The organism is Burkholderia sp. LMU1-1-1.1 (assembly GCF_040675865.1).
Taxonomy (GTDB): domain Bacteria; phylum Pseudomonadota; class Gammaproteobacteria; order Burkholderiales; family Burkholderiaceae_D; genus Rugamonas.
Genome location: NZ_JBEGHG010000003.1, coordinates 1 through 57,671, shown reverse-complemented (window position 1 = coordinate 57,671; position 57,671 = coordinate 1). Strand labels below are relative to the sequence as shown.

Below are 57,671 nucleotides of genomic sequence, written 5' to 3'. Positions count from 1 at the left end.
GTGGGTCATCATTCCGCCGGAAGACGGCGCCAAGGGCGGCGTCTACAACATCAAGAGCGGCGCCCCCGGCAACGACCGTAGCGGCAAGCCTTACGCCGACTGGTGATGCGGCGGCCGCGCAAGCGCCGCGACGGCGGCTTCACCTATCTGAGCCTGATCATCCTGGTGGCGATCATCGGGCTGGTGTCGGCATCGGCGTTGAAACTGGGATCGGTGCTGCAGCGGAGCAGGGCGGAGCAGGAACTGCTCGACATCGGCGCCGCTTTCAGCGACGCGCTGCAAAGCTATGCCAACGCCACGCCGGCCGGTTTTCCGCCGCAGCCGCCGTCGTTGAAGGAGCTGCTCAAGGACCCGCGCTTTCCGACCGTGCGGCGGCATCTGCGCAAGGTGTTTGTCGATCCGATGACGGGCAAGGCGGAATGGGGCATCACCTACCTGGGCGACAAGGTCGGCGTGCTGGCGGTGTACAGCTTGTCGGATGCGAAGCCGGTCAAGATAGGTAACTTCCCGCAGCGTTTCCAGGGGCTGGCCGGAAAGCAGAAGATCTCGGAGTGGCGCTTCGCCGCGAGCGGCGGCACGCTGCCGGCGCCGGGGCAGAACCAGCAACCCGGCGCCGTGGAGGTAAAACCCGTCGCGCCAGTGCCGCCTGCGCCCGTAGCGCCCCCGCCACCGGAACCGGAACCCGCCCCGGCGCCGGAAGAAGAAAAACCAGCACCCGAACCGGAGCCCGAACCGCCACCTCAAACCGCTCAGCCGGAGCCACAGGACCAAAATAAACCGTCATAACACGTAGGGCGGATTAGCGAAGCGTAATCGGCCATGCATGCGCCGCCGACGGCTCATCGATGGCCGATTACCTGGCCGTGCGTTTGAAATCGCGGAACCGGAACCCCATCGCCATCAACGCGCCGAAATACACCAGCGCGGACACCCCGATGACCGCGATCAGCGCGCCGATGCGCAACAGCGTTTGATGCGCCATGCCGGTCCAATCGACCTGCGCCGCGCTGTACCACGCGGTGGCGCCCATCAGCGCGCAGGCGATCACCAGTTTGGTGAAGAACAGCAGCCAGCCCGGCTTGGGCGCGTAGATGCCGCGCCGGCGCAGGCCGGTGAACAGCAAGCCCGCGTTCAGGCAGGCGCCCAGGCTGATCGAGAGCGCCAGGCCGGCCACCGCCAGGTGCGGTACAAAAATCATGTTCATCAGCTGGGTGGCGACCAGCACGCCCACCGCGATGCGTACCGGCGTGCGGACGTCCTGCCGCGCGAAGAAGGCGGGCGCCAGGATCTTGACCAGGATGATGCCGAGCAGGCCGACGCTGTAGGCGACCAGCGGCTGGGCCGACGCGTGCGCCGCCGCCGCCGTGAATGCGCCGTTCTGGAAGAGGGTGGAGATCAGCGGCACGGCCAGTGTGGCCAAGCCGACGGCGGCGGGCATCGCCAGCAAAAAGGTCAGCCGCAAGCCCCAATCGAGCAGCGATGAATATTCCTCCGTGTCGCCGCCGACGTTCGCCTTGGACAGGCTGGGCAGCAAAATGGTGCCCAGGGCCACGCCCAGCATGGCGGTCGGGAACTCCATCAGGCGGTCGGCGTAGGTCAGGAAGGAAATGCTGCCCTCGGCCAGGTTGGAGGCGATGCTGGTATTGATCAGCAGGCTGATCTGCGCGGCGGCGACGGCGAACACCGCCGGCCCCATTTTCTGCAGTACGCGGCGCACGCCCTGGTCGCGCAGTCCCGACAGCGGATTGAGCGAGATGCGCGGCAGCATGCGGATCTTCAGCAGCGCCGGGATCTGGATCGCGACCTGCAGCAGGCCGCCGACGAAGACCGCGATCGCCATCGCGTAGATGGGCCGCTCCAGGTGCTGCTGCAGGAACAGCGACGCCAGGATGGACGAGATGTTGAGCAACACCGGCGTGAAGGCGGGGATCTTGAACTGGCTCCAGGTATTTAATATGCCCCCGGCCAGCGCCACGAACGACATGAAGGCGATGTAGGGGAACATCAAGCGCGTCATCCACACGGCGGCGTCGAAATCGTCCGGCTGCAGGCCGCTGGCGACCAGCATCAACAGCAGCGGGGCGCCAATGATGCCCAACGCGCTGATCACGACCGTGGCCCAGACCAGCGTGGTGCCGACATGGTCCGCCAGGTTCCTGGTGTCTTGCTCGGTCTGCTTGTTCTTGTATTCGGATAAAATGGGCACGAAGGCTTGCGAGAACGCCCCCTCGGCGAACAGCCGGCGCAGCAGGTTGGGGATGCGGAAAGCGACGTTGTAGGCATCGGTCATGCCCCCGGCGCCGAAGGCCCGGGCGATGAGGATTTCGCGCAACAATCCGGTGATACGGGACAGCATGGTCATGCTGCTCAGGGCGGCTAGAGTTTTAAGCAAGTTCATGGGGCATGATTATAGTTGCTCCCGTCGAAAAAGATCGCTATAATCGCAGGCTGTACAGAATTCTGTTACGCAGACACTAATGTTTGGCAGGCAGCAGTTTGACTCACATGGTTCGGCAGACGCACTGAACGCACCTGTTTGACAAACAATAATGTTTGCAAACGCACCTTTACCCTGATTTAGGAAATTCCATGGCAAATACCGCACAAGCGCGCAAACGTGCTCGTCAAGCAGTCAAGCAAAACGCTCACAACTCGTCCCAGCGTTCGACCCTGCGCACCGCTATCAAAGCAGTTCGCAAGGCGATCCAAGGCGGCGACAAAGCTGCTGCGACCGCAATCTTCCAGTCGTCCGTGTCGACCATCGACAGCATCGCCGACAAGAAGATCATCCACAAAAACAAGGCAGCTCGTCATAAGAGCCGTCTGGCAGCTGCCCTGAAGGCACTGTCCGCTTAATTCCCCTCGCCGGGAATACAAGCAAGAACCCGCGCTGACTTCGGTCGGCGCGGGTTTTTTCGCTTTGGTTAAACCCGGCAAGCATCGAACGACAAGCGGGCTTCGCCGCTTAGGGGTCGTACCCTGCGGGTACGACCCCGTATGGCCGTGCGGGTTTCTCCACGTTACGCGCTCAATTCCTTGGCCGACACTTCGCGCCATTCCCCCGGCATCAACGGATGCGACGCCAGTGAAATCGCGCCGATCGCGCTGCGCACCAAGCGCAACGTCGGCAAGCCGACGGCCGCCGTCATCCGCCGGACTTGGCGGTTCTTTCCCTCCTGCAAAGTAATCGCCAGCCAGCTGGTCGGCTGCCCCGCGCGCTCGCGGATCGGCGGATTGCGCGGCCACAGCCACTCTGGCTCGGCGATCCGCACCGCCTTGCATGGCTTGGTGACGAAGTCGCCCAGGTCGATCGGCGCCTGCAATTTCGTCAGGCTGTCGGCGTCGGCCACGCCTTCGACCTGCACCAGATACACCTTGGCCTCCTTGTGGTCCGGATGGGCGATCTGGTGCTGCAGCTTGCCGTCGTCGGTCAGCAGCATCAAGCCCTCGCTGTCGGCGTCGAGACGGCCGGCGGGGTAGATGTTGGGGATTTTCAGATAGTCGGCCAGGGTGGCCTTGTCGTCTTGCGGCGAGAACTGGCACAGCACCTGGAAAGGTTTGTTAAATAGGATGAGGGGCATGCTTGTGTGATGATGGAATTGGTGTAGGCTTAAAGGCCGGTGCGTAAAATCGTAGCGCCCACTAAAATACTGGTGCATAATGCAAAACGCCTGTCTTATGTCTTATAGAAGACCTAGGTATTTGTACTAACTTGGCAATAAAACAAAAATCCTTGCCCCGGTAGCAGTATTGTATGCCGCTTGCCGAGCGTCCATTTCGGAGAACACGATGTACCAACATATCAAAGTACCTGCCGACGGCCAGAAAATCACCGTCAACGCCGATTTTTCCCTGAATGTACCAGATAACCCTATCGTTCCCTACATCGAAGGCGACGGCACCGGCGTGGACATCACCCCCGTCATGCTCAAGGTGGTCGACGCGGCGGTGGCCAAGTCCTACGGCGGCAAGCGCAAGATCAACTGGATGGAAATTTTCGCCGGCGAAAAGTCGACCACCGTGTACGGCCCCGACGTGTGGCTGCCGGAGGAGACGCTGGCCGCGGTGAAGGATTACGTGGTATCGATCAAGGGTCCGCTGACGACGCCGGTCGGCGGCGGCATCCGCTCGCTCAACGTGGCGCTGCGCCAGCAGCTGGACCTGTATGTTTGCCTGCGTCCGGTGCGGTACTTCACCGGCGTGCCGTCGCCGGTCAAAGAGCCTGAGAAAACCAATATGGTCATCTTCCGCGAGAACTCGGAAGACATCTACGCCGGTATCGAGTACCAGCAGGGCTCGGAAGGCGCCAAGAAACTGATCGATTTCCTCGTCAAGGAAATGGGCGTGACCAAGATCCGTTTCCCGGAAACCTCGGGCCTGGGCATCAAGCCGGTGTCGATCGAAGGCACGCAGCGCCTGGTGCGCAAGGCGATCCAGTACGCGATCGACAACGACAAGCCGTCGGTGACCATCGTCCATAAGGGCAACATCATGAAGTACACCGAGGGTGGCTTCCGTGACTGGGCCTACGAGCTGGCGCTGAAGGAATTCGGCGCGGAGCTGATCGACGGCGGCCCGTGGTGCAAGGTCAAGAATCCGAAGACCGGCCGCGACATCACGATCAAGGATTCGATCGCTGACGCCTTCCTGCAGCAGATTTTGTTGCGTCCGGCGGAATACAGCGTCATCGCCACGTTGAACCTGAACGGCGACTATATCTCGGACGCGCTGGCGGCCCAGGTGGGCGGCATCGGCATCGCGCCGGGCGCCAACCTGTCGGATTCAGTGGCGATGTTCGAAGCAACGCACGGCACCGCGCCCAAGTATGCCGGCAAGGATTACGTGAATCCGGGCTCGCTGATCCTGTCCGCTGAAATGATGCTGCGTCACATGGGCTGGACCGAAGCGGCCGATTTGATCATCAAGTCGATGGAAAAAGCCATCGACTCGAAGAAGGTCACGTACGACTTCGCGCGCTTGATGGAAGGCGCGACGCAGGTCTCGTGCTCGGGCTTCGGCGAGGTCATGATCGAGCAGATGCAGGACTGAGGTTGTAACACTCCGGGGTCAGGTCCACCATTTCTACACGGGCCAGACCTTGGTGTGGGGACTCGGGCTATTTCACGCGCGCGCATCGCTGAAACCTGTTTTCGGGAAACGATTATCGCCATATTGATCAGCACGTGTAGAAATGGTGGACCTGACCCCGGATTTGCTTTTGGTCACTTCCAGAGCATGAGGGGCAGCATGCCCCACGCGGCCAGCACGAGTATGCATTGCAGGCCCGCGATCAGTGCCAACGTATCTGCGACCTCGCGCCGCCCCCCGCGCCACTGCATCGCCAACCCCGCCGCCAGCGTCAGCGGCAGCGCCGCCGTCACCAGCGCCAGCGTCCCGCTGGCCATCGTCAATTCCCCCATCCGCATGAACGATTGCAGATAGAACAGCGGCGCCGGCAGCGCCAGCGCGAGCACGCCCATCAGCGGCGCGAACAGCGGATCGCGCGCCTTCAGGCGCTTGCGCAGCAGCCGCCAGCAACCGATAGTCACAATGTAGGCCAGTCCGAGCAAGCCTATCCCCAAGCTCACCCACAGGCCTGTGAACAGCACCATGTCGGCCTTGGCGTAGTTGCGGATGCCGTCGCTGACGATGCGCTGGCCGTCGTCGCCGATCAGCATGACGTGCGTGTTGTCCAGGCGGCCGGCTTGCGTGAACAGATGGCCACCCGTCGGCGTTAGGACCGTCGGCTTGCCCTGGAACGGCGCCAGCCGCAGCAAGCCGTCCTCCCGGCTCACCTGTATGAAGTTGAACACGATGTCGGTCCATGCCAGGTTGCTGACCCGGTGCATCGCCGGCACATAAATTCCCAGCCAATCAGCCAGGTCGTCGGCCGGCGCGCCCGGCTTGACCGCAAGCGCGGCGGGCTTGAGCCGCAGCGCGTCGATCAGCAATTTGTTGAAACGGTCGTAGTCCGCCGTTTCGCTGTCCGTATTCATGGCGACGAAAAACGCTTTGCGCTGTTCCGGATACACGCACAGCATGGCGTTGAAGCCGACCGTGGTGCCGGGATGGCAGTAGCCGAGCTGGCCGTGGCGGTCGCGTCCGACCAGGGCGTGGCCGTGGCCCGTCGTCAAGCCCGCCCGCACGGCTTCGGTGCCGCTTGGCGTGCCCAGTTGCGCCATCAGCCTCGGATCGATGAAGGGGCGGCCGTCGATGCTTCCGTCGCCCATCAAAAAGGCGGCGAAGCGCGCCATGTCGGCGGCGGTGGTGGTAAGCCGGTCGGCGGAGGGCAGGTAGTTGCGCACGGCGGCGTGCGTGACGCCATGCTCGAAGTGGCCCATCGCCAGGCGCGGGTCCGCCTCCGGGCCCGTCTGCGTGACGAAGCCGAACGTGCTGTCGCGCATGCCTAGCGGTTGCAGCAGCTGCGCGTCCAGATAGCGGTCGTAGCGCTGGCCGCCGACCGCTTCGATGACCATGCCGAGCAGGGTATAGCCAATGTTGGAATACGCGAATCGGCTGCCCGGCCGGGCTTGCACGGTCAGCAGTGCCGGATCGGACGACACGTTGGCGAAGGCTGCGCTGAGCGGCGTGTCGGCCCGCGCCGTCTGGCTGAAGATGTGCCACAGCCGGAAGTTCTCCAGCCCCGCCGTGTGCGAGAGCAAATGCCGCACGCGGATCGGATCGGTGGCCTCCCACCGGTTAGTGAATGACACCCCTGGCAGCAGCGTGGCGACCGGTGTGTCGAGCGAGAGCTTGCCTTCGGTGATCAGGCGCAGCACGCCCGCCGCCACCGCCACCTTGGCGACGGAGCCGACCTGCACGCGGTTGTCCGCGCGCATCGCGGCGCCGCTGTCGGCGTTCGCCAGGCCTGCCGCGCCGGCGACGGCGCCGCCGTCCGGGGTGACGACCGCCCAAACGGCGCCGGCCAGCTGTTCTTGCTGCAGAGTGCGTTGTATTTCCGTCGCCAGCGACGGCGCGCCAAAGCCCGGCGTCGGGGCCGACAGGACGAGCAGGGCGGCAGCCACCAGCGTTATCAGATAAGTCATAGGGGGAGAGGGGAACGTCGGACTTCTACAACACTTTCGTTTGGCTATCCATGGCCCCGGCCGACCGGTGGACGAAAAAAAACCCCACAGACGGGGGTTTTTCACATCTGGTGCCGTGTAGCTTAGGCAGCTTGGATGTTGGAAGCTTGCTTGCCTTTAGGGCCTTGCGTGACTTCGAATTGAACTTTTTGACCTTCTTTGAGGGTCTTGAAACCGTTCATGTTGATTGCGGAGAAGTGAGCGAACAAATCCTCGCCGCCGTCATCTGGAGTGATGAAGCCAAAACCTTTGGAATCATTGAACCACTTAACTGTACCTGTTGCCATAAAAAGAACTTTCAAAATTAAAACGGATCACACGAGCCATAAAAGCAAGAAGCTTCTTGCCCCCTCCTCACGCCTCACTTCTTATCAACATGTACATTTCTGCACGAAGCCGATAACGCATTGTTAGCGGACAGATTTTTAAAGTCAAGCACATTTGTATGCATTTTGCTACTTTTGATCGGCTTGGCGAAAAAGCAACTCTTGATTTTAACAAATGGGTCGCCATCTGCGCCATGTTAAGAAAACGCGTAAGATGGAAAACAATTGGATGTGTATAGTGAAATGCACATTGCATCAACCCCGAAAGCATTAGAATATAAGCGTATGGCAACCAAGCATGACACCGAAACCCTTTTGGAGCGGCAAGCGCTGAAGCCGCCACCTTTGTACCAGGTGGCGTTGCTCAACGATGACTACACACCGATGGAATTTGTAGTCGCTATCATCCAGGAGTATTTCAACAAAGACCGTGAAACAGCCACGCAAATAATGCTCAGTGTTCATCGCTACGGCAAAGGAGTGTGCGGCGTGTTCTCTAAAGATATAGCCTGTACCAAAGTGGAGTTCGTTTTAACGCATGCGCGCAAGGCAGGTCACCCCCTGCAGTGCGTGATGGAGGAAGTATGATTGCGCAGGAATTAGAAGTAAGTTTGCACATGGCGTTTGTCGAAGCGCGACAGGCCCGGCACGAATTCATCACGGTGGAGCACTTGCTGCTGGCCTTGCTGGACAACCCTTCGGCTGCCGAAGTGTTGCGCGCATGCGCCGTCAACATAGAAGATCTGCGCAAAACCCTGACCAATTTCATCGGCGATAACACGCCGACCGTGCCTGGCACCGGTGAGGTCGATACCCAGCCGACGCTCGGTTTCCAACGCGTGATCCAGCGCGCCATCATGCACGTGCAGTCGGCGTCCAATGGCAAGAAGGAAGTGACCGGCGCCAACGTGCTGGTGGCGATCTTCGGCGAGAAGGATTCGCACGCGGTCTACTACCTGCACCAGCAGGGCGTGACGCGTCTGGACGTGGTCAACTTCATTTCGCACGGCGTGCGCAAGGATCAGCAGACCGATGCCGCCAAGGCATCCGAAGGCGTGGAAGAGGGCGCTCCGGGCGGCGAAGGCCAGACCAAGGAAAGCCCGCTGGACCAGTTCACGCAAAACCTGAACAAGTCCGCCGCCGAAGGCAAGATCGATCCGCTGATCGGCCGCGAGGACGAGGTCGACCGCGTGATCCAGATCCTGTGCCGCCGCCGCAAGAACAATCCGTTGCTGGTCGGCGAGGCCGGCGTCGGCAAGACCGCCATCGCCGAAGGCCTGGCCTACCGCATCACGCAAAGCGACGTGCCGGAAATCCTGCAAAACGCCGTCGTGTACTCGCTCGACATGGGCGCGTTGCTGGCCGGCACCAAGTATCGCGGTGACTTCGAACAGCGCCTCAAGGCCGTCCTCAAGCAATTGAAGGACAATCCGAACGGCATCCTGTTCATCGATGAGATTCACACCATCATCGGCGCCGGTTCGGCCTCGGGCGGCACGCTGGACGCGTCGAACCTGCTGAAGCCTGCGCTGGCCAACGGCCAACTGAAGTGCATCGGCGCGACCACGTACACGGAATTCCGCGGCGTGTTCGAGAAGGACCACGCGTTGAGCCGCCGCTTCCAGAAAGTGGACGTCAACGAACCGACCGTCGAGCAGACCGTGCAAATCCTGCGCGGCTTGAAGTCGCGCTTCGAAGAGCACCATGGCGTCAAGTATTCGTCGTCGGCGCTGTCGACCGCTGCCGAACTGGCGGCGCGCTTCATCAACGACCGCCATCTGCCCGACAAGGCGATCGACGTCATCGACGAGGCCGGTGCTGCGCAGCGCATCTTGCCGAAGTCGAAGCAGAAGAAAACCATCGGCAAGACCGAGATCGAGGACATCATCGCGAAGATCGCCCGTATCCCGCCGCAAACCGTCAACCAGGACGACCGCAGCAAGCTGCAGACCATCGACCGCGATTTGCGCAACGTGGTGTTCGGCCAGGATCCTGCGATCGAAGCGCTGGCGTCGGCGATCAAGATGGCGCGTGCCGGTCTGGGCAAGACCGACAAACCGATCGGCTCCTTCCTGTTCTCCGGTCCCACCGGCGTCGGCAAGACCGAGGTGGCGAAGCAGCTGGCCTTCATCCTGGGCATCGAGTTGATTCGTTTCGACATGTCCGAGTACATGGAGCGCCACGCCGTGTCGCGCCTGATCGGCGCGCCGCCGGGTTACGTTGGTTTCGACCAGGGCGGTTTGCTGACCGAAGCCATCACCAAGAAGCCGCACGCGGTGCTGCTGCTCGACGAGATTGAAAAAGCCCATCCGGACATTTTCAACATCCTGCTGCAGGTGATGGACCATGGCACCCTGACCGACAACAACGGACGCAAGGCCGACTTCCGCAACGTGATCATCATCATGACCACCAACGCGGGCGCCGAGAGCTTGCAGAAGTCGTCGATCGGCTTTACGAATTCCAAGCAGGCGGGCGACGAGATGGCCGACATCAAGCGCATGTTCACGCCGGAGTTCCGCAACCGTATCGACGCGACCATCAGCTTCCGCGCGCTGGACGAGGAAATCATCCTGCGCGTGGTCGACAAGTTCCTGATGCAGCTGGAAGAGCAGCTGCACGAGAAGAAGGTCGAGGCTATCTTCACCGAGAAACTGCGCAAGTTCCTCGCGAAGAAGGGTTTCGATCCACTGATGGGCGCACGGCCGATGTCGCGCCTGATCCAGGACATGATCCGCAAGGCGCTGGCCGACGAGCTGCTGTTCGGCCGTCTGGTGACCGGTGGCCGCGTGACCGTCGATCTGGACGAGAAGGACACCGTCAAGCTGGAGTTCCCGGAACCGCCGGACGCCGCGCCGACCACGCCGCCGGAGACCGTCGAAGTCGACTAAGTCCTGGCATAGCAACGAACCCGCCCACGCAAGTGTGGCGGGTTTTTTTTCGCGCGCGCAAACCCGTACCCTATGCGGCGACGCATGCGTATCGCCGAAGGTAAAGGGGGTTGACTTGGCCACTCACCCAAGGGGCGCGTTTTCTTTGCTCGAAGCGGTCAAGATATGACAGAATCGTCGTTCCCTTCGACAACTTGTAAAGCCTGTCCATGTCACCGCTCCGCCTTCGCTTTCACCCCCTCGCTCTGATACTGATGTCCGCCGGCCTGCTGGCCGGCCAGGCGGCCTTCGCCGCCGACGCCTACTACCGTTTCCCCGCCATCCGTGGCGACGCCGTCGTCTTCACCGCCGAAGGCGATTTGTGGAAGACCGGCGCCCAGGGCGGCCAGGCCCAGCGCCTGACCACGCACCCAGCCGCCGAAACCAACGCCGCCATCTCCTACGACGGCAAATGGATCGCCTTCTCGGCCTCGTACGAGGGTGCGCAGGAAGCCTACGTCATGCCGGTCGCCGGCGGCCTGCCGAAGCGGCTGACGTTCGAGAACGGCGCCGTGACGGTGCTGGGCTGGACGGCGCAGGGCGAGGTGCTCGTCAGCACCCAGGATTCGAAGGGGCCGTCGGCGCACCGCATCGTCGCCGCCGTGCAGCCGTCGTCGTTGCAGCGGCGCGTGTTCGCCGTCGCCGACGCCAACGACGCGGTGCTCGACGACGCCGGCAAGACGCTGTACTTCACGCGCTACGGCCTGGCCCTGACCAACGACAACGTCAAGAACTATCGCGGCGGCGCCCACGCGCAGCTGTGGCGCTACGATCTGACTGCCGGCGCAGGCGTGGAAGCGGCGCCGCTGCTGGCCTCCGACGCCGGCAACGACAAGCGCCCGATGTGGTGGCAGGGCCGCGTCTATTTCATCAGCGACCGTGGCGGCTCCGACAACCTGTGGTCGATGGCGCCCGACGGCGGCGATCCGCGCCAGCTCACCAAACACACCGACTGGGATGTGCGCAACGCGGCGCTCGGCGATGGCCGCATCGTCTATCAGCTGGGTGCGGACTTGCGCGTGTTCGACCTGGCCGCGTCGGCCGACCGGCAGCTGTCGATAGGCCTGGTGTCCGACTTCGACCAGCAGCGCGCGCGCCAGATACGCTCGCCGCTGGACCAATTGACCAACGTGCAGCTGTCGGCCAAGTCCGAGCGGCTGGTGCTGACGGCGCGCGGGCGCGTGAGCCTGGCCGGCACGGGCGCGCAGCGCCGCGTCGAGATCGCGGTGCCGGAAGGCGCGCGGGCGCGCGAGGCGGTGTTCAGCCCCGACGACAAGTGGGTCTACGCGATCGTCGACACCACCGGCGAAAACGAAATCTGGAAGTTCGCCGCCGACGGCTCCGGCCCCGGCGAGCAGCTGACCCGCGACGGCGTCAGCCACCGCTGGCAGCTGTATCCATCGCCGGATGGCCGCTGGCTGGGCCACACGGACAAGAAGGGCCGTTTCTGGCTGCTGGATCTGGCGACCAAATCGAATATCGTCATCGACGATGCGGGCAAGGCCGGCGTCGACAAGCACGACGAAATCCTGTGGTCGGGCGACAGTAAGAATCTGGCCCTGGTACGCGCCGCGACCACCGAGCAGCGCGAGCAAATCGGCTTGTACAACCTGGCGTCGAAGCAGCTGGTCTTTGTCACCAGCGACCGTTACACCTCGCGCTCGCCGGTGTTTTCGCCGGACGGGAAATGGCTGTACTTCCTCTCGGCCCGCAACTTCCAGCTGGCGAACGGTTCGCCGTGGGGCGACCGCAATATGGGGCCGGTGTTCGACAAGCGCACCGGCGTCTACGCGCTGGCGCTCCAGCCTGGCAACCGCTTCCCGTTCAAACCGGACGATGAACTGGGCAAGCCGGGCGAGAAGGTGGCCGAGGGCGCGGCCGACAAGGCGGTCGAGCAGGCGGCCGAGAAAGCGGCGGAGAAGGCGGTGGAGAAAGCCACGGCCAAGACGGCGTTGCCGGTCAAGAAGGCGGACAAGTCGCTGCCGGAGATCGTCTTCGCCGGCTTGCAGGACCGTTTGTACGAAGTGCCGCTGGCGCCCGGTAACTACCGTGGCCTGAACATGGACGACAAGCGCCTGTACTTCCTGGACGTGGAGTCCAGCGATGGCAAGGCGAACCTGAAAACGCTGGCCATCGCCTCCAACGGTCCGCAGCCGGAAACCTTTGCCGCCGGCGTGCGCGAATTCGACCTGGCCGCCGACAAAAAACACATCTACTACCGCACCTTCACCGGCGGTCCGGGCGACATGATCATCGTCGAAGCGGCCGCCAAGGCGCCGACCGACACCTCCAAGGCCAAGGTTAAGGTCGACGACTGGAGCTTCACCTCCAATCCGCGCCTGGAGTGGAAGCAGATGTTCAACGACGCCTGGCGCATGCACCGCGACTTCCTGTACGACGCCAAGATGCGTGGCGTGAACTGGACCGCCGTGCGCGATAAATACACGCCGCTGGTCGAGCGCGTGACCGACCGCGCGGAGTTGAACGACATCCTGGGCATGATGATCAGCGAGGTGGGCGCGCTGCACTCGCAGATCGCTCCCGGCGACATCCGCCGTTCCGCCCCGGAGGGCGTGCCTTCCGGCCTGGGCGCGCTGCTGACGCGCACCGCCGAAGGCTACCGCGTCGACCACATCTACCGCAGCGAGCCGGAACTGCCGTCCGAGCGCGGACCGCTGGCGCAGGCCGACGTCAACGTCAAGGAGGGCGACATCATCACCGCCGTCAACGGCAAATCGGTGCTGGAGGCGCGCGACATCGCCGACCTGCTGCTGAACCAGGCCGACCGGCAGGTGCTGCTGCAGATTAAACGCAAGGCCGGCGGCGCCGGTCCGGTGATCGTGATGCCGGTGAATATGACCAAGCAGGCCGGCCTGCGCTACAGCGATTGGGAGCAGAGCCGCGCGCGCCAGGTGGAGACGGCGTCGAAAGGGCGCATCGGCTACCTGCACCTTCGCGCCATGGGGCCGCGCGACATCGCCTCGTTCGCGCGTGACTTCTACGCCAACGTCAACCGCGAAGGCCTGATCATCGACGTGCGCCGCAATAACGGCGGCAATATCGACAGCTGGATCATCGAAAAGCTGCTGCGCAAGGCCTGGGCCTTCTGGGCCGCGCCGGGCGCGCAGCCGGCGCCGAACATGCAGAACACCTTCCGCGGCCATCTGGTGGTGCTGGTCGATGAGCTGACGTACTCGGATGGCGAGACCTTCGCGGCCGGCGTCAAGGCCCTGGGACTGGCGCCGCTGGTGGGCAAGCGCACGGCCGGTGCCGGTGTCTGGCTGAGCGATAACAACCGCTTGAGCGATAACGGCATGGCGCGCGTCGCCGAGAACGGCCAGTTCAATACGGCCGACGGCCACTGGCTGATCGAAGGCGTGGGCGTGACGCCGGATGTGGAAGTGGACAACCTGCCGCATGCGACCTTCATGGGCCAGGACCGGCAGCTGGAAGCCGCGCTGGAACTGCTGGATAAAAAATTGAAGGACAGTCCGATCAAACCATATCAACCGCAGGTGATCCCCGCGTTGAAATAAGGAGACCTCGATGCAGATGAAGCGCCTAGTATTCGTCACTTTCGCCCTCGCCGGTGCGGCCATCACCATGGCCCCAACCGCGCAGGCACTGCCCAGCACCAGCGATACCCGCATGCTGACCGAACCGGCGCTGTCCGCCACCCATCTGGCTTTTATCTACGCCGGCGATGTGTGGCTGGCGAATCCCGATGGCGGCGCGCCGCGCCGCCTGACGTCCGACCCGGGTGAAAAATCGAACCCGCAGTTTTCGCCGGACGGCAAACTGATCGCCTACAGCGCGCAAGTCGACGGCAACACCGACGTCTATTTGCTGCCGATCGAGGGCGGGGTGCCGAAGCGGCTGACGTATCATCCGGGCGCGGACGTGGTGCAGGGCTTCGCTCCCGATGGAAAATCGGTGATGTTCACGTCGCCGCGCGCGGCGTTCAACAACCGCTATCGCAAACTGTTCACGGTGCCGGTGACTGGCGGCGTGGAGACGCAGCTGGAAGTGCCGAACGCCGCGCGCGCCGCCTGGTCGCCGGACGGCAAAAGCATCGTCTACAACCCGTTCTCGCCGGCCTTCCTGCAGTGGAAGCATTATCGCGGCGGCACCAACTCGATCCTGTGGCTGTTCAACCGGGGCGACAAATCGGTGGTCAAGATACCGCAACCGGCCACGCATTCGAACGATGTCGATCCGATGTGGATCGGCGACACCGTCTACTTCCGTTCGGACCGCGACGGCGAATTCAACTTGTATGCCTATGACGTGAAGTCCAAGCTGGTCCGCGCGCTGACCAGGCATACCGACTTTCCGGTGCTGAACGCGTCGGCCTCGGGCAACGGTATCGTTTACGAGCAGGCCGGCTATTTGCACGCGCTGGATCTCGGCAGCGGCCAGGCGCGCAAGCTGACCATCGGCGTCAGTAGCGACCTTGGGATGTCGCGTCCGCGCTGGCTCAGTGGCGCCAAGTACATCCGCAATTTTTCGGTGTCGCCGTCGGGCGCGCGGGTGGCGTATGAATTCCGCGGCGAGATCGTCACCATCCCCGCCGACAAGGGCGATGTGCGCAACCTGACGCAGACCTCCGCAGCCAACGAGCGCTCGCCGGCGTGGTCGCCGGATGGCCGCTCGGTCGCCTACTTCTCCGACGAATCGGGCGAGTACGCGCTGCATATCCGCGCGCAGGACGGCAAGAGCGAACCGCGCAAGTTCAAGCTGACCGGTTCCGGCTTCTACGACAATCCGGTATGGTCGCCAGACAGCAAAAAGATCGCCTATACGGACAACTCGTGGACCTTGTACGTGATGGATGTCGCTTCCGGGGCTATCAACAAGATCGCTTCCGAGCCGCTGTATGGCGTGAACAAGACCCTGCGCGCGGCGTGGGCGCCGGACTCGCGCTGGATCGCGTACGCGCTCAACTCGATGACGTACACGCGCAGCGCCTACATCTATTCGCTTGAGCAGAAAAAATCCTGGCCGGTGACGGATGGTCTGTCGGACGTGGTCAATCCGGTGTTCGACAAGAGCGGCAAGTACCTGTACTTCTTCGCCTCCACCAACGCGGGGCCCAGCAACAACTGGTTCTCGCAGCAGAACGAGGATAACCGCGTCACGCGCACGGTCTGGATGGCGGTGCTGCGGCGCGACCTGCCTTCGCCGCTGATCAAGGAAAGCGACGAGGAGAAGGCAACTCCTGTCACGCCGCCGGTGTCGGAGAAGAAGGAGGCGGCCAAGCCGGAGACGCCGAAGATCGATCCGAAGACGGGGCGCGACGATCCGAAAGTCACCGTGGCGCCGGTCGCGCCGATGTCCATCGATTTCGAGGGCATCGAAACGCGCATCGTCGATTTGCCGATACCGGCGGCGTCGCTGTCGGATCTGGAAGCGGGGCAGGACGGCCAGATATTCTTCCTGCGCGAGAACGACGGCAAGAAAGCCATCCAGCGCTTCGACCTGACGGACCGCAAGGCCGAGACGTTGCTGGCGGAGGCCGATGAATTCGAGGTGTCTTCCGATGGCAAGAAGATCGTCTACCGCCTCAAGGAGGCGTGGGCCATGGGCAGCGCCAGCGCCAAGACGTTGACGCCGGGTGAGGGCAAGATCAAGGTCGAGGCGATCGAAGTGCGCGCCGAGCCGCGCGCCGAGTGGACGCAGATCTTCAATGAAGCGTGGCGCATCAACCGCGACTTCTTCTACGACCCCGGCATGCACGGCGCGAACTGGAACAAGATGCGCGAGAAGTACGCGCAATTCCTTCCGGAGCTGTCGTCCCGCGCCGATCTGAATCGCTTGATCCAGTGGCTGTGCAGCGAGCTGGGTGTGGGGCATCATCGCGGTGGCGGCGGCGACTTCTTCACCGACAGCAAAGCGGTGCCGGGCGGCCTGCTGGGCGCCGACTACGAAATCAGCGACGGCCGCTACCGCTTCAAGAAAGTCTACGGCGGCTTGAACTGGAATCCGGCCCTGCGCGCGCCGCTGACGGAGCCGGGCCTGAACGTCAAGGCCGGCGAGTATCTGCTGGCGGTCGATGGCCGTCCGCTGATGGCGCCGACCAATCTTTACAGCGCCTTCGAAAACACCGCCAACAAAGCCATCGATATCACCGTCGGTCCGAACGCGGACGGCAGCAAGTCGCGCACCGTCACCGTGGTGCCGGTGCCGACCGAGGACGCGCTGCGTAACCGCGACTGGATCGAGGGGAATATCCGCAAGGTCAACGCGGCCACCGGCGGCAAGGTAGCCTATGTGTACGTGCCGAACACCGCAGGTTTGGGCCATACCTACTTCAAGCGCTACTTCTTCCCGCAGGCCGACAAGGACGCCGTCATCATCGATGAACGCTTCAATGGCGGCGGCAGCGTGGCCGACTACTACCTGGAGATTTTGCAGAAGAAGGAAATCGCCTGGTGGACCATGCGCTACGGCGCGGACATGAAAACGCCGTCCGCTTCGATCCAGGGACCGCGCGCGATGCTGATCGACGAGACGGCCGGTTCGGGTGGCGACCTGCTGCCGTGGATGTTCCGTAAAAACCAAATGGGACCGTTGATCGGCAAGCGCACCTGGGGTGGATTGGTGGGCGTGCTTGGCTTCCCGGTGCTGCTCGATGGCGGCACGATCACCGCGCCCAACCTGGCCTTCTGGACGCGCGATGGCGGCTGGGGCGTGGAGAACGAGGGCGTGGCGCCGGATATCGAGGTCGATCAGACGCCTGCGGACGTCATCGCCGGCCGCGATCCACAGCTGGAAAAGGCGATTGAGGTCATCAAGGCGGAACTGGCGAAGAATCCGCCGGTGCGGCCGCCACGTCCTGCCTTCCCGGTGAAGTCGAAGTAGATCCACGTAGGGCGGATTAGCGGGCGAGGCCCGCCAATCCGCCCCGGGGGGCCATCGAAGGAGCGTCCTTCTGCCGGAAGACTTAAGAGCGAAGCGTAATCCGCCATGCATGCGCCGTCGCCGCCTATGCCTGGCGCCCAACCAGCAAAGTGTTCGGAACTGAACAGCGGCCCCGTTCACTTCCGAACACAGATCGGCGATTCACCGAGGTCCAGCGCGTAAAAAAGCCGTGGCATGGTAGTTGCAATATCCCTTTATCCTCCATCCACGGAATTACCCATGAAGCTACGCGACTTGCGCATCGGTTGGCGCACCTTGATCCAGGAGCCGGCATACACCCTGGCTTCCGTGCTGGGTCTCGGCATGGGCCTGGCCGCCTGCCTGCTGCTGCTCGGCTATGTGCGCTACTCGATGGAGTACGACACGCATCTGCCCGACGCCGATCAGGTCTACGTCGTCAAACACCATTTCAATGTCGAACAATCGTCGCCGCTGTTCGATCTGGCGCCGATGTTCCTGCGCGAGACCGCGCTCAAGATACCCGGCGTCGTCGACGCCACCAGCTACATTCCGGCGCGCCCGGAAATCACGCCGCTGACGGTGCGCGTCGACCGCAACCTGATGACGGTGCGCGGCTTGATCGTGCTGCCCGGTTTTCCGTCGATGCTCGGCCTGCGGGCGGTGCAGGGCGATCTGGCGCAGGCCCTGGAACGGCCCGACCTGTTTGTCGTCACCGAAACGGCGGCGCTGCGCATGTTCGGCACGCGCAACGCGCTGGGGCGGACCATGCTGTCCGAAGGCGCGACAATGCAGGTCGGCGCCATCGTGCCGGCGCCTCCGGCCAATACGACGATTCCGTTCGAGGTGCTGTTCGGCGTCCATGCGGGGGTGGTGGAAAAAGCCATACGACACGAAATGCTGACCGGCGAAAGCGGCTGGATGACCAAGATGCTTGTGCGCGTGAAGCCCGGCACATCGGTGCAGGACATCGTCAGCCGTTTACAGCAAGCGGTGGACGTCACACCCAGCGTCAATCAATGGCCGCCGGAGGTGCGCGAGCGGCTCGGCAAGCGCAAGGCGATCGAATTGTCGATGTCGCCGTTGCGCGACGCCTACTTCGACCACACGGTAAGGAACAGCTTTATCGCGCTGCCCGGCGACCGTGCCAGCCCCGTGGTCACCGCCGGCCTGGCGCTGATGGCGGTACTGATCCTGCTGCTGGCCGGGATCAACTACGTCAACCTGGCGATGGTGCGCGTACTGCGGCGCCAGCGCGAAGTCGCGATGCGCAAGGTGCTTGGCGCCGGCGCGCCACATATCGCGCTGCAGTTCCTGCTCGAATCGCTGCTGGTGACGATGGTGGCTACCGTACTTGCCTTGCTGTTGGCGTGGCTGGCGGTGCCGGCTTTTTCCCATCTTGTCAATCGCCAGCTGGATGGCTTGTTCTCTCCGCAGAACGTCGCCGCCGCATTCTGCGTCGGGGCACTCCTGGGATTGGCCACGGCCGTCTATCCGGTCTTGATCGCACTGCGGGTACCACCACGGCAAGCGCTGGAGGGACGGCCTGATACGGAGTCGATGGGTAGCATGCAATGGCGCCGCGCGCTCACCGTGTTGCAGGTCGCCGTGGCGATGGGCTTTGCCGGCGTCACCATCGCCGTGGCATGGCAGACCGACTACGCGATGCACGCGTCGCCCGGTTTCGATCCCGCGCAGATGGTGATCGTCGATATGCCGGAGCGCGTCAAGGACAGCGAGAAGGCGCGGCGGTTTTTATCGGCGTTGAAGACGCAGTCCGGCGTGGCCGGCGTGGCGATTTCCGAGGACCCGATTGGGCGGCTCGACTACATCTGGACGCGGGCGCTCAAGCGCCCCGGCGGACAGGCCGCGACAATGGAGATGAAGTCGGTCAGCGCGAATTTCTTTGAGTTGTACGGCATCGCGCCTGCGGCGGGACGGCTTTTCAAGGAGGGCGTGGACGCGGAGAACGACGGGGTACCGGTGGTGCTGAACGCCGTCGCCGCGCGCGAACTTGGCTTCGCCAGTGCGCAGGAGGCGGTGGGACAGACCGTAATGTTCACCGGATTCGACAACGTCGTGACGGCGAAGCGCGTCGTCGGCATCGCGCCGGAGTTGCGTTTCCGTTCATTGCGGGAGAAACCGAACGCGGTCGCGTATGACCTTGGGACCGCCGGGACGGTGCTGAGTTTGCGCGCGTCCGGTGCGCCGGCCGATATCGAGCGCGCCGCGCGGGCGCTCTGGCCGAGCTATTTTCCCGATGCGATTCCGCGCACCTACCGGGCCGCCGACATCCTGGCCGTCAATTATGAGGAGGATGCGCGCCTGGCGCGGTTGCTGGCGGTCGCCACGGGCATCGCATTGGTGATCGCGGCTTTCGGCACCTACGTCTTGTCGGCCAACACGGTGCAGCGGCGGGCGCGCGAGATCGTGCTGCGCAAGCTGCACGGCGCGCGCCGCACCGACATCGGCTTGCTGGTGCTGCGGGAGGTCGGCGCGTTGCTGGCGGCGGCCGCCGTGCTGGCGCTGCCGGTAGCGGCTGTGGGGATCAACCGCTACCTCGCCGGCTATGTCGAACACGCGCCGATCGGCTACTGGACGTTATTGCTCGCGCTCTCGCTGACATGGGCCATAGCGCTGATCGCGATCGCGCGCCATACCTGGATCGCGATGCGCATGGTGCCGGTGCGGGCATTGCGCATGTGAGCGCGCCGCGCATCTCGCCCGGCGACGGATTACAGTGGCATGTACGGGCTGTTGGCGTATGGGGCGCCTGCCAGCTCGAGCGCGCGGCGGATCAGGGCTTTCCAGTCACGTGCCTTGGTTGCGGGCGAGGTCATGGTTTGCGGGGTGGCGAGGTAGGTGATCATATCAATTCCTTTGAACGGCTTTTGCGATAACTGCAGTCTAGCCGTTCTCCAGATATAAATATAATTATAAATTTCGATATTCGATATTCAAATTTTTTATGACTTCTGTCATTTGGACCTGATCCGTAACTGCGGTACTACAGGCTGGCGAGAAGTTTGAATTGCGCGGCGCGTCGGCGTGTGACCTCGATTCGCACCCCTTCGCGCAGCGTCAGATCCAGCCCGCCGGCATCGTTGGGCGTCACCAGTTCGACGTCGTCGAGGTTGACGATGTGGCGGCGGCTGGCGCGGAAGAAGCGTTGCGGATCGAGCCGCTCTTCGAGCTGGTTCAGGGACCGCAGCATCAGCGGCTTATGCTGGGCGAAGTAAACGCGCGTGTAATTGCCTTCCGACTCGAACAGCCATATGTCCTGCAATCCGACGAACCAGCATCGCTCGCCGTCCTTGATGAACAGTTTCTTCGCCGCTGTCGGCGTGACCGCCGCCGAGTATTCCAGTGTGCGCTGGTGCCGCAATGCGCAGCGCTGCAACGCGGCCGCCATGCGCGCCGCCTGGATCGGCTTCTGCAGATAATCCAGCGCGTTGACCTCGAACGCTTGCAGCGCGTATTGATCGAACGCGGTCGTGAAGATGACCTCCGGCGCTTCCTCAAGCGCGGCAAGCATGTCGAAGCCGCTCCCGCCGGGCATTTGCACGTCCAGGAAAACCAGGTCCGGTTTGAGCGCTGCGATCTGCCTCACCCCGTCCGCCGCGTTGACCGCCTCGCCGATGATCTCCACTTCGGGATGCGCCGCCAGAAGGCGCCGCAGTTCGGAACGCGCCAGGCGCTCGTCGTCGATCAATAGCACCCGCATCACGCGGCCTCCGGTAAAGTCATCGTGGCCCGCACCCAGCCACTGTGCTCCGTCAGGTCCAGGTTGGCGCCGGCGCCCAATGCCAGTGTCAGTCGTTTGCGCGTGTTGACCAGGCCAACCTTGGTCGAATTGGCGAACGGCAGAATCGCGCCAAGGTTGGCGATCTCGATATGGACCGTGCCGTCGTCCATGCGCCGGGCGCGTATCTGTATCTCGCTGCCGGTGGGACTGGCTTCGACGCCGTACTTGACCGCGTTCTCCACCAGCGTTTGCAGCGCCATCGGCGGAATGCGCACGTGCTCCAGTCCCATGCCGATGTCGACGCTGACCCGCATGCGTTCCTCGAAGCGTATTTTCTCGATCGCGAGATAAGCTTGTACCGCTTCGACCTCCGCCGACAGCGGAACCGTGTCGTTCTGGCCCGATTGCAGCGCGTAGCGCATCACGCTCGCCAGTTGATCGACCATTTGCGCGGCGGCGTTCTGGTCTTCGTAGATCAGGGCGCGCACGCTGTTCATGCTATTGAAGAAAAAATGCGGGTTGACTTGCGCCTGTAAGGCGCGCAGTTCGGCGTCCTTGGCGCTGATCTCGAGCCGCAACGCTTCGGCTTCGAACCGGTTGGCGCGGCGCACCGCCAGCACCGACATGTAGCAGGTGTTCCACACCAGATGGATGGTCCACCACGAAATCAGCGCGCCGGGCAGCCAACCGATACCATGCACCGGGCCAAATGGTTTGATGACCAGGAAGCCGACGTATTGGACACCTGTATGGATAGTGCCGAGCACCAGAATGGCCACGGCGATGGTCTTCCAGGTGATCCGGATGCCGCTGCGTATGCGCCGCTTCAGCACCCGGTGCCAGGTGTCGGAGATCAGCAGGCCCGCCACCGCTCCCCAGTAGCCCACCGCCAGCATCGCCAATGGGCGCGGGCTGGTCGGCGTCATGGACACCATCATGATCGGCAGGGCGTTCCAGCCGATCAACTGCAATAGCCAGTACCAGTTGAAACGGGCGAGCAGCGGGCGGTCGTTCTTCATATCGGACTTAGTTCAGAAATTGGTCGATCCAATCATACATCCAGGCCGGATCGTCGTACATGATGAAGTGGCGGGCATTGTCCGACAGTTCCACCTTGACGCCGGCGAGCTGCTGGTACTGGCTTTTGTACGTCTGTTCGAACACCTGTTTGATGCCGTAGTCCTTGTAGGCGATCCAGCTGCCCAGCACCAGTGTCGGCGCCTTGATGCGGCTGACCTCCTGTCGCAGGTCCTCGGACATGAGGTCGGCCATGGCGTTGATGACGGTGACGCGGTCTGAGCGTTTTCCCCATGCGGCGACGCGGTCGATGTCCTCCTGTTTGGTGACCATCGTGCGCAACATCTGCAGCTGGCTGGCGGACATCGTCGCGGCGTCCTGGGTTATCATCCGGCTGCGCATGCCTTCGCCCATTTCCTTCAATTGGGAGCTGGTGGCGCCAGGCATTTGCGTGGCGCCCAGAGCGGGCAGGGAATCGACGATGATCAGGCGGCCCACTTGGTCGGGATGGTCGGCGGCCAGTTTCAGACCTAGAAAGCCACCCAGGCTATGGCCGATGATGACTGGCTTCTTGAATTTTTGGGTGGCGATGTAGTCGCTCAGTTGCTGTTCGACGGCGGGCAGCAGCGGATCTTCGATGGCGGGGACGCCTGCGAAGCCGGCCAGCGTGAGCACGTGGCATTGATATTTACCCGCGCCGCAGTAATGCGCCACGGTGCCGTTCCATACTTCGCCGGACGAGGCCAGGCCCGGGATCAAGATAAGCGGCGCGCCCGTGCCGCTGACCTTCACCTGGAAGGCGGATGGCGCGGCGACGGCGGCAGCCGACAGCAGCAGCCCGGCGGCGAGGGCGATGGCGGTGGACAGACGGTTGAACGTGTTTCGTTTCATGGGTTGATTCCTCCTGTACCGCTATCCTAATGGCGCGCCGAGGTAACGGGGGCGATGAAGTGACGAGCGGTCGCCGGCCATGATGAGTGGCGCGTGGGGTGTGATTTAATTTGATTGAGCGCTGTCTGCTTCGGCGCGCAATTTGCGCCACAACGTGGTGCGGCTGATTCCCAAATAATCAGCGGCGGCGTCGCGGCGTCCTCCGAACCGGGCCAGTATCTCGGTTGCGCTTTCGACCCGTGTCGGTTTTATCGGCGCCGCTGGTTCGGCATGCGGCGCAATCGTCTCCAACTCCGGCGCCACGCTGAGAACAAACGCCGGCGTCAACGCCTGCAATGGTTCGGCCGCGAGAAACAGGGCCAAACGCTCCGTCAGATTGCGTAGTTCGCGCACGTTCCCCGGCCAGTCGTATCGCCGCAGCAGCGCTGCGCAGGCGTTCATCTCCGCGTGCAGATTCGGATGCGGCCGCGCGCCCAGCGATGCCAGCGCGTTCTTCAGCGACCACTCGGCCAGCGTCATCACGTCTTCCGTGCGCGCCCGTAACGGGGGCAGCGACAGCCGCAGCACCGCCAGCCGGTAAAACAGGTCGGCCCGGAAGCGGCCTTCGCGCACGCGCTGCTCCAGGTCGCAGTGGGTGGCGCTGATGATGCGCACGTTGATCGGGATCGGGCGCGTGCCGCCGACGCGCACCACTTCCCGCTCCTCGAGCACGCGCAGCAGGCGGGTTTGCAGCGCCAGCGGCATCTCGCCGATTTCATCGAGGAACAGCGTGCCGCGATTGGCCGCTTCGAACAAGCCTGCATGGCCGCCGCGCCTCGCGCCCGTGAACGCGCCTTCCTCGTGGCCGAACAATTCGGATTCCAGCAGCGATTCGGCGATCGCGCCGCAATTGACGGCGACGAACGGCCGGTTCTGTCCAAGGCTGCGCGGGCTTTCGCGGTGGATCGCTTGCGCCACCAGTTCCTTGCCGGTGCCCGTTTCGCCTTGTATCAGTACCGTGGCCGGCGATTTCGCATACAGTACGACGGACTGCCGCAGCGTCTCCATCGCCTCCGATTCGCCGCGCAGATCGTTGAGGCCATGCCTGGCGCGCAGGGTGTCGGTCACCACCGCGCCGCGCGTGCGAGCGCGGTTCGACTCCAACTGCGTCAGGCGCGCCATTTCCAGCGCGTCGTCGAAGGCGTGGCGGATCGACGCGGCGGAGTAGACGAACACCCCGGTCAGTCCCGCTTCCTCGGCCAGGTCGGTGATCAGGCCGGCGCCGACGATGGCCTTGATGCCGGCCGCTTTCAGGTCGTTGATCTGCGCCCGCGCGTCTTCTTCGGTGGCGTAGGTGCGCTGCGCGACATCGAAGCCGAAGGTGCCGGCGAATTCCGCCAGCTCCGGCAAACGCTCCTGATACGTGATGACCCCGATCCTGTCCGATACCCGTCGCGCGCGGGCCAGCGCCTGCATCACGTCGAAGCCGCTGAATTTGGCGATCACCACCGGCACGGACAGGCGGCCTTTCAGATACGCGGCGTTGGAGCCGGCCGCGATGACTGCGTCGCAACGCTCGGTGGCCATGCGCTCGCGGATGTGGCGCGCCGCTTCGTCGAAACCGAGGTTGATCGGTTCTATTGTCGCCAGGTTGTCGTATTCGAGTGTGATGTCGCGGAACAGGTCGTACAGGCGCGAAACCGACACGGTCCAGATGACCGGTTTATCGTCGGGGTCGAAGGGCAGGGGCATGGAATGGCGCATGGCTCAATTGTAGCGCACTCGTTGCATGTGTGTTTCGCTGTTTCAGAATGAAACAAAAATGAAACGTTAATAAAAGATAAGTCATTGATTTCTATGGGGAGAGTGGGTGGCATGCCCCTTGCAATAACTATGTAACTTCAATGCAACTTCACTGCAATACTGAAAGGTCAGAACATGAGTCAATTTTCCGCAGGCGCCGCCTTCCGCAAAGCCGTCCAGGAAGAATCCCCGTTGCAAGTGGTCGGCGCGATCAACGCCAACCACGCCTTGCTGGCCAAACGCGCCGGCTTCAAGGCGATTTATTTGTCGGGCGGCGGCGTGGCGGCGGGTTCGCTCGGGCTGCCGGACCTGGGTATTTCGAATCTCGACGACGTATTGACCGACGTGCGCCGCATCACCGACGTTTGCGACCTGCCGTTGCTGGTCGATGTGGACACCGGCTTCGGCGCCTCCGCGTTCAATGTCGCGCGCACCGTCAAGTCGATGATCAAGTTCGGCGCCGCCGCGATGCATATCGAAGATCAGGTGGGCGCCAAGCGCTGTGGCCACCGTCCGGGCAAGGAGATCGTCTCGAAGCAGGAGATGGTCGACCGCATCAGCGCCGCCGTCGACGCGCGTACCGACGATAACTTCGTCATCATGGCGCGCACCGACGCGCTGGCGGTAGAGGGGCTGGACTCGGCCATCGAACGTGCCGTCGCCTGCGTGGAGGCGGGCGCCGACATGATCTTCCCGGAGGCGATGATCAGCCTCGATATGTACAAACAGTTCGCCGCCGCCGTCAAGGTGCCGGTGCTGGCCAATATCACCGAATTCGGTTCGACGCCACTGTTCACGGTGGACGAATTGCGCGGCGCCGATGTCGGCCTGGTGTTGTATCCGCTGTCGGCTTTCCGCGCCATGAACAAGGCCGCCGAAAACGTCTACGGGGCGATCCGCCGCGACGGCACGCAGCAGAACGTGCTCGATACGATGCAGACGCGCGCCGAGCTGTATGAACGCATCAACTATCACAGCTTCGAGCAAAAGCTCGATGCATTGTTTGCAGCCCAAAATTCCGCTCAAAACGCGGCACAGAAAAAATAACAGGAGACCAGGACATGACCGAGACCACCTTCAAACCAAAAAAATCCGTGGCGCTGTCGGGCGTCACCGCCGGTAACACGGGGCTGTGCTCCGTCGGCAAAACCGGCAACGACCTGCACTACCGTGGCTATGACATCCTGGACGTGGCCAACTCCTGCGAGTTCGAGGAGATCGCCTATCTGCTGGTCCACGGCAAACTGCCCAACGAGGCCGAACTGCGCGGCTACAAGGCCAAGCTGCGCTCCCTGCGCGGCCTGCCGCAGGCGCTGAAGTCGGCGCTGGAGGCGCTGCCGGCGTCGGCGCACCCGATGGACGTGATGCGCACCGGCGTTTCGGTGCTGGGCTGCGTGCTGCCCGAGAAGGACGACCACAACGTGCCGGGCGCGCGCGATATCGCCGATCGCCTGATGGCGTCCTTCGGTTCGATGCTGCTGTACTGGTATCACTACAGCCACAATGGCAAGCGCATCGAAGTGGAAACCGACGACGACTCCATCGGTGGCCACTTCCTGCATCTGCTGCACGGCTTCAAGCCGTCCGACAGCTGGGTGCAGGCGATGCACACGTCGCTGATCCTGTATGCGGAACACGAATTCAACGCCTCGACCTTCACCGGCCGCGTCATCGCCGGCACCGGGTCGGACATCCACTCGGCCATCACCGGCGCGATCGGCGCGCTGCGCGGTCCGAAGCACGGCGGCGCCAACGAATTCGCGTTCGAGATCCAGAAGCGCTATGAAAATCCGGACGAGGCGGAGGCGGACATCCGCAACCGCGTCGCCAACAAGGAAGTGGTGATCGGCTTCGGCCATCCGGTGTACACGATCTCCGATCCGCGCAATGTCGTCATCAAGGAAGTGGCGCGCAAGCTGTCGCGCGAGGGCGGTTCGATGAAGATGTTCGACATCGCCGAGCGCCTGGAGACCGTGATGTGGGACGTCAAGAAGATGTTCCCCAACCTGGACTGGTTCTCTGCCGTGTCGTACCACATGATGGGCGTGCCGACGGCGATGTTCACGCCGCTGTTCGTCATCTCGCGCACGTCCGGCTGGGCCGCGCACATCATCGAGCAGCGCATCGACAACAAGATTATTCGCCCGAGCGCGAACTATGTCGGTCCGGAAGATCTGCAATTCGTGCCGATCAAGGATAGGAAATGATGAATACTTTGTTCCGCAAACCCTTGCCGGGCACCCAGCTGGACTACTTCGACGCGCGCGCGGCCGTCGACGCGATCCAGCCGGGCGCCTGGGCCAAACTGCCTTACACGTCCCGCGTGCTGGCGGAGAACCTGGTGCGCCGCTGCGATCCGGCGACCTTGAACGCTTCCCTCGGCCAGTTCATCGAACGCCGCCGCGATCTGGATTTCCCGTGGTTCCCGGCGCGCGTGGTGTGCCACGACATCCTTGGCCAGACCGCGCTGGTCGACCTGGCCGGCCTGCGCGACGCCATCGCCTTGCAAGGCGGCGATCCGGCGCTGGTCAATCCCGTGGTGCCGACGCAATTGGTGGTCGATCATTCGCTGGCTGTCGAATGCGGCGGCTTCGATCCCGATGCCTTCGACAAGAATCGCGTGATCGAGGATCGCCGCAACGAAGACCGCTTCGATTTCATCAACTGGACCAAGAAGGCGTTCAAGAACGTCGACGTGATCCCGCCCGGTAACGGCATCCTGCACCAGATCAATCTGGAGCGCATGTCGCCCGTGATACAGACGGTGGACGGCGTGGCCTTCCCCGATACGCTGGTCGGCACCGATTCGCACACGCCGATGGTCGACGCGCTGGGCGTGATCGCCATCGGCGTCGGCGGACTGGAGGCGGAGAGCGTGATGCTGGGCCGCGCATCGTGGATGCGACTGCCGGATATCATCGGCGTCGAGCTGACCGGCAAGCCGCAGCCTGGCATCACAGCCACCGACACGGTGCTGGCGCTGACCGAATTCCTGCGCAAGCAAAAAGTCGTATCGTCCTATCTGGAGTTCTTCGGCGAAGGCGCCGCGCACCTGACCTTGGGCGACCGCGCGACCATTTCCAACATGGCGCCGGAATACGGTTCCACCGCCGCGATGTTCTACATCGACGAGCAGACCATCAAATACCTGAAGCTGACCGGCCGCGATGATGAACTGGTCAAGCTGGTGGAGCTGTATGCGAAGGAGACCGGCCTGTGGGCCGACGCGCTCAAAACCGCAGAATACGAGCGCGTATTGACGTTCGACCTGTCGTCGGTGGTGCGTAATATCGCCGGTCCGTCGAATCCGCACAGCCGCGTGCCGACTTCCGAGCTGGCCGCGCGCGGCATCAGCGGCGTGGTGGAAAACGAACCGGGCCTGATGCCGGACGGCGCCTGCATCATCGCCGCCATCACCAGCTGCACCAACACCAACAACCCGCGCAACATGATCGCCGCCGGTCTGCTGGCGCGCAACGCCAACGCGCGCGGACTGACGCGCAAGCCATGGGTGAAAAGCTCGCTCGCCCCGGGCTCCAAGACCGTCACCCTGTATCTGGAGGAGGCGGGGCTGATGCCGGAGCTGGAGAAGCTCGGCTTCGGCGTGGTTGCCTACGCCTGCACGTCGTGCAACGGCATGTCCGGCGCGCTCGATCCGGTGATACAAAAAGAGGTGGTTGAGCGCGACCTGTACGCGACCGCCGTCCTGTCGGGCAACCGCAATTTCGACGGCCGCATCCATCCGTACGCGAAGCAGGCGTTCCTGGCGTCGCCGCCGCTGGTGGTGGCGTACGCGATCGCCGGCACCATCCGTTTCGATATCGAGAAGGATGTGCTGGGCATTGATGCCGACGGCCAGCCGGTCACGCTGAAGGACATCTGGCCGTCCGACGAGGAGATCGACCGCATCGTCGCCGCCAGCGTCAAGCCGGAGCAGTTCCGCAAGGTCTATATCCCCATGTTCGCCAAGCAGGAGGACGACGGCCTGAAAGTAAGCCCGTTGTACGACTGGCGCCCGCAGACCACCTATATCCGCCGACCGCCGTACTGGGAAGGCGCGCTGGCCGGGGCCCGGCCGCTGAAGGGCATGCGTCCGCTGGCGCTGCTGGGCGATAACATCACCACCGACCATCTGTCGCCGTCGAACGCCATCATGCTCGATAGCGCCGCCGGCGAGTACCTGGCGAAAATGGGCCTGCCGGAGGAGGACTTCAATTCCTACGCCACGCACCGTGGCGACCACCTGACCGCGCAGCGCGCGACCTTCGCCAATCCGACCCTGAAGAACGAGATGGTGCGCGGGCAGGACGGCAAGGTGATGGCCGGTTCGCTGGCCCGCATCGAGCCGGAAGGGCGCGTCACGCGCATGTGGGAAGCCATCGAGACATACATGGAGCGCAAGCAGCCGCTGATCGTGATCGCCGGCGCCGACTATGGACAGGGCTCGTCGCGCGACTGGGCGGCCAAGGGCGTGCGGCTGGCCGGTGTGGAGGCGATCGTGGCCGAGGGCTTCGAGCGCATCCATCGCACCAATCTGGTCGGAATGGGCGTGCTTCCGCTAGAGTTCATGCCCGGCGTGAACCGCCTGACCTTGGCGCTGGACGGTACCGAGACCTATGACGTGATCGGCGCGCGCACGCCGCGTTCGACGCTGACCCTGGTGATCAATCGCCTCAGCGGCGCGCAGGTGGAGGTGCCTGTGATCTGCCGTCTCGATACGGCGGAGGAGGTGTCGATCTACGAGGCGGGCGGCGTGCTGCAGCGCTTCGCCCAGGATTTCCTTGAATCCGTGAAGGCTGCCTGACCATGACGAACAACACCATCCACCCGCCGCAGATCAAAATCCCCGCCGTGTATATGCGCGGCGGCACCAGCAAAGGCGTTTTCTTCCGGCTGGGCGATTTGCCTGAAGCGGCGCAAACCCCGGGCGCCGCGCGCGACGCGCTGCTGCTGCGCGTGATCGGCAGCCCCGACCCCTACGGCAAGCAGATCGACGGCATGGGCGGCGGCACATCGAGCACCAGCAAGACGGTGATCGTCTCGAAAAGCGAAAGACCCGATCACGATATTGATTATTTGTTCGGCCAGGTCTCCATCGACAAGGCGTTTGTCGATTGGAGCGGCAATTGCGGCAACCTGTCGGCCGCCGTGGGCGCGTTCGCGATCAGCGCCGGCCTGCTGGACCCGGCGCGCGTGCCGCAAAACGGCATGGCGGTGGTGCGCGTGTGGCAGGCCAATATTGGCAAGACCATCATCGCCCACGTGCCGATGACCAACGGCGAAGTGCAGGAGACCGGCGACTTCGAACTCGATGGCGTCACCTTCCCGGCGGCCGAAGTGCAGCTGGAGTTCATGGACCCGGCGGCGGACGAGGAGGGCGGTGGAGGCGCCATGTTCCCGACCGGTCAACTGATCGACGACCTGGAGGTGCCGGGCATCGGCACGCTGAAGGCGACCATGATCAACGCCGGCATACCGACCATTTTCGTCGACGCGGACGCCATCGGCTACACAGGCATTGAACTGCAGGACGCGATCAATGGCGATGTGGCGGCGCTGGCGAAGTTCGAGACCATACGCGCGCATGGCGCGCTGCGCATGGGCCTCATCAAGCATCTCGACGAGGCGGCGCAACGCCAGCACACGCCGAAGGTGGCGTTTGTGGCAAAGCCGGCGGCCTACATCGCCTCCAGCGGCAAGCGGATCGACGCCGGCAATATCGATCTGCTGGTGCGCGCGCTCTCGATGGGCAAGCTGCATCACGCCATGATGGGCACGGCCGCGGTGGCGATCGGCACGGCGGCGGCGATACCAGGCACGCTGGTGAACCTGGCGGCGGGGGGCGGCGCGCGCGAAGCGGTGCGCTTCGGCCACCCGTCCGGCATCTTGCGGGTCGGCGCGCAGGCGACGCTGCGCGGCGGCGAGTGGAGCGTGATAAAAGCGGTAATGAGCCGCAGCGCGCGAGTTCTGATGGAGGGCTGGGTAAGAGTGCCCGGCGATCTAACCTAAGCGGTTGACATCCCAAACGGAGGAGACATGACCTACGCTGATTTTTATCGGCGCTCTATCGACACGCCCGAACAATTCTGGCAAGACGAAGCTGCGCTCATCGACTGGAACACGCCGTTCACGCAAGTGCTGGACTATTCGAATCCGCCGTTCGCCAAATGGTTCGTCGGCGGGCGGACCAATTTGTGCCACAACGCGGTCGACCGCTGGTGCGTCTCCCGGGGCGAGCAGGCGGCGTTGATCGCCATCTCCACCGAGACCAACACGGAGCGCAGCTATTCCTTCGACGAACTGCGCGACGAAACGCAGCGCTGCGCGGCGATGATGCTGGCGCTGGGCGTCGGCCGCGGCGACCGTGTGCTGATCTATATGCCGATGATCGCCGAGGCGGCGATCGCCATGCTGGCCTGCGCCCGGATCGGCGCTATCCATTCGGTGGTGTTCGGTGGCTTCGCGGCCAACAGCCTGGCCAGCCGCATCGACGACGCCAGGCCGGTGCTGATCGTCTCGGCCGATGCCGGTTCGCGCAACGGCAAGACGATACCCTACAAGCCGTTGCTGGACGAGGCGATCGCGCTGGCCGGCGCCCGGCCGGCGCACGTGCTGCTGGTCGATCGCGGCTTGGCCGCAATGGACCGCGTGGAGGGCCGCGACGTCGACTACTCGACCATGCGCGCGGCGCACCTTGACGCTCGCGTGCCGGTGACGTGGCTGGAATCGAACGAGGCTTCCTACATCCTTTACACCTCCGGCACCACCGGCAAGCCGAAGGGTGTGCAGCGCGATGTCGGCGGCTACGCGGTGGCGCTGGCATCGTCGATGAAGTACAACTTCTGCGCCAGGGCCGGCGAGACCTTCTTCGCCACGTCGGACATCGGCTGGGTGGTCGGCCACTCCTATATCGTCTACGGGCCGCTGATCGCCGGCATGGCGACCATCATGTACGAAGGCCTGCCGATCTGCCCGGACCCCGGCATCTGGTGGCGTATCGTCGAGAAATATAAGGTCACCCGCATGTTCTCGGCGCCGACGGCGATCCGGGTGCTGCGCAAGCAGCCGCCGGAATTCATGCGCGGGCGCGACCTGTCGTCGTTGCGCGCGCTGTACCTGGCGGGGGAGCCGCTGGATGAAACCACCTCGCAATGGATCGCGGCGGAGCTGCATGTGCCCATCATCGACAATTACTGGCAGACCGAAACCGGCTGGCCGATCCTGTCGATCGCCAAGGGTGTCGAGGATCTGCCGACGCGTCCCGGCAGCCCTGGCCTGGCGATGTACGGCTATCGGGTCAAGCTGCTCAACGAAGCCACCGGCGAGGAGTGCGCCGCCAACGAAAAGGGCGTGGTGGTGATCGATGGACCGCTGCCACCCGGCTGCATGCAGACCGTGTTCGGCGACGACCGGCGCTTTGTCGACACCTACTGGTCCAACTTCGACGGCAAGATGGTGTATTCGACCTTCGACTGGGGCGTGCGCGACGCCGACGGCTATTATTTCATTCTTGGCCGCACCGACGACGTGATCAACGTCGCCGGACACCGCTTGGGCACCCGCGAGATCGAGGAGTCCATTTCCAGCCACGCCAACGTGTCGGAAGTGGCGGTGGTGGGCATGGAGGATAAGCTCAAGGGACAGGTGGCGATGGCCTTCGTCATTGTCAAGGATGCGAAGGGGCTCGACACCGACGATGGCCGCAAGGCGTTGGAGCGGGAGATCATGGACGTGGTCGACCATCGGCTGGGCGCGGTGGCGCGGCCGGCCAGGGTGTGCTTCGTGGCGCAATTGCCCAAGACGCGCTCCGGCAAACTGCTGCGCCGTTCGATCCAGGCCATCTGCGACGGCCGCAACCCGGGCGACCTGACGGCGATCGAAGATCCGGCGTCGCTGCTGCAGATCCGCAGTGCCTTGCAAACCTGAAGACATGCGGCGGGCCGGTTTTCCGGGATGGCGCCTTCGGTCCACTGTCGTATTTAAGAACGCGAAATGAACGCAAAATGAACGCGAAGCGGCACGCCGATGGCTAATGACACTAATGTGGTTTATCATCTGCCAACAATGCTGCCGACATGTAACGACCAAGGCGGCATTTTTTTCGGGTGCCCCTGGTGTTCATGAATCGCGTTTCATCCAATCCTGACTTCGTCGCGGACGCCCTGGCGCTGATCGGCGTTCCCGCGTGCGCTTACAGCGCCGAGGGACAGGTGCTGGCGGCGAACGCGGAGTTGATTGCCTTGCTCGAATGCGATCCCGCCGGACAAACCGTGGAGAGCGTGTTCGCGCGCCATCTGCGCGCCGCCAGCGTCGCGCGCCTGGCGGATGCGGAGACGGGGCAATGTTGGGACAGTTGCCTCGCTTCGGCCAGCGGCAAATACATCGCCGTGCAGGTCTGGACCAAACCGCTGCCGGCAGGCGCCGAAACAGATGGAGGCACCATTGTCTTCCACGATATCAGCGACGTGCAGCGCTCGCAGCGCGCGTTGCGTAAAACGTTGCTCGAACAGCAGGCCATATTGGAGAACGCCGCCGTCGGCATCCTGTTCGGCAAGGACGGCCGCATCGCCGAATGTAATATCCGTTGCGCCGAGATGCTGGGCTACAGCCGCGAGGAGCTGGAGGGCGCGCCGAGCGTGATCCTCTATCCGAGCGAAGCGGACTTCCTCAAGCTGGGACGCGAGGCCGGCCCGCCGCTGGCGCAAGGTTTGCCGTTCAAGACGGAGCTGGTGTTGCGGCGCAAGGACGGCAGCACCTTCTGGGCGCGGCTGTTCGGCCGCGCCATCGATACCATCCACACCAGCGAAGGCGCGGTGTGGATCGTCGAAGACATCAACGAGCACCGCATCGACGAGGAAAAGCTGCGCCGCGCGCTGATCGAGCAGAAGGCGATCCTGGACAACGCATCGATCGGCATCCTGTTTAGTAAAGGCCAGATCGTCCGCAACTGCAACCGGCGCATGGCGGAGATGTTCGGCTACGCCATCGAGGACATGGTCGGCATGCCGGCGTCGGACATGTTCCCGTCGCAGGAAAAGTATCAGGCCTTCGCCGTGGAGGCGCGGGCGCAGCTCGACAACGGCAAACCGTACGAAAGCCCCGCGTTCGAATTGAAGCGCAAGGACGGCGCCTTGATCTGGTGCCGCGTGCGCGCCAACGCGATGAACGAAGTAAACACCGAAGGCGGCGCCATCTGGATCGTCGAGGACGTGACGACCACGCGCCAGACGCAGATGGAGGTGGAGGCGATCATGACCAACGCCTCGATGAGCATCCTGTTCACCAAGAACCGCGTCATCACGCGCTACAACCGCGGCTTCGGCGACATGTTCCGCTATCCCGGCGACACCGGTCTGGGGCTTCCCGGACAGGCGTTGTATCCGTCCTGGGAAGCCTACGAGCGGCTGGGCGCCGAGGCCTATCCCTATCTGTCCGTGGCAAAGCCGTTCCAGACCGAGATAGAAATGCGCCGCGCCGACGATACGCGCCTGTGGGCGCAACTGATCGGCTACGTGGTCAATCCGGCCGATCCGGGCCAGGGCACGATCTGGGTGATCGAAGACCGCACCGAGCAAAAACGCGCCGAGGAGGCGCTGCGCAACGCGCTGCTGGAGAACCAGGCCATCCTCGACAGCGCGGTGCTGGGCATCTCGGTGGTGGAGCAGGGGCTCAACCTGCGTTGCAATACGAAGATGGAGGAATTGTTCGGCTACGCGCCGGGCGAGATGAACCACCTCAGTGTGCAGGCTTTTTATGCCGGCGAGGCGGCGTGGCGGGAGGCGCGCGCGGCGACGGCGCAGGACTTCCGCGCCGGCCGCGTCAACGTCGCCGAGTATCAACTGGTGCGCAAGGACGGCAGCCGCTTCTGGGCGCGGCTGTCGGGCCGGCCGTTCGACCTGGCGCAGCCCGGCGGGCGCTCCGTGTGGCTGGTGGACGACATCACCGCGCGGCGCGAGGCGGCCGAAGCGGTCAGCCGCGCGCGCGACGAGCTGGAAGTGCGCGTGCTTGAACGCACGGCCGAACTGGCGGGCGCCAACGCGCTGCTGCAGGGGGAGATCGTAGAGCGCCGCCAGGCCGAGGCGCGCGTGCACCACATGGCGTACCACGACAGCCTGACCGGCTTGCCCAACCGCGCGTTGCTGTCGGACCGGCTGGACCGCGCCATGCTGGCGGCCCAGCGCTCGCAGCGCCAGCTGGCGGTGATGTTCATCGACCTTGACCGCTTCAAGACCATCAACGATTCGCTGGGCCACATGACCGGCGACCAGTTGCTCAAGGAGGTGGCGAGCCGTTTGTGCCGCGCGGTGCGCGCCAGCGACACCGTGGCCCGTTTGGGCGGCGACGAGTTCGTGGTGCTGGTGCCGGGCATCGCCAGCGTGGAAGAGGCCAGCCACGTGGCCGAGAAGATCATCCAGGCGCTGTCCGAAGGCTTTCCGCTGGAAGGGCGCAACCTGCACATCACGCCGTCCATCGGCATTTGCGTGTATCCGGACGACGGCGCCGACGTGGCGACGCTGATGCGCCACGCCGACGCCGCCATGTACCACGCCAAGGCAAGCGGCAGGAACAACTACCAGTACTTCAAGGAGGCGATGAACCAGTCGGCGGCGCGCCACTTCGAGCTGGAGTCGAGCCTGCGCAGCGCGCTGGCGCTGGACGAGTTCACCTTGCACTTCCAGCCGATCATGGATATCGGCACGCGCCGCCTGCATGCGATGGAGGTGCTGCTGCGCTGGCGCCGCGACACCGGGGAACTGGTGATGCCGGACAGTTTCATTCCGCTGATCGAGGAAAACGGCTTGATCGTGCCGATCGGCGAATGGGTGATACGCCAGGCGTGCATGCAGAGCATGACGTGGCAGCGCGAAGGCCTGGTCCCGGTGCCGATGGCGGTGAACCTGTCGCCGCGCCAGTTCATGCATCGGGGACTGGTCGAATCGATACGGCGCATCCTCGACGAGACGGGCATCGATCCGTCGTTGCTGGAGTTCGAGATCACCGAGACGGCGCTGATGCAGCACGGCGAGCACACGCTCGAGGTCCTGGGGCAGATCAACGCGATGGGTATCCGCCTGTCGATCGACGATTTCGGCACCGGCTATTCCAGCCTGGCCTACCTGAAGCGCTTCCCGGTCAAGAAGATCAAGATCGACCGCGCCTTCATCAAGGACCTGGAGGACAGCGCGGAGGACCGCGCCATCGTGGCGGCGATCATCGCGCTGTCGGACAGCCTGCAGCTGTCGGTGGTGGCGGAGGGGGTGGAGACGGAGGGCCAGTATGCGCTCCTGCAGCGCAACGGCTGCCAGTTCGCGCAAGGCTATCTGTTCTCGCCGCCGGTGCCGCATGTGACCGCGCAGCTGCTGCTGCCGCGGCCCCCGATCGCGGCCGGGTAGGAGGATCAGTCGAGCGTGGCGATCACCGGCGCGTGGTCGGACGGCTGCTCCAGCTTGCGCGGGGCGCGGTCGATGACGCAGGCGCTGCAGCGTGCCACCAGCGCGGGCGACAGCAGGATGTGGTCGATGCGCAGGCCTTTGTTGAGCCGGAAGCCCAGGCCGCGGTAGTCCCACCAGCTGAATGATTTTTCGGGCTGGTCGAACAGGCGGTAGGAGTCGGTGAGGCCGATGTCGAGCAGGCGGGTCAGGGCGGCGCGTTCCTTTTCGGAAACGTGCACCAGGCCTTCCCAGGCGGCCGGATCGTGGACGTCGCGGTCCTCGGGAGCGATGTTGTAGTCGCCGACGACGGCCAGTTGCGGGTGCAGGGCGGCCTCCTGCTTGATCCAGTCGTGGAAGGCGGCCAGCCAGCCGAGTTTGTATTCGTATTTCTCGGAGCCAACGCTCTGGCCGTTCGGCACGTAGGCGCACACCACGCGCACGCCGTCGATGGTCGCGGCGAGGATGCGTTGCTGTGGATCATCGAAGAGTGGATTGTTTTTGACGACATCGGTGATCGGCAGCTTGGAAATGATGGCGACGCCGTTGTAGGTTTTTTGCCCGCTGTACACGACATGATAGCCAGCGGCTTCAATAATACTAGCCGGAAACTTGTCGTCGGTTAATTTTGTTTCTTGTAGACAGAGCACGTCTGTTGGATTTTCCGCAAGCCAATTCATAACGTGCGGCAGTCTTACGTTCAGTGAGTTAACATTCCATGTGGCTAGTTTCATCGGGGGATCAGTGTCCTTGCGGGTTTGGTGGAGGCGATACGCCTATGAAACGCATCTTACCGTAAGTTGATTTAACAGATGAGCTTGTCTATTTGTCGTGTTTTATAAAAAAACATGAAATAGAACTTCGCAAGTGTGGTGGTAAGGCATAAAATGTTGCAAAAAGTGTGAAATAAAAATTTAATTGCTACTTTTGTCTCATAGTTGTCAAAATTGTACTTCAGTAGGAGACAGAATGGCGAAAGAGAAATATACTGATACAAATTAGTGGAAAACTAGTGTTTCCTATCAGCAACCACAAAATAGCAAGAGCCGTGTATATTATTAATTGTGATGCCGCAATAAGTGATACTATTCGGAAATAACTTGTAGTTTTAACAGTGAATTGCGCGTAGCGCATTTACAAAGGAATTGAAATGCGAACTGCATTTGAGGCATGGGCACAGCGCGACGGACATATCGTTCGCCGCCGTGAAGATAAGCCAGAAGAGTATCTGGTCTTTGAAACGCAGCGCCGCTGGGTGATCTGGCAAGCGGCACTGGAACATGGCAAAACGCCGGGCGGTCGCAAGACCGCCGCGCAAAAGGAGGCAGCCGCCGCCGAAAAGCGCGCAGCCGAAGCGCTGCAACGTCCCCCGGTTATCAATTCCGACGAAGCCGCGGTGCGTAATCAGGTGTTGAACGAAGTGCTCGACGCTTTCTCCACCCTGGGTGGCGAGCGAGGCATGGATGACATCCTGAAAGTGGTCCAGGGCTTGAAGAAGAAGCAGCAGGAGCAGGAACTGGGGTCGGACAAGGACAAGGTCGAAGAACGTGTGGCCAAGTCGGCGCAGGTTCGTCAAAACGCCTGACCCGATGGCGCGTTTCCGGCATTACAAGGGCGGCCTCTACGAGTTGGTGTGCGAGGCCACCCTGGAGTCCGACCTGAGCACCATGATTGTTTACCGCGCGCCCGACGGGTCCATCTGGGCGCGGCCGAAAGACGTGTTTTTTCAACTCATCGAGGTCGATGGCGTAAAAGTGCAACGCTTTACGCCTCTTGATTGAGCGAATCAATCCGCGCCCGGCTTGCTACACTGTGTCTGTATCTATTTTAGAGGCAGACCATGTTCCTCCGTCCCGTCGCCGCGTGCACCGCGCTGCTGGCCTTGCTGGCTGGCGCTGGCTGCGCGTCCCTGACAGAATCGACCCAACAGAATGTGCTGGTGCAGACCGTGCTCGATCACCGCGAGATCGGCGGCGTCGGCTGCGTGTTGTATAACGATGTCGGCAAGTGGTTCGTCACTACGCCGGCCCGCGTAACCCTGCGCAAGAGCGCCGCCCCGCTGCGCGTCGATTGCCAGAGGGAGGGCGTCGCCTGGGCGTACGAGAAGGTCGATCCCAAGGTCAACGGCAATTTGTGGGGTAATGTGATTTTGACGGCGGGTGTCGGCTATGTCATCGACCGCAACACCGGTGCGGGCTACGATTATCCGTCGACGTTGACGGTGGTGATGCGTCCGGCCGAGGGCAGGGATGAGGGGCCGCCGCCAGCGGCCGGGGTGACGTTGTATTGATCGGCGGCCTGCGTCCGTTGACGAATTCTGAACCACGCAGGGCGGATTAGCGAAGCGTAATCGGCCATCTTTGCGCCGTTGGCGGCTCATCGATGGCCGATTACGGCGTTCCGCCTAATCCGCCCTGCGCGTCTCCGTTGTTACGCGTCCGTCAATGGCCGCCAGGGATGCCGGCGGCCGATCGCTGCGCTTACGAACCCGCGCGGCCGATCAGGAAGTTCGACAGCAGCGGCACCGGACGGCCGGTCGCGCCCTTCGCGCCGCCCGATTTCCACGCCGTGCCGGCGATGTCCAGATGCGCCCAGGTGTACTTGCGCGTGAAATTCTCCAGGAACGCCGCCGCCGTGCACGACGCGCCGCCCGGCGTGCCGATGTTGGCCAGGTCCGCGAAGTTGGACTTCAACTGCTCGTTGTACTCCTCGCCGATCGGCAGGCGCCACGCGGTGTCGCTCGACGCTTTGCCGGCGGCCATGATCTCGTCGGCCAGCTTGTTGTGGACGTCGTCGTCGCGCGTGAACAGACCGCTCTTGTGGTGGCCCAGCGCGACGATGCAGGCGCCCGTCAGCGTGGCGATGTCGATCACGGCGGCCGGGTTGAAGCGCTCGGCGTAGGTCAGCGCGTCGCACAGCACCAGGCGGCCTTCGGCGTCGGTGTTGAGGATCTCGATGGTCAAACCGTTCATCGACGTGACGATGTCGCCCGGCTTGGTGGCGCGGCCCGACGGCATGTTCTCGCAGCTGGCGATCACGCCGATCACGTTCAGCTTCAAATCCATTTCGCCGATGGCGCGGAAGGTGCCCAGCACCGAGGCCGCGCCGCCCATGTCGTACTTCATTTCGTCCATGCCGGGACCCGGCTTGAGGGAGATGCCGCCGGTGTCGAAGGTGATGCCCTTACCGACCAACACCACCGGCGCGTCCTTGGACTTGCCGCCCATGTGCTTGAGGATGATGAACTTCGGCGGCTGCTCGCTGCCGTTGGTGACCGACAGGAAGCTGTTCATCTTCAGCGCTTCGAGCTGTTTGCGGTCCAGGATCTCGACGTCGAACTTGTAGTCCTTGGCCAGTTTTTTGGCGGTGTTGGCCAGGTGGGTCGGGGTGCAGACGTTGGCCGACAGGTTGCCCAGCTCCTTGGTCAGGTCCATGCCGTTGGCGATCGCCACGGCCTGGGCCAGCGCGAGTTTGGTGGCGGTGCTGTTCGGCACCGCCAGCGCGATCTTCTTGACGCCGGCCGGTGCCGGATCCTTCTTGCTTTTCTGGCCGTCGGTGCGGAACGCGGCTTCGTGGGCGCTCTGCACCACGCAGCGGATCGCCCAATTGACGTCGCGCTCTTTCACTTCGGTCATCGGCAGTGCGATAATAGCGTCGCTCGTGCCCAGGGCCGAGAAAGCCTTCAATGCCGCGGAAACGCCGCTGGCGAAGCTTTTCTCGCTGACGGCGTCGTCGCTGCCCAGGCCGACCAGCAGCACGCGCTCGGCGCTGACGCCCTTGACACCGCGCAGCAGCAAGGTGGTGCCGGCCTTGCCGCTGATGTCGCCGGACTTGAGCGCGGCCGTGATGTCACCGGAACCGTCCAGTGCTTTGGCAGCTTGCGACAGCTTTTTATTCTCGAACACCGCTACGGCGACGACGCCCGTTTTGGCCGAGTTGATGGTGTTTTTTGTGTCGAATGCTTTTATGCTAAAGTCCATTTGATTCTCCGTGTCGTGTACGAATTGCCAGCCCGTTTGGCCTGATTGGCCGGGCTGTTATTAACTTGTGGCCCTGTGACGAGCCCTTAACTACCGAATTATAACTTTCGAATGATCTTTCAACGCACCCTACGACGTGAAATGGCCAGCACCGCCTTCGCCAGCTTCACGATCCTGTTCAGCGTTTGCGTTACCTGGACCTTGATCGGCATCCTCGGCAAGGCCGCCGGCGGCAAGGTCGCCTCCAGCGACGTCGTCGCGCTGATCCTGTTTGCAACGGTGAATTATCTGCCAACTATCCTCATCCTCACCAGCTTTATTTCGGTGCTGATGGTGGTCACGCGCAGCTATCGCGATTCCGAAATGGTGGTGTGGTTCGCCTCCGGCTTGAGCCTGACCCGCTGGATCGCGCCGGTGCTGACCTTCGGCCTGCCGATGGTGCTGCTGACGGCGGGCCTGAGCTTCGTCGCCGCGCCGTGGGCCAAGGAAAAGAGCGCGGAGTACGTCGAGCGCTTCGCCAAGCGCGAAGACCTGCAGAAGGTCTCGCCCGGCCAGTTCCGCGAATCGTCGTCGGCCAACCGCATCTTCTTCGTCGAAGGCGTCGCCGGCGACACCTCGGTGGTGCAGAATGTGTTCGTCAACACCGTCGACAAAAACGGCACGGCGGTGATCGTCGCGCGCGAGGGCGTGATCAGTAACGGACCGAAAGGCGAGCGCTATCTGGTGCTCAAGAACGGCCGCCGCTACCAGGGCATGCCGGGGCAGTCCGACTTCCAGACCATGGAGTTCGACACCTATAGCATGCGGGTGACCAGCCAGTCCCAGGACCTCGACTCCGAACGCGACACAGACTCCGTGCCGACCATGGAACTGCTCACCGATACCACCAACTCCGGCCGCGCCGAGCTGCTATGGCGGATCGCCTCGCCGTTGACCTGCCTGGTGCTGGTGCTGCTGGCGATCCCGCTGGGATTCGTCAATCCGCGCGCCGGCAGCTCGGCCAACCTGATTATCGCGCTGCTGATCTTCTTCTCGTACACCAACGCGGTCAAGCTGGTCGAGGGCAGCGTCAGGCTGGGCAAGTTCTCGTTCGCGTTGTCCTGGTGGCCGCTGCACCTGATGGCGGCGTTGACGGTACTCGGCCTGTTCGCCTGGAGGCTCAATCTGAATCACCGTTACCACCCGCTGGCGTTGCTGGCGGCGATGAAGCGTTCGCGCAATGCGAATAAAAAGGAGGTGGCGCCATGAAGATCCTGCAACGCTACTTCGCCGTCACCATCTTCCAGGCGGTGGCCTTTGTGCTGGTCGCCTTCCTGGCGCTGCAGGCTTTCATGGACCTCACCGGCGAACTGCCGCGCGTCGGCAAGAACGGCTACGCGATCCAGTATGTGCTGTTGTTCGTTGCGGTCAAGCTGCCGGGCCACGTGTACGAGGTGATGCCGCTGGCGGCGCTGATCGGCACCATCTATACGATGGCGCAGTTCGCGTCGACGTCCGAGTTCACCATCATGCGCGCCTCCAGTATGACAACCGGCATGGTGGCGTGGATGCTGGCCAAGATCGGCGTGGTGCTGGTGATTATCACCTTCATCTTCGGTGAGCTGATCACGCCGCGCACCGCGCCGCTGGCGGAAAAAATCAAACTCAGTGGACGCGGCACGACGATTTCGACCGAGTTCCGGTCCGGCCTGTGGACCAAGGATATTGTCAAGTCCGAAGGCATGACCGGGGAGGTGATCGGTTCGCGCTTCTTCAATGTGCGCGAGGTGCGCCCGGACGGCAAACTGGTCGACGTCAAGCTGTATGAGTTCGATAACAACTTCCGCCTGCGCTCCATCACGGTGGCCAAGAGCGGCACCTACCAGGGCACGAACAAGTGGATGCTGTCGGATGTGAAGGAGAACATCTTCACCAATCCGGCGCTGCTCAAGCCGGGCAGCGAGGCCAATCTGGCGAATAACTACGCCCAGGGCAGCAGCATGATCGAGACGCGCACCAGCGCCACCAGGGAGTTGATCTCCGAGATTACGCCGCGCATCCTGTCGGTGTCGCGTTCGGACCCCGAGCGCATGTCGGCCAGCGAACTGGCGCTGTACACCCGCCACCTGCAGGAGAACAAACAGGAGACGGAGCGCTTCAAGATCGCGTTCTGGAAAAAACTGTTCGATCCGCTGGCGATCTTCGTGCTGATGGCGCTGGCGCTGCCGTTCGGCTACCTGCACACCCGCAGCGGCGGCGTCAGCCTCAAGATTTTCGTTGGCATCATGATCGGTGTCAGCTACCTGCTGGTCAACACGCTGTTCTCGCACCTCGGTGTGTTGAGCACCTGGCCGGCTGCCCTGACGGCGATCGCCCCGAGTTTAATTTTCCTGCTGCTGGCGCTGGGCGCCTTGTGGTGGGTGGAGCGACATTAGATGAGTAGCATTGTGAGCAGCAGCGTGAACAAACAAGCCCTGGTGCTTTTCGCGCACGGCGCCCGCGCCGCGTCGTGGGCCGCGCCGTTCGAACGCCTGCGCGACCTGACGCAGGCGCGCACGCCGGACGTCCCGGTATCGCTGGCGTTTCTGGAGTTGATGGAGCCGCGCCTGCCGGAGCATGTGGCCGCGCTGACGGCCGGCGGTGTCACGCACATCACGGTGGTGCCGGTGTTTTTGGGGCAGGGTGGCCATGTGCTGCGCGACCTGCCGCTGATGGTCGACCAGTTGCGCATCGATTATCCGCAAACCACGATCAATGTTGTCGAAGCGGCCGGCGAGAACGCGGCGGTGCTCAACGCGTTGTCGGACTACTGCGTATCTTCGTTGCCTACTTCCTCGGCACCAGCTTGATCTCGTAAAGCTTCGGCCACAGTTTGCCGGTGACGAACAGGCGTTTCTTGTCGGCGTCCCAGGCGATGCCGTTCAAGACGTTTTCGCTGTTGGGGCCTTTGCCGGCGTCCGGATACAGCTTGCCCAAATCGATCCAGCCGACGATCTTGCCCGTGTTCTGATCGATGCGGGCGATCGTGTTGGTGTGCCAGATATTGGCGAAGATTTCGTCGCCCACCACTTCCAGCTCATTGATCTGGTCGACCGCTATGCCGTCGGCCGTCACCTTCACGCGGCGCACTTCGAGGAAGGTCTTCGGGTCGAGGAAGCGCAGGGTCGCGCTGCCGTCGCTCAGCACCAGCTCCTTGCCGTTTTGCGCCAGGCCCCAGCCTTCGCCGGGATAGGCGAACTGGTTGCGCAGCTCGAAGGAGGCGAGGTCGAACACGAAGCCGGTCTGCGTTTGCCAGGTGATGCCGACCAGCGTGTCCTTCCAGACGGTCAGGCCTTCGCCGAAGTACTGCGGCGGGATGTCCTTGCTTTGCAGGACCTTGCCGGTCTCCAGATTCACTTTGCGGATCGATGATTTGCCGTTTAACCCCGTGCTCTCGTACAGGAAACCGTCGCGATACAGCAGTCCCTGGGTGAACGCCTGCGGGTCGTGCGGATAGCTGCGCACGACCTTGAAGTCGTAGGTCGGTATCGAGGGGGCGGCCAGCGCGGCGGCGGCCGGCAGCAGGGACAGCAGGAACAGGGTTTTGATACTTTGTTTTTTCACTATCAGGCTACCGTTGAGTTCTGTAGTTCGACCATGGCGTCGAGGGTGGTGCCGGGGGCCGCGAATTCGGCCTCGATGCAGGCGCGCGCCTCCGGCGAGACGATCAGGCCGACCGCCTGGCGGCGCATGGCGTCCGCCGCGTCGACTTCGCCGCAGCCGGCCAGCAGTTCGAGCAGCAGGCGCACTTCGGCCATGTAGTTGTAGACCGTGGCCAGCAGGTCGGACATGCCTTCGTCGGTGAGCAGCTGAAGCTGGGCGACGTGGGCGTTGACTTCGCCCGCGTAGGCGGCCAGGTGTTTTTCCGGTGCGGGCAAGTAGTTGCGCGCCAGCGCGTAGTCGCCGCAGGCCATCATCGACGTCAGCGCCGAGTTGGCGCATTCGGCGGCCAGCGCGGCCGGCAACTGCTTGAACAACAGCCAGGTATTTTGCAAGTCACCCAGTTTGTCGTTGATGGCGCGGATGTCGTTGAAGAGGATGGCGTCGCCGCCGTCGGCCAGCAGGCGCTCGGTGAGGCGCTGGCGCAGCTCGACCAGCGCTTGCCGTGCCGGCAGGTGTTCCTCGGCCAGCTTGGCCCAGGCGCTCAGCACATAGGACAGCCGCAGCGGCGCCACTTCCGTGTCCCGCACGGACGTGGCGTCGAACAGCCAGACATAGTCCTTCAGGGCGGCGTCGAACTCGCCGGCGGAATGGGCACCCCAGGCGCGCTCCAGAACTTCATGAACATTATCCATTAGTACCTCTTATGAGATGAATGGACATTCTATTACGGATTTCGGGGGATCAGGCGCCGAGCTGGCGGTCTATTGCGCCGCTGATCTCCGCTTCGAGGCGTTGATGCGAGCGGCTTTGCATGGCGTCGCCCAGCATCACCAGCACCGGACCGTGCGCTTCGCCCAGGCCCAGGGCCAGCGCGGCGATGGTCAGGCGGCGGATGCGCTGGTCCGGGCGGCTGCAGTTTTCGATGACGACGACCGGGGTGTCCGGACGGTGGCCGTGCGCCAGCAGGCGTTCGGCGGTGGCGATGGCTTCGCGTCCGCCCATGTACTGCACCAGCGTGTCGGTGTCGGGAATGGCGTCGTGGTGGGCCTCGTCCGGCGCGGTCGAGGAGGTGAAAAAGGCCACGCTGCGGGCCACGCCGCGTTTTGTCAGCGGTTGCTTGCTGGCGGCGGCCGCGGCGACCGCGGTGGTGATGCCGGGGACGATTTCCACGTCGATGCCGGCTTCCTCCAGCGCGCGCAACTCCTCGTCGGCGCGGCCGAACAGCATCGGATCGCCGCCTTTGAGGCGCACCACCAGCGCGTGGCGCCGGGCGTTGTCCACCAACTGTTGGTTGATGACTTGCTGCGCGGTCGAGCGCTGGCCGCTGCGTTTGCCGACCGAGATTTTCTCGGCCTGCGGGCAAAGCTCCAGCATCTCCGGGGTCACCAGGGCGTCGTGCAGCACGACGCCGGCTTGCGCCAGCAGGCGCGCGCCGCGCAGGGTGATGAGGTCCTGGGCGCCGGGACCGGCGCCGATCAAATAGACTTTTCCGAGAGATGCCATTGCAATACCGTTTATTCCGAAAGGCGAATCATACCCGCCGCGACGGTCTGGTGGGTCACTTCGTCGATCAGAATAAAGGCGCCGGTGGCACGGATGTCGGCATAGGCGTCGGCCGCCAGCGGCTGCTGGACGGTCAGACCGATGCGGGCGATGTCGTTCAGCTTCAGTCCATCGGCGTCGTGGCGCTGCTGGGTGTTGATGTCCAACAGCGAGTCGATACCGGTGATCTTGGCCGAGGTCTGCTTGGTGCCGTGCTTGATCCAGTACTTGCGGCGCTGGTCCAGCGGCTCGTCGGACATCCAGCAGACGTCCGCCTTCAGGGTCTTGAGCAGGGTCGCCGGCTGCGCGACATTGGCCAGCAGGTCGCCGCGCGAGATGTCCAGGTACTCGTTCAGCAGCAAGGTGATCGACTGGCCGACCACCGCCGACTGGTGCGAGCCTTCCAGCGTGACGATGTCCTTGACGGTGGCGCTCTGGCCGGACGGCTGCACCACCAGCTTGTCGCCGACGCTGACCTTGCCGGCCTCGATGCGGCCCATGTAGCCGCGGAAGTCGTTGGCTTCGTGGCCGTTGTGGCGCGCCACCAGTTGCACCGGGAAGCGGAACGGCGCGTCATGCGATTCGTCGTACACCGACAGCGACTCGAGCAGCTCGATCAGGGTCGGGCCCTTGTACCAGCTCAGTTTTTCGCTGGCGTCGACGACGTTGTCGCCGCTCAGGGCCGACAGCGGGATCGGCGTGATGTCCTTCAGGCCCAGGGTGGCGGCGAATTCGCCGTAGGCCTTGACGATGCGGTCGTAGATCGCCTGGTCGTAGTTCACCAGGTCCATCTTGTTGACGGCGACGACCACGTGCTCGATCTGCAGCAGGTGGGCGATGGTCGAGTGGCGTTTGGTCTGGATCAGCAGATCGACGCCGCCATCCTCGCGCAGCTTCACTTTCGAGACGTCGATCAGGATGATGACGGCATCGGCGGTCGAGGCGCCGGTCACCATGTTGCGGGTGTACTGCTCGTGACCCGGCGTGTCGGCGATGATGAACTTGCGCTTCGGCGTGGCGAAGTAGCGGTAGGCCACGTCGATGGTGATGCCCTGTTCGCGCTCCGCTTCCAGGCCGTCGGTCAGCAGCGACAGGTCGACGGCGTCGCCGACGGTGCGCTTGTGCTTGGAGCGCGACATCGCGTCCAGCTGGTCGGCGAAGATGCCTTTGCTGTCGAACAGCAGGCGGCCGATCAGCGTGGATTTGCCGTCGTCGACGGAACCGGCGGTGATGAAGCGCAGCAGGCCGCGCTCCGTCTGGGTGGCTACATTATTGGTGCTAGCGTTCATCAGAAGTATCCTGCTTTTTTACGTTTTTCCATCGAGGCCTCGGAGGTCTGGTCGTCCATCCGGGTGGCGCCGCGTTCGGTGATCTGGGTGATGGCGGTTTCGGCGATGATCGCCTCGACCGTCGCCGCGTCCGACGACACCGGGCAGGTGCACGAGATGTCGCCCACGGTGCGGAAGCGCACCACCTGGGTTTCGACGGTCTCGCCTTCGCGCGGCGGGGTCAGGTCGGTCAGCGGCACCAGCAGGCCGTTGCGCGGGATGACCTTGCGTTCGTGGGCGAAGTAGATCGGCGGCAGTTCCAGCTTTTCGCGGGCGATGTACTGCCACACATCGAGTTCGGTCCAGTTCGAGATCGGGAACACGCGCATGTTCTCGCCCGGATGCACGCGGGTGTTGTACAGGTCCCACAATTCAGGGCGCTGCGATTTCGGGTCCCACTGGCCGAATTCGTCGCGGAAGGAGAAGATGCGCTCCTTGGCGCGGGCCTTTTCCTCGTCGCGGCGGGCGCCGCCGATGCAGGCGTCGAAGCCATGTTCGGCGATCGTCTCGAGCAGCGTGACCGCTTGCGCGGCGTTGCGCGAATCGGTTTGCGGATTACGCAGGCGCACCGTGCCTTTTTTGATCGAGTCCTCGACCGAGCCGACGATCAGGCGCTCGCCCAGTTCGGCCACGCGCTTGTCGCGGAAGGTGATCACCTCGGCGAAATTGTGGCCGGTGTCGACGTGCACCAGCGGGAACGGGAATTTACCGGGGCGGAAAGCCTTCTCCGCCAAACGCAGCAAGACCACCGAGTCCTTACCGCCCGAGAACAGCAGGGCGGGGTTGCTGCATTCGGCCGCCACTTCGCGCAGGATGTGGATCGCTTCCGACTCCAGGGCGTCGAGGTGGCGCGCGTTGACGTGTACGTTGTTGTTTTCAACTAAAGCGTTCATTGGACTAGCCTATTGTTTTTGTGGCGCGCATGAAGTCTTCTTCAGCTGCCACGGATTTAATACGTATGAGCTTACCATCTACCATATGCAGGCCGCACTCCTTGGAGTCCGGGTTTTCCCACCACCAGCGGCCGGCGCGCACATCCTCGCCCGGTTCCACCGCGCGGGTGCACGGCGCGCAGCCGATCGACGGATAGCCCTGGTCGTGCAGCGCGTTGTACGGCACGCCGTTGTCGCGGATGTAGTTCCAGACGTCTTCCTCCGACCAATCGGCCAGCGGATTAAACTTGGTCATGCCGTGCGCCGGGTCGTCCTCCTGCACGTGCAACTCAGCGCGGGTGGCCGATTGCGCGCGGCGCTGGCCGGTGACCCAGGCTTTTTTTCCGGCCAGGGCGCGGCCCAGCGGCTCGACCTTGCGGATGCGGCAGCACTCGCGGCGCATCTCGATGCTGTCGTAGAAGGCGTTGAGGCCATTCTGCGCGACGTAGGCGTCGACAGCTTCGGGTTGCGGCTTGTACAGCGCGATCTCGTAGCCGTCGTAATGCTCTTTCACCTTGTCGAGCATCGCCAGCGTTTCCGGATGCAGACGGCCGGTTTCAAGCGAGAAGATGCCGATATCCAGTTTGGATTTCAGGATCAAATCGGTCAGCACCATGTCTTCGGCCGCGAGGCTGGAGGCGAAGACCGCCGGGGAAAAATCGCTGGCGATGCGCGACAGCGTGGCGCTGCTGTCGGCAATCAGCTTGCTCAGGTCACTCATTCAAACTCCAATCAGATTCCGGCGCCGTCGTTGTTGGCGGCCGGGGCGGCGACACCCGAGGTGCGGGCGTGGCGGCGGTACAGCGGCAGCTTCTGGTCGACCGACGCCTGGTAGGTCTCCGAGAAATCGGACAGGCCCTTGAGCGCGTCGTGGATGCTGCGGTCCGGGCGCGTGGCGTAGGCGTTGAAGCCGACGCGCTGCATCTGGAACAGCTGGTCGCGCAGCACGTCGCCGATGGCCCGCAGTTCGCCGGTCCAGCCCAGGCGGATGCGCAGGTTGTAGGCGATCGAGTAGCCGCGGCCGTCGGTGAATTTCGGGAAGTCGACGGCGATGACGGCGAACTTGGACAGGTCGTCCTTGAGCGCTTCCGGACGTTCGTCGCTGGCGATCCAGACGCCGATCTCGCCGGCGGCGGCGCGCGCGGCCAGCAGCTCGCGCTGCACCAGCCACAGGCTTTGCGGCACGATCACTTTGCCCTCGGGGACGGCGACGGTGGCCGGGTCGATTTGCGGCGCGCCTTCGACCGGTTCGGCCAGGCGCAGCACTTGCCAATCGTCCTCGACGACTTCACGGCCCTTGATGATCAGATTTTTCGGTGCTTCAGACATATTCATCCTCTCCTACCAGGCGACCGGATTTCTCGGCGATCGGCGTGGCGTATACAAATTCCTTGAACGGTGCGACGCCGAGGCGCTGCGCGCAGGCGGCGAACGATTCGTCCTCGAAGCGCTCGCGCACATAGACCTGCAGCAGGCGGGCGATCACTTCCGGCATTTGCAGCGCGGAGAACGACGGTCCGATGATCTTGCCGATGGCGGAGTGGTTGCCCTGCGAGCCGCCGATCGACACCTGATACCATTCGCTGCCATCCTTGTCGACACCGAGCACGCCGATGCTGCCGACGTGGTGGTGGCCGCAGGCGTTGATGCAGCCGGAGATATTCAGCTCGATCTCGCCGATGTCGTGCTGGTAGTCGATGTCGTCGAAGCGCTCGGCGATGGCGGCGGCGATCGGGATCGACTTGGCGTTGGCCAGCGAGCAGAAGTCGCCGCCCGGGCAGCAGATCATGTCGGTCAGCAGGCCGATGTTCGGCGTCGCCAGGCCCTTGGCCTTGACTTGCTGCCACAAGGTGAACAACTGCGACTGTTCGACGTCTGCCAGCACGATGTTTTGCTCGTGCGTGACGCGCAGTTCGCCGAAGCTGTACTTGTCCGACAGGTCGGCCATGAAGTCGATCTGTTCGGCGGTGGCGTCGCCCGGCGGCACGCCGGTCTTTTTCAGCGACAGCACGACGGCGGCGTAGCCGGGCTGCTTGTGCGGCTTGACGTTGCGGCTGACCCAGTTGGCGAAGGCCTTGTTGCCGGCCGCCTCGGGCGCGGCGGTGACGTCGCGGTCGTCGAGCTGCTTGTAGGCCGGCGGCTGGAAGTAGTCGATCACGCGCTGCATCTCTTCGACGGTCAGCGTTTCCGGGCCGTCTTTGAGGTCGACCCATTCGGCTTCGACCTGGCGGGTGAATTCCTCGACGCCGATGGCCTTCAGCAGGATCTTGATGCGGGCCTTGTACTTGTTGTCGCGGCGGCCGTACTGGTTATACACGCGCATCACCGCTTCGGTGTAGGTCAGCAGGTGTTGCCACGGCAGGAATTCGCGGATCACGCTGCCCAGGATCGGGGTGCGTCCCATGCCGCCGCCGGCCATGAATTTGAAGCCGATCTCGCCGGCGTCGTTGCGCACCACGGTCAGGCCGATGTCGTGCACGGCGATGGCGGCGCGGTCCTCGACGGCGCCATTGATGGCGACCTTGAATTTGCGCGGCAGGGCGATGAATTCGGGGTGGAAGGTCGACCACTGGCGCAGCACCTCGGCGTACGGGCGCGGATCGATGATCTCGTCGGCGGCGACGCCGGCGTACGGATCGGACGTGGTGTTGCGGATGCAGTTGCCCGAGGTCTGGATGGCGTGCATCTCCACCGAGGCCAGGTCGCTGAGGATGTCCGGGGTCTGTTCCAGCTCGATCCAGTTAAACTGGATGTTCTGGCGGGTGGTGAAGTGGCCATAGCCGCGGTCATACTTGCGGGCGATGTGGGCGAACATGCGCATTTGCTTGGACGACAACAAACCGTAGGGCACGGCGATGCGCAGCATGTAGGCGTGACGTTGCATGTACAGGCCGTTCTGCAGGCGCAGCGGCACGAATTCGGCTTCGGTCAGCTCATCGGAGAGGCGGCGCCGTACCTGGTCGCGGTACTGTGCGATGCGTTCACGCACGATAAGATGGTCGTACTGGTCGTATTGATACATATTCTTCCTAGATAGTAGCTTGCTAGAATCCCCACACTAGCGCTAATAGTAATAAACTTCGTCTTTATTCCAAACGACTTAGTCTTTATTTGCTTATATAAGGATTGGGCATAAGCATGGACGCTAATAATTTTAAGATGGGCCAAGACTAGATGAACCTTCACCAACTGCGCTTCGTGCGCGAGGCCGTACGCCAGAACTACAACCTGACCGATGCCGCCAAGGCCCTGTTTACCTCGCAGCCCGGCGTGTCGAAGGCGATCATCGAGCTGGAGGAGGAGCTCGGCGTCGACATCTTCACCCGGCACGGCAAGCGCATACGCGGCCTGACCGAGCCCGGACGGCTGGTGCTGGAGTCGGTGGAGTTGATTATGCAGGAAATCGACAGCCTCAAGCGCATCGGCAAGGAATACGCGGCCCAGGACAGCGGCAGCTTCACCATCGCCACCACCCACACCCAGGCGCGCTACACCTTGCCGAAGGTGGTGCAGGCCTTCATGCTGAAGTTTCCGAAGGTGCGCTTGTCTTTATTGCAAGGAAATCCGCAGCAGATCGCCGAAATGGTCCAGCGCGACCAGGCCGACCTGGCCATCGCCACCGAATCCATCGCCGGCATCACTGGCCTGGTAACGTTGCCATGTTATCAATGGGAACATGTCGTGGTGGTCGCGCCGGACCATCCTTTGCTCAAATCGAAGCAGGTGACGCTGGAAGAAATTGCCGCATTCCCCATCATCACGTACGATGGCGCCTTCGCCGGCCGCAGCAAGATAGACCACGCGTTTTCCTTGCGCGGCCTGAAGCTGGATGTGTTGCTGGAGGCCATAGACGCCGATGTGATCAAGACCTATGTCGAGTTGGGCATGGGGATTGGTATCATAGCGGGTATGGCCTACGACGCCGAGCGCGACAAGAACCTGCGCGCCATCCCTGTCGGCCACCTGTTCGGCATGAATGTGTCGCGGGTGGCGGTCAAGCAGGGCGCCTATCTGCGCAGCTATATATATACCTTTATTGAACTGCTGGCCCCCACGCTCAACCGCAAGTTGATCGAGCAGGCCATGAGCGGTGAAAAAGAGCACTACGAACTGTAACTAGAAAGCACTACCATGATTACCAATCAGTTGGCACAATTCTATGCCGTCAATGCCGACAACTACGACCAGGTCTACGCGCGCGAAGAGCGCTTCGACGACCTGGACGACCTGCAGGAAATGGTCGCCGAGCTGTTCCAGGGCCACAAGGTGCTGGAGCTGGCCTGCGGCACCGCCTATTGGACCGATTTGATCGCCGAGGTGGCCGAATCCGTGCACGCCACCGATCTGCTGCCGGAAATGATCGCGCTGGCCGAGACGCGCGGCCTGGACGAGGACGTCGTGACCTTCGGCGTGATGGACGCGTTCAACCTGCCCGACGACTTGGAAGGCAAGTACACCGCCGTGTTCGCCGCCGGGCTGTGGACCCACGTCAAGCGCGAGGACCAGGAAAAATACCTGAAGACCCTGCGCGCCAAGCTGGGCAAGGACGTGATGCTGGTGCTGCTCGACGAGTCGTACGTCGACGGCGATACGATGGTGTTCGCGCGCACCGACCTGGAAGGCAACACCTTCCAGATCCTGACGGCCGACGACGGCCAGCGCTACGAGGTGATGCACAACTATCTGACCGACAGCACCTTGCGCAAGCGCTTCGCGGCGTCGGCCAAGCAGATCCGCATCGAGCGGCTACAGTACTATTACCTGCTGAGCTGCAAGCTGAAATAAGTTTGTTGTCAACGCTGCCGCGTTACCTTTTTTTTCACCACTGATGTTGATTTACAACAAATTGATGTTGTCACATTGTTGAAGTAATTGATAGGCATGATTCGCCCCGTGCAGCTTTCTTTCAACCTTCAGTAGAGAACATCAAGTGAAAAAACTTACTCTGGCAGCAATGATCATCGGCGGTTTCGCAGCGCAGGCGCAAGCTCAATCGAACGTAACGATCTACGGCATCGTCGATGCCGGTATCGTCAGCGAGCGCGGTGGCGCGGCCGGCAGCGTGACCAAAGTCACCAGCGGTATCGGCAGCCAGTCCCGTCTGGGTTTCCGCGGCACCGAAGATCTGGGCAATGGCTTGTCGGCCATCTTCCAGATCGAGACCGGCCTGAAAGTCGATGACGGCACCCTGGACAACACCAACAGCGCGCTGTTCAACCGCCAGGCGTTCGTCGGTCTGAAAAGCAAGGAAGCCGGCACCCTGACCCTGGGTCGCCAGTACACGATGCTGTACAACGCCATGAGCCAAGTGGCCGACCCGTTCGGCGCCGGCTACGCTGGCTCGATCAAGAACTTGTTCCCGGCCGCCGGCGCGAACACCCGCGTCAGCAACGCCGTCGTCTACGCCACCCCTGTCATGTCCGGTTTCAGCGCCGAAGCGCTGTACGCGCTGGGCGAGCAGGCCGGCAGCAGCGAAGCGGGCCGCCAGTTCGGCCTGGGCCTGAACTTCTCGCAAGCGGACCTGAACGCACGTCTGGTCTACAACAACCGTAACAACGACACCGTCGCCGTCGGCACCACCCCGGCAGTGAACCGCGACTCGGGCCGCAATACCTTGTTCGCGATCAACTACGACTTCAAAGTGGTCAAGGCTTACTTCGCCTACGGCGCCGACAAGGGCGTCAACAGCGCCGCGCTGCCGGTGGCCAACGCCTACGGCTACGCCGTCGCCCCGCGCGCCAGCCTGGACAGCAACGACATCCTGATCGGCGTGCAAGTGCCGGTCGGCAGCGGCACCATCATGGCGTCGGCGATCCGCAAGAACGACAAGACCAACTTCAACCAGGATGCAGATCAGTGGGCCGTGGGTTACCTGCACGCGCTGTCGAAGCGTACCGGTGCTTACATCGCCTATGCCAAGATCAAGAACAAGAACGGCGCCGGCTACACCGTGGGTAACAACAACGAAGCCGGTACGGGCGACAAAGCGTTCAACATCGGCGTGCGTCACACGTTCTAAGCGGTATCGACGGCGCTTTCCTGAGGCCGCAGCGGCAGCCGGATGATGATCCGGGTGCCGCCGTCGCTGAGGATGGAAATGTCGCCGTGCAGTGCCCAGACCCGTTCGCGCATCCCGATCAGGCCAAAGGACGATGCCTTGTCCATGTCGTGTTCGGCGATGCCGCGACCGTCGTCGTGTATTGAAATTTGCAGCGACGATTCCGAGCGTCGTAGCGACAGCTCGACGTTTTGCGCCTCCGCGTGCCGCGTGATGTTGGTCAGCGCTTCCTGCGCGATGCGGAAGATGGCCGTGCTGTAGGCGTCATCGAGTATCAGATCCTCTTCATTCGCGTGCAACCGGCAAGAGATGCCGTAGCGCGACACGAATTCCTGGCGCAGGCTTTCCAGCGCAAAATACAAACCGCCCTCGTCGAGCGCGCGCGGCCGCAGATTGCTGGCGATGCGCCGCAGCGATGTGATGGCCGACATCAGCAGCTCGTCCATGCCGGCCTGCAGCTTGCGCGCGGCCGGGTCGCCGCTCGATTGCTGCTGCAGCAGCGCCAGATCGACCCGCAACGTGGCCAGCAGCTGGCCGAGATCGTCATGCAGCTCGCGGGCGATGTGCTTGCGTTCCTCTTCCCGTATCGTCTGCAGCGCCGCCGACAGTTCGCGCAACTGCGAATACGATTGCTCCAGCTGCTCCTGCACCTGCTTGCGCTCGGTGATGTCGCGCAGGATGATGGTGTAGATCTGGTGGCCGTTTTCCGACAGCGACGAGATCGAGCCCTCGAGCGGGAAGTGCTGGCCGTTGGCCTTCATGCCGGTGACCGCGTAATCGCTGGCGCGCCGGCCCTTCATGCGCAGGCGGATGCCGGTCGAGCCGAAGTAGTGGGTGGCGGAGGTGCCGCCGGTATGGCGCTGGTCGCGCGGAATGAATTGTTGAAGCGGTACGCCCTCCATCGACTGCACGGTGGTGCCGAACATGGCGGCGGCCGACGGATTGGCTTGCAGGATGTGCTGGTTTTCGTCGGTGATGATGATGGCGTCGCTGGCGTGCTGGATGATGCCACGGCTGCGCTTGTGCGCGGCGGCGGACGAGCTGGAACACAACCACCCCATGCGCCACGACAGGCGGGCGAACAAGGCTGCGCCGACACTGATGACGGGCAGCTTGAATAACGATCTGGCTTGGCCGGGCATTTTCATGCGGCATCCCTCAGCCGGAAGAGGGGCGGCTGCAACACAGACAGTATTGCAGCCTGATTTTGCCCTCTTGATATGTCTCAATCCTGCGCCGGGCGCGCGCCATCTTCCCCTATCGGATCTTACATTTGCTTGAACAAATGCAGGAAGCTGCGGCTCACTTCCAGCTTGTCCGACTTCCCTTTGATCATGACCAGATGGCGGCCGCGGATGTCGCGGGTAACGCCTTCGATGGCGTTGACGTTGACCAGGGTCGCGCGGTGGATTTGCCAGAACAGCGCCGGATCGAGTTCCTCGGCGAGGTCGCGCACCGGCTTGCGGATCAGCGCCTCGTAGCGCTCGGTCTGCACGCAGGTGTATTTTTCGTCGGAGCGGAAGAACAGGATTTCCTCGACCGGAATCATGCGCAGGTCCTGGCCGATGCTGGCCTGTATCCATTGCAAATAGGCCGGCTTCGGCGCGGTGATTTTCTCCGCCAGTTGCGACAGCATCGCCGTCACGCTGGCGTTGACGTCGGCGGCCGGTTTGGTCAGGCGCGTCTTGAGGCGTTCGACGGTGATCTGCAAACGCTCCGGCTCCGGCGGTTTGAGCACATAGTCGACGGCGCCGCGTTCGAACGCCTCGACCGCGTAGGCGTCGTAGGCGGTCACGAAAACGATGTGACTTTTGTTGCCGATCACGGTGGCCGCTTCCATGCCGGTCTTGCCCGGCATGCGGATATCGAGAAACGTGAAGTCCGGCTTGAGCTGGTCGACCAGTTCGATCGCCTCGTCGCCGTTCTTGGCTTCGCCGATAATGTCCAGTTCGGGCCAGACCTGGCCCAGGCGCATGCGCAATTGGTCGCGCATCAAACGTTCGTCGTCGGCAATGATTGCTGTAGGCATGGGTGGTTTTAAGTTATTAAGTGTGGATGGCTATTTGGTCAATTATTCAACGAATCCGCGCAATAATCAATCGCTCTTATTTGGGCGCATGGGTGGTCTCTTTACTGGCCAGTTGATACGGCACCTCGATCGTGGCGATGACGCCGCTCGGGCTGTTGGCCGCGATCAGTAGCTGTCCCTGGTCGCCATGCAGCAGTTTCAGGCGTTCGCGGATGGTCATCAGGCCCAGTCCGGTGCCGTCGCTGGGCACGGCGCCAAAGCCCAGGCCGTCGTCGCTGACGATGACGCGCAGTTTGTTGTGGGCGACATCGGCGCGCACTTTGAGCGTGCCGCCTTGCGGCTTGGCTTCGAGGCCGTGCTTGATGGCGTTTTCCACCATCGACTGCAGCATCATCGGCGGGAACGCGGCGCTGCGCAGGCCGTCGGGGATGTCGAAGTCGACCGTCAGTCGTTCTTCCATGCGCATCTTCAGCAGGTTCAGATAGGCCACGACCATGTCGGCTTCGCGGCCGAGGTTGGTGATCAGCGCGTTGTCGCGCATTTGCGGCAGCACCGCGCGCAGGTATTTGATCAGGCTGCGCTGCATGGCCGAGGCGCGCGGCGGGTCCGTTTCGATCAGGTGCTCGACCGAGGCCAGCGTGTTGAACAAAAAGTGCGGTTCGACTTGGGCCTGCATCATTTGCATCTTCGCTTCACTAAGCTGGCGCTGCATGGATTCGCGTTCGACAGCGGCGTTGGCGGTCAGCGTTTCCGCCTCGGCGCGTTTTTTGCCGCCCATGAGCGCCTTGGTGCCAAACAGGGCCAGCACCAGCAAGGTGACGAAGCTGCGGAACCAGGTCGAGGCCTGGCCGTGGTAGCGGGCCACTTTCTGCTCGGCCGCGTCGTCGACCGCCTCTTCGATGGCGTTGGATAATTCCTCGCCGATTTGCGGCGGCAGATCGATGTGGACCTCTTCGCCAGGCAGGGTGGGCAGGGCGGGGACGGCCGGAGTGATGGTTTTGTCGGCCTTGCCGCTTTTGTCGTGGGGTGCCGCAGGTTCGGCCGGCTCGGCGGGCGCTTCGGGCGCCGCCGGTTCGGTCGGCGGGGCCGGCTCGGCCGGTTCGGCGCGGGGAGCGCCGTTCTCGTCCACACTGCTTTCAGCCTTCTCCGCATCCTTATTGCGCTTGCCGCGCATGTTGAAGCGAATGCCGCTGTCGTCGATCACGATATTGGTGTCGGCGCCTTTGCGTTTCTTGTCGCTGCGGACCAGTTCTTCTTGAACCGGGCTCGACGAAAACAGTTCGTCCTGAAGAATCGAGCCGGCGATCAGCATCAATACGGCGAACACCAGAAACTTCCACCACGACAACTGGGTCACCCAGGTGGCGGTCGCGTCGAAGCCGTGATGCAGCCAGGCGGCGGCCGTTTTCAGGGTGTCTTGCGTTTTAGGCATAGGAAACATGTAAGGCTTTCACTCTTGAGTACGAGGCAAGTGTAACGAGTTTTGTGACGGTGCAACTGTAACGGTGATGAGGGCGACGCGCCATGCCCATGCGACAGTCTGCAAGAAATAGGGATTGGACGGCGCGGGTAGGGGAACAGAAAATAGGTCTTGCCAAGCCTGCGGGCGCTTTGCTATAGTTCGCCTCCTCGCAAAACGGAGCACACAAAACAAGGTGTTGCAGAGTGAAGCGAGCGAAAGAAGAAGTAGTTTGAGGGGTTGACGAAATAAGCGAAACGCTTCATACTCTTTCTTCTGCGCTGACGAACAAAACGATTTGTCAAGCGTGCAAGCAGTACCAAACAAAGTTCTTTAAAAATTAACAGTCGATAAGTGTGGACGTTTGATGAAAGTGCACGCGGAGCCTCGGTTCCGCGATACTTAAAATATCAAATGTTCACAAGAAGTAATGAAATAGGCGCTATGAAAATAGTGGCCTGTCAGTATTTTGAGTGAGCGACCCGTCGGCAACGACGGTGCTACGAAAGTGGCAAATAAACAGAGATTAAACTGAAGAGTTTGATCCTGGCTCAGATTGAACGCTGGCGGCATGCCTTACACATGCAAGTCGAACGGCAGCGCGGGGCAACCTGGCGGCGAGTGGCGAACGGGTGAGT

General features: G+C 62.9%; 46 protein-coding genes and 1 rRNA gene (1 of these 47 running past the window's edge). 25 read left to right on the top strand and 22 right to left on the bottom strand.

Going from position 1 to position 57,671, the window contains the following annotated elements; genetic code table 11:
- Together MRBLMU1_RS03905 and MRBLMU1_RS03900 are read left to right on the top strand one after the other, a co-directional pair.
- On the top strand, positions 1-106 hold the 3' portion of the coding sequence (locus tag MRBLMU1_RS03905; RefSeq protein WP_363497312.1) for a type II secretion system protein. It extends 275 nt beyond the left edge of the window; 106 of the gene's 381 nt are visible here — the last part of the coding sequence; its start codon lies beyond the left edge, outside the window; it ends in the stop codon at positions 104-106.
- Positions 106-786, top strand: coding sequence for a type II secretion system protein (locus MRBLMU1_RS03900; protein WP_363497309.1), 681 nt, complete (start codon positions 106-108; stop codon positions 784-786). Before MRBLMU1_RS03905 ends, MRBLMU1_RS03900 begins: the two co-directional genes overlap by 1 nt.
- A 67-nt stretch (positions 787-853) precedes the next feature.
- Here MRBLMU1_RS03900 and murJ read toward each other — a convergent pair whose 3' ends face one another.
- Entirely contained in the window at positions 854-2,398 is a 1,545-nt protein-coding gene (gene murJ, locus MRBLMU1_RS03895) for a murein biosynthesis integral membrane protein MurJ (RefSeq protein ID WP_363497307.1), read from the bottom strand.
- 191 nt (positions 2,399-2,589) lie between these two features.
- Here murJ and rpsT point away from each other — a divergent pair, with 191 nt between their 5' ends.
- The gene (gene rpsT / locus MRBLMU1_RS03890; RefSeq protein ID WP_008446456.1) at positions 2,590-2,856 is read left to right on the top strand and encodes a 30S ribosomal protein S20; all 267 of its coding nucleotides are present in this window, start codon (positions 2,590-2,592) and stop codon (positions 2,854-2,856) included.
- Positions 2,857-3,020: 164 nt separating this feature from the next.
- On the opposite strand, the gene MRBLMU1_RS03885 is transcribed toward rpsT, so the two are convergent.
- A complete protein-coding gene (locus MRBLMU1_RS03885) occupies positions 3,021-3,581 on the bottom strand; it encodes a pseudouridine synthase (protein WP_363497303.1) in 561 nt (186 codons plus the stop codon).
- Between the two features lie 208 nt (positions 3,582-3,789).
- Here MRBLMU1_RS03885 and icd point away from each other — a divergent pair, with 208 nt between their 5' ends.
- Positions 3,790-5,049, top strand: coding sequence for an NADP-dependent isocitrate dehydrogenase (gene icd, locus MRBLMU1_RS03880; protein WP_363497300.1), 1,260 nt, complete (start codon positions 3,790-3,792; stop codon positions 5,047-5,049).
- Between the two features lie 173 nt (positions 5,050-5,222).
- Here the strand turns inward: icd and MRBLMU1_RS03875 are convergent, their stop codons facing one another.
- Both MRBLMU1_RS03875 and cspE read right to left on the bottom strand, forming a co-directional pair.
- Positions 5,223-7,046: a serine hydrolase domain-containing protein gene (locus MRBLMU1_RS03875; protein ID WP_363497297.1), complete on the bottom strand. Its 1,824-nt coding sequence runs from the start codon at positions 7,044-7,046 to the stop codon at positions 5,223-5,225.
- Positions 7,047-7,168: 122 nt separating this feature from the next.
- Entirely contained in the window at positions 7,169-7,372 is a 204-nt protein-coding gene (gene cspE, locus MRBLMU1_RS03870; protein ID WP_010395943.1) for a transcription antiterminator/RNA stability regulator CspE, read from the bottom strand.
- Positions 7,373-7,696: 324 nt separating this feature from the next.
- Between cspE and clpS the strand changes: the two genes are divergently transcribed.
- From clpS to MRBLMU1_RS03845, 5 genes are all read left to right on the top strand, one after another.
- A complete protein-coding gene (gene clpS, locus MRBLMU1_RS03865) occupies positions 7,697-7,999 on the top strand; it encodes an ATP-dependent Clp protease adapter ClpS (RefSeq protein WP_090315375.1) in 303 nt (100 codons plus the stop codon).
- Positions 7,996-10,302 carry an ATP-dependent Clp protease ATP-binding subunit ClpA gene (gene clpA / locus MRBLMU1_RS03860; protein ID WP_363497290.1) on the top strand — a complete coding sequence of 769 codons (2,307 nt, stop codon included), beginning with the start codon at positions 7,996-7,998 and terminating at the stop codon, positions 10,300-10,302. Before clpS ends, clpA begins: the two co-directional genes overlap by 4 nt.
- Before the next feature lie 254 nt (positions 10,303-10,556).
- Entirely contained in the window at positions 10,557-13,877 is a 3,321-nt protein-coding gene (locus tag MRBLMU1_RS03855; RefSeq protein ID WP_363497287.1) for a S41 family peptidase, read from the top strand.
- 16 nt (positions 13,878-13,893) lie between these two features.
- A complete protein-coding gene (locus MRBLMU1_RS03850; protein WP_363497284.1) occupies positions 13,894-17,202 on the top strand; it encodes a S41 family peptidase in 3,309 nt (1,102 codons plus the stop codon).
- Positions 17,203-17,481: 279 nt separating this feature from the next.
- On the top strand, positions 17,482-19,926 hold the full coding sequence (locus tag MRBLMU1_RS03845) for an FtsX-like permease family protein (protein WP_363497282.1): 2,445 nt from the start codon (positions 17,482-17,484) through the stop codon (positions 19,924-19,926).
- Positions 19,927-19,955: 29 nt separating this feature from the next.
- On the opposite strand, the gene MRBLMU1_RS03840 is transcribed toward MRBLMU1_RS03845, so the two are convergent.
- The 5 genes from MRBLMU1_RS03840 to prpR all read right to left on the bottom strand — a co-directional run bounded on the left by MRBLMU1_RS03840 (position 19,956) and on the right by prpR (position 24,604).
- Positions 19,956-20,090: a hypothetical protein gene (locus MRBLMU1_RS03840; protein ID WP_363497279.1), complete on the bottom strand. Its 135-nt coding sequence runs from the start codon at positions 20,088-20,090 to the stop codon at positions 19,956-19,958.
- 137 nt (positions 20,091-20,227) lie between these two features.
- Positions 20,228-20,944, bottom strand: coding sequence for a LytR/AlgR family response regulator transcription factor (locus tag MRBLMU1_RS03835; protein ID WP_363497276.1), 717 nt, complete (start codon positions 20,942-20,944; stop codon positions 20,228-20,230).
- Positions 20,944-21,984, bottom strand: a complete 1,041-nt coding sequence (locus MRBLMU1_RS03830; protein WP_363497273.1) for a sensor histidine kinase — start codon at positions 21,982-21,984, stop codon at positions 20,944-20,946. The genes MRBLMU1_RS03835 and MRBLMU1_RS03830 overlap by 1 nt, the downstream gene beginning before the upstream one ends.
- Before the next feature lie 7 nt (positions 21,985-21,991).
- Positions 21,992-22,873 carry an alpha/beta fold hydrolase gene (locus MRBLMU1_RS03825; protein WP_363497270.1) on the bottom strand — a complete coding sequence of 294 codons (882 nt, stop codon included), beginning with the start codon at positions 22,871-22,873 and terminating at the stop codon, positions 21,992-21,994.
- 105 nt (positions 22,874-22,978) lie between these two features.
- Complete coding sequence (gene prpR / locus MRBLMU1_RS03820) at positions 22,979-24,604, bottom strand: propionate catabolism operon regulatory protein PrpR (RefSeq protein WP_363497267.1); 1,626 nt, start codon at positions 24,602-24,604, stop codon at positions 22,979-22,981.
- Positions 24,605-24,790: 186 nt separating this feature from the next.
- Here prpR and prpB point away from each other — a divergent pair, with 186 nt between their 5' ends.
- The 6 genes from prpB to MRBLMU1_RS03790 all read left to right on the top strand — a co-directional run bounded on the left by prpB (position 24,791) and on the right by MRBLMU1_RS03790 (position 36,048).
- Positions 24,791-25,702: a methylisocitrate lyase gene (gene prpB, locus MRBLMU1_RS03815; protein ID WP_363497264.1), complete on the top strand. Its 912-nt coding sequence runs from the start codon at positions 24,791-24,793 to the stop codon at positions 25,700-25,702.
- Between the two features lie 14 nt (positions 25,703-25,716).
- On the top strand, positions 25,717-26,862 hold the full coding sequence (gene prpC, locus MRBLMU1_RS03810; protein ID WP_363497261.1) for a bifunctional 2-methylcitrate synthase/citrate synthase: 1,146 nt from the start codon (positions 25,717-25,719) through the stop codon (positions 26,860-26,862).
- Positions 26,862-29,459: a Fe/S-dependent 2-methylisocitrate dehydratase AcnD gene (gene acnD / locus MRBLMU1_RS03805; protein WP_363497806.1), complete on the top strand. Its 2,598-nt coding sequence runs from the start codon at positions 26,862-26,864 to the stop codon at positions 29,457-29,459. The genes prpC and acnD overlap by 1 nt, the downstream gene beginning before the upstream one ends.
- A gap of 2 nt (positions 29,460-29,461) precedes the next feature.
- On the top strand, positions 29,462-30,664 hold the full coding sequence (gene prpF, locus MRBLMU1_RS03800; RefSeq protein ID WP_363497258.1) for a 2-methylaconitate cis-trans isomerase PrpF: 1,203 nt from the start codon (positions 29,462-29,464) through the stop codon (positions 30,662-30,664).
- A 27-nt stretch (positions 30,665-30,691) separates the two neighbouring features.
- Positions 30,692-32,581: a propionate--CoA ligase gene (locus tag MRBLMU1_RS03795; protein WP_363497255.1), complete on the top strand. Its 1,890-nt coding sequence runs from the start codon at positions 30,692-30,694 to the stop codon at positions 32,579-32,581.
- Between the two features lie 194 nt (positions 32,582-32,775).
- Positions 32,776-36,048 carry a bifunctional diguanylate cyclase/phosphodiesterase gene (locus tag MRBLMU1_RS03790; RefSeq protein WP_363497252.1) on the top strand — a complete coding sequence of 1,091 codons (3,273 nt, stop codon included), beginning with the start codon at positions 32,776-32,778 and terminating at the stop codon, positions 36,046-36,048.
- Between the two features lie 5 nt (positions 36,049-36,053).
- Here MRBLMU1_RS03790 and xth read toward each other — a convergent pair whose 3' ends face one another.
- The gene (xth, locus tag MRBLMU1_RS03785) at positions 36,054-36,818 is read right to left on the bottom strand and encodes an exodeoxyribonuclease III (protein WP_363497249.1); all 765 of its coding nucleotides are present in this window, start codon (positions 36,816-36,818) and stop codon (positions 36,054-36,056) included.
- A gap of 416 nt (positions 36,819-37,234) precedes the next feature.
- On the opposite strand from xth, the gene MRBLMU1_RS03780 reads away from it, so the two are divergent.
- From MRBLMU1_RS03780 to MRBLMU1_RS03770, 3 genes are read left to right on the top strand one after another with little or no spacing between them, the layout of a single operon-like run.
- A complete protein-coding gene (locus MRBLMU1_RS03780) occupies positions 37,235-37,669 on the top strand; it encodes a hypothetical protein (RefSeq protein WP_363497246.1) in 435 nt (144 codons plus the stop codon).
- A gap of 4 nt (positions 37,670-37,673) precedes the next feature.
- Complete coding sequence (locus tag MRBLMU1_RS03775) at positions 37,674-37,865, top strand: DUF1653 domain-containing protein (protein WP_363497244.1); 192 nt, start codon at positions 37,674-37,676, stop codon at positions 37,863-37,865.
- 59 nt (positions 37,866-37,924) lie between these two features.
- Positions 37,925-38,374 (top strand): hypothetical protein, encoded by a 450-nt coding sequence (locus tag MRBLMU1_RS03770; protein WP_363497241.1) that lies wholly within the window; start codon positions 37,925-37,927, stop codon positions 38,372-38,374.
- A gap of 190 nt (positions 38,375-38,564) precedes the next feature.
- On the opposite strand, the gene MRBLMU1_RS03765 is transcribed toward MRBLMU1_RS03770, so the two are convergent.
- The gene (locus tag MRBLMU1_RS03765; RefSeq protein ID WP_363497238.1) at positions 38,565-40,064 is read right to left on the bottom strand and encodes a leucyl aminopeptidase; all 1,500 of its coding nucleotides are present in this window, start codon (positions 40,062-40,064) and stop codon (positions 38,565-38,567) included.
- Positions 40,065-40,205: 141 nt separating this feature from the next.
- Between MRBLMU1_RS03765 and lptF the strand changes: the two genes are divergently transcribed.
- The 3 genes from lptF to MRBLMU1_RS03750 are packed head-to-tail and all read left to right on the top strand — an operon-like array spanning position 40,206 to position 42,892.
- A complete protein-coding gene (lptF, locus tag MRBLMU1_RS03760) occupies positions 40,206-41,312 on the top strand; it encodes an LPS export ABC transporter permease LptF (protein WP_414646023.1) in 1,107 nt (368 codons plus the stop codon).
- Positions 41,309-42,478 (top strand): LPS export ABC transporter permease LptG, encoded by a 1,170-nt coding sequence (gene lptG, locus MRBLMU1_RS03755; protein WP_363497233.1) that lies wholly within the window; start codon positions 41,309-41,311, stop codon positions 42,476-42,478. The genes lptF and lptG overlap by 4 nt, the downstream gene beginning before the upstream one ends.
- Before the next feature lie 24 nt (positions 42,479-42,502).
- The gene (locus MRBLMU1_RS03750) at positions 42,503-42,892 is read left to right on the top strand and encodes a sirohydrochlorin chelatase (RefSeq protein WP_363497230.1); all 390 of its coding nucleotides are present in this window, start codon (positions 42,503-42,505) and stop codon (positions 42,890-42,892) included.
- Here the strand turns inward: MRBLMU1_RS03750 and MRBLMU1_RS03745 are convergent.
- Genes MRBLMU1_RS03745 through MRBLMU1_RS03710 form a run of 8 tightly spaced genes read right to left on the bottom strand, consistent with a single transcriptional unit; the run spans position 42,870 to position 50,509 of the window.
- Entirely contained in the window at positions 42,870-43,646 is a 777-nt protein-coding gene (locus MRBLMU1_RS03745) for a glutaminyl-peptide cyclotransferase (RefSeq protein WP_363497227.1), read from the bottom strand. The two genes, MRBLMU1_RS03750 and MRBLMU1_RS03745, sit on opposite strands and share 23 nt — an antisense overlap.
- A 2-nt stretch (positions 43,647-43,648) precedes the next feature.
- Positions 43,649-44,377, bottom strand: coding sequence for a hypothetical protein (locus MRBLMU1_RS03740; RefSeq protein WP_363497224.1), 729 nt, complete (start codon positions 44,375-44,377; stop codon positions 43,649-43,651).
- A gap of 49 nt (positions 44,378-44,426) precedes the next feature.
- Complete coding sequence (gene cobA / locus MRBLMU1_RS03735) at positions 44,427-45,188, bottom strand: uroporphyrinogen-III C-methyltransferase (protein ID WP_363497221.1); 762 nt, start codon at positions 45,186-45,188, stop codon at positions 44,427-44,429.
- A gap of 11 nt (positions 45,189-45,199) precedes the next feature.
- The gene (locus tag MRBLMU1_RS03730) at positions 45,200-46,516 is read right to left on the bottom strand and encodes a sulfate adenylyltransferase subunit 1 (protein WP_363497218.1); all 1,317 of its coding nucleotides are present in this window, start codon (positions 46,514-46,516) and stop codon (positions 45,200-45,202) included.
- Complete coding sequence (gene cysD / locus MRBLMU1_RS03725) at positions 46,516-47,448, bottom strand: sulfate adenylyltransferase subunit CysD (RefSeq protein WP_363497215.1); 933 nt, start codon at positions 47,446-47,448, stop codon at positions 46,516-46,518. Before cysD ends, MRBLMU1_RS03730 begins: the two co-directional genes overlap by 1 nt.
- A gap of 4 nt (positions 47,449-47,452) precedes the next feature.
- Positions 47,453-48,208: a phosphoadenylyl-sulfate reductase gene (locus tag MRBLMU1_RS03720; RefSeq protein WP_363497212.1), complete on the bottom strand. Its 756-nt coding sequence runs from the start codon at positions 48,206-48,208 to the stop codon at positions 47,453-47,455.
- 11 nt (positions 48,209-48,219) lie between these two features.
- Positions 48,220-48,816 (bottom strand): DUF934 domain-containing protein, encoded by a 597-nt coding sequence (locus MRBLMU1_RS03715; RefSeq protein WP_363497209.1) that lies wholly within the window; start codon positions 48,814-48,816, stop codon positions 48,220-48,222.
- On the bottom strand, positions 48,809-50,509 hold the full coding sequence (locus tag MRBLMU1_RS03710) for a nitrite/sulfite reductase (protein ID WP_363497206.1): 1,701 nt from the start codon (positions 50,507-50,509) through the stop codon (positions 48,809-48,811). Before MRBLMU1_RS03710 ends, MRBLMU1_RS03715 begins: the two co-directional genes overlap by 8 nt.
- A gap of 152 nt (positions 50,510-50,661) precedes the next feature.
- On the opposite strand from MRBLMU1_RS03710, the gene MRBLMU1_RS03705 reads away from it, so the two are divergent.
- The 3 genes from MRBLMU1_RS03705 to MRBLMU1_RS03695 all read left to right on the top strand — a co-directional run bounded on the left by MRBLMU1_RS03705 (position 50,662) and on the right by MRBLMU1_RS03695 (position 53,506).
- Positions 50,662-51,603 (top strand): CysB family HTH-type transcriptional regulator, encoded by a 942-nt coding sequence (locus MRBLMU1_RS03705; RefSeq protein WP_363497203.1) that lies wholly within the window; start codon positions 50,662-50,664, stop codon positions 51,601-51,603.
- A 15-nt stretch (positions 51,604-51,618) separates the two neighbouring features.
- Complete coding sequence (locus tag MRBLMU1_RS03700; RefSeq protein WP_315220939.1) at positions 51,619-52,272, top strand: class I SAM-dependent methyltransferase; 654 nt, start codon at positions 51,619-51,621, stop codon at positions 52,270-52,272.
- 169 nt (positions 52,273-52,441) lie between these two features.
- Complete coding sequence (locus MRBLMU1_RS03695) at positions 52,442-53,506, top strand: porin (protein ID WP_363497803.1); 1,065 nt, start codon at positions 52,442-52,444, stop codon at positions 53,504-53,506.
- Here the strand turns inward: MRBLMU1_RS03695 and MRBLMU1_RS03690 are convergent.
- From MRBLMU1_RS03690 to MRBLMU1_RS03680, 3 genes are all read right to left on the bottom strand, one after another.
- The gene (locus MRBLMU1_RS03690; protein ID WP_363497199.1) at positions 53,503-54,693 is read right to left on the bottom strand and encodes a PAS domain-containing sensor histidine kinase; all 1,191 of its coding nucleotides are present in this window, start codon (positions 54,691-54,693) and stop codon (positions 53,503-53,505) included. The genes MRBLMU1_RS03695 and MRBLMU1_RS03690 overlap by 4 nt on opposite strands.
- Positions 54,694-54,812: 119 nt before the next feature.
- The gene (locus tag MRBLMU1_RS03685; RefSeq protein ID WP_363497196.1) at positions 54,813-55,574 is read right to left on the bottom strand and encodes a LytR/AlgR family response regulator transcription factor; all 762 of its coding nucleotides are present in this window, start codon (positions 55,572-55,574) and stop codon (positions 54,813-54,815) included.
- 76 nt (positions 55,575-55,650) lie between these two features.
- Positions 55,651-57,015: a sensor histidine kinase gene (locus tag MRBLMU1_RS03680; protein WP_363497193.1), complete on the bottom strand. Its 1,365-nt coding sequence runs from the start codon at positions 57,013-57,015 to the stop codon at positions 55,651-55,653.
- 546 nt (positions 57,016-57,561) lie between these two features.
- On the opposite strand from MRBLMU1_RS03680, the gene MRBLMU1_RS03675 reads away from it, so the two are divergent.
- A 16S ribosomal RNA gene (locus tag MRBLMU1_RS03675) occupies positions 57,562-57,671 on the top strand; the annotation flags it as partial.

Excerpts from the sequence above, each read along its gene's own strand:
- MRBLMU1_RS03695 (WP_363497803.1), top strand. The coding sequence starts at position 52,442 with ATGATCATCGGCGGTTTCGCAGCGCAGGCGCAAGCTCAATCGAACGTA.
- icd (WP_363497300.1), top strand. The coding sequence starts at position 3,790 with ATGTACCAACATATCAAAGTACCTGCCGACGGCCAGAAAATCACCGTC.
- cspE (WP_010395943.1), bottom strand. The coding sequence starts at position 7,372 with ATGGCAACAGGTACAGTTAAGTGGTTCAATGATTCCAAAGGTTTTGGC.
- MRBLMU1_RS03720 (WP_363497212.1), bottom strand. The coding sequence starts at position 48,208 with ATGAGTGACCTGAGCAAGCTGATTGCCGACAGCAGCGCCACGCTGTCG.
- MRBLMU1_RS03845 (WP_363497282.1), top strand. The coding sequence starts at position 17,482 with ATGAAGCTACGCGACTTGCGCATCGGTTGGCGCACCTTGATCCAGGAG.
- MRBLMU1_RS03885 (WP_363497303.1), bottom strand. The coding sequence starts at position 3,581 with ATGCCCCTCATCCTATTTAACAAACCTTTCCAGGTGCTGTGCCAGTTC.
- MRBLMU1_RS03730 (WP_363497218.1), bottom strand. The coding sequence starts at position 46,516 with ATGAACGCTAGCACCAATAATGTAGCCACCCAGACGGAGCGCGGCCTG.
- prpC (WP_363497261.1), top strand. The coding sequence starts at position 25,717 with ATGACCGAGACCACCTTCAAACCAAAAAAATCCGTGGCGCTGTCGGGC.
- MRBLMU1_RS03705 (WP_363497203.1), top strand. The coding sequence starts at position 50,662 with ATGAACCTTCACCAACTGCGCTTCGTGCGCGAGGCCGTACGCCAGAAC.
- MRBLMU1_RS03830 (WP_363497273.1), bottom strand. The coding sequence starts at position 21,984 with ATGAAGAACGACCGCCCGCTGCTCGCCCGTTTCAACTGGTACTGGCTA.
- lptG (WP_363497233.1), top strand. The coding sequence starts at position 41,309 with ATGAAGATCCTGCAACGCTACTTCGCCGTCACCATCTTCCAGGCGGTG.
- MRBLMU1_RS03850 (WP_363497284.1), top strand. The coding sequence starts at position 13,894 with ATGAAGCGCCTAGTATTCGTCACTTTCGCCCTCGCCGGTGCGGCCATC.
- MRBLMU1_RS03715 (WP_363497209.1), bottom strand. The coding sequence starts at position 48,816 with ATGTCTGAAGCACCGAAAAATCTGATCATCAAGGGCCGTGAAGTCGTC.
- MRBLMU1_RS03685 (WP_363497196.1), bottom strand. The coding sequence starts at position 55,574 with ATGCCTACAGCAATCATTGCCGACGACGAACGTTTGATGCGCGACCAA.
- cysD (WP_363497215.1), bottom strand. The coding sequence starts at position 47,448 with ATGAACGCTTTAGTTGAAAACAACAACGTACACGTCAACGCGCGCCAC.
- prpR (WP_363497267.1), bottom strand. The coding sequence starts at position 24,604 with ATGCCCCTGCCCTTCGACCCCGACGATAAACCGGTCATCTGGACCGTG.
- MRBLMU1_RS03855 (WP_363497287.1), top strand. The coding sequence starts at position 10,557 with ATGTCCGCCGGCCTGCTGGCCGGCCAGGCGGCCTTCGCCGCCGACGCC.
- MRBLMU1_RS03840 (WP_363497279.1), bottom strand. The coding sequence starts at position 20,090 with ATGATCACCTACCTCGCCACCCCGCAAACCATGACCTCGCCCGCAACC.
- MRBLMU1_RS03770 (WP_363497241.1), top strand. The coding sequence starts at position 37,925 with ATGTTCCTCCGTCCCGTCGCCGCGTGCACCGCGCTGCTGGCCTTGCTG.
- MRBLMU1_RS03690 (WP_363497199.1), bottom strand. The coding sequence starts at position 54,693 with ATGAAAATGCCCGGCCAAGCCAGATCGTTATTCAAGCTGCCCGTCATC.
- prpF (WP_363497258.1), top strand. The coding sequence starts at position 29,462 with ATGACGAACAACACCATCCACCCGCCGCAGATCAAAATCCCCGCCGTG.
- MRBLMU1_RS03700 (WP_315220939.1), top strand. The coding sequence starts at position 51,619 with ATGATTACCAATCAGTTGGCACAATTCTATGCCGTCAATGCCGACAAC.
- prpB (WP_363497264.1), top strand. The coding sequence starts at position 24,791 with ATGAGTCAATTTTCCGCAGGCGCCGCCTTCCGCAAAGCCGTCCAGGAA.
- MRBLMU1_RS03780 (WP_363497246.1), top strand. The coding sequence starts at position 37,235 with ATGCGAACTGCATTTGAGGCATGGGCACAGCGCGACGGACATATCGTT.
- MRBLMU1_RS03835 (WP_363497276.1), bottom strand. The coding sequence starts at position 20,944 with ATGCGGGTGCTATTGATCGACGACGAGCGCCTGGCGCGTTCCGAACTG.
- MRBLMU1_RS03710 (WP_363497206.1), bottom strand. The coding sequence starts at position 50,509 with ATGTATCAATACGACCAGTACGACCATCTTATCGTGCGTGAACGCATC.
- murJ (WP_363497307.1), bottom strand. The coding sequence starts at position 2,398 with ATGAACTTGCTTAAAACTCTAGCCGCCCTGAGCAGCATGACCATGCTG.
- MRBLMU1_RS03900 (WP_363497309.1), top strand. The coding sequence starts at position 106 with ATGCGGCGGCCGCGCAAGCGCCGCGACGGCGGCTTCACCTATCTGAGC.
- xth (WP_363497249.1), bottom strand. The coding sequence starts at position 36,818 with ATGAAACTAGCCACATGGAATGTTAACTCACTGAACGTAAGACTGCCG.
- MRBLMU1_RS03825 (WP_363497270.1), bottom strand. The coding sequence starts at position 22,873 with ATGAAACGAAACACGTTCAACCGTCTGTCCACCGCCATCGCCCTCGCC.
- clpA (WP_363497290.1), top strand. The coding sequence starts at position 7,996 with ATGATTGCGCAGGAATTAGAAGTAAGTTTGCACATGGCGTTTGTCGAA.
- MRBLMU1_RS03795 (WP_363497255.1), top strand. The coding sequence starts at position 30,692 with ATGACCTACGCTGATTTTTATCGGCGCTCTATCGACACGCCCGAACAA.
- cobA (WP_363497221.1), bottom strand. The coding sequence starts at position 45,188 with ATGGCATCTCTCGGAAAAGTCTATTTGATCGGCGCCGGTCCCGGCGCC.
- MRBLMU1_RS03775 (WP_363497244.1), top strand. The coding sequence starts at position 37,674 with ATGGCGCGTTTCCGGCATTACAAGGGCGGCCTCTACGAGTTGGTGTGC.
- MRBLMU1_RS03875 (WP_363497297.1), bottom strand. The coding sequence starts at position 7,046 with ATGACTTATCTGATAACGCTGGTGGCTGCCGCCCTGCTCGTCCTGTCG.
- lptF (WP_414646023.1), top strand. The coding sequence starts at position 40,206 with ATGGCCAGCACCGCCTTCGCCAGCTTCACGATCCTGTTCAGCGTTTGC.
- clpS (WP_090315375.1), top strand. The coding sequence starts at position 7,697 with ATGGCAACCAAGCATGACACCGAAACCCTTTTGGAGCGGCAAGCGCTG.
- rpsT (WP_008446456.1), top strand. The coding sequence starts at position 2,590 with ATGGCAAATACCGCACAAGCGCGCAAACGTGCTCGTCAAGCAGTCAAG.
- MRBLMU1_RS03680 (WP_363497193.1), bottom strand. The coding sequence starts at position 57,015 with ATGTTTCCTATGCCTAAAACGCAAGACACCCTGAAAACGGCCGCCGCC.
- MRBLMU1_RS03790 (WP_363497252.1), top strand. The coding sequence starts at position 32,776 with ATGAATCGCGTTTCATCCAATCCTGACTTCGTCGCGGACGCCCTGGCG.
- MRBLMU1_RS03740 (WP_363497224.1), bottom strand. The coding sequence starts at position 44,377 with ATGGATAATGTTCATGAAGTTCTGGAGCGCGCCTGGGGTGCCCATTCC.
- acnD (WP_363497806.1), top strand. The coding sequence starts at position 26,862 with ATGAATACTTTGTTCCGCAAACCCTTGCCGGGCACCCAGCTGGACTAC.
- MRBLMU1_RS03765 (WP_363497238.1), bottom strand. The coding sequence starts at position 40,064 with ATGGACTTTAGCATAAAAGCATTCGACACAAAAAACACCATCAACTCG.